Origin of the sequence: Methylovirgula sp., assembly GCF_037200945.1 — a bacterium.
Lineage (GTDB): Bacteria > Pseudomonadota > Alphaproteobacteria > Rhizobiales > Beijerinckiaceae > Methylovirgula.
This window is the reverse complement of record NZ_JBBCGP010000001.1, coordinates 968,706-1,024,677: the sequence shown is the minus strand read 5'-3', so window position 1 is coordinate 1,024,677 and position 55,972 is coordinate 968,706. Positions and strand designations below refer to the sequence as shown.

Here is a 55,972-nt window from a genome sequence, read left to right as displayed (position 1 = left end):
CGGCTTCGGCACGCCGTCCGTGATCGTTTTTTCGAGGCCCGCGAGGCTGCCGTCGCTCCAGATTTTTTTCGGCGTTGTCAGATTGGGGCCTTGCGACGTGCCCTTGGCGTCGGAGCCATGACAGCCGGCACAGGTGCCGTAATCCACCTCGCCGTGGAAGATACGCTCGCCGAGCGCAAGCTGATCGCGCGTCACGCCCGGCGCCAGAGGCAAGCCGGCAATATCCACGCGCCCGGCATTGGGATGAATGCCTTCCGGCGGCAGCGGATTATTTGCCTCGGCAATGACATTCTCGGTGCCGGGCGCCGCGGCGACCCGTGCGTCCGGCGCACCGTGATAGGTCAGGCGCCAGATGCGGCCGTGGATGTCGTCGGAAATGTAAATCGCGCCGTCGAGCCCCGCAGCGAGGCCGGAAGGCCGGAAGGCGGCCCGGCCGGGTTCGACGTATTGGCCGGCAAAGCCGTCGGCGAAAATAACGAAGTCACCCGCTGCCTTGCCATCCTTCAGCGGCTGGAAGACGACGTTGTAGCCGCCCTGTGGCAGCGGCGCGCGATTCCATGAGCCATGGAAGGCGAGGAAGGCCCCGCCGCGATAGGCTGCCGGAACCTTCGCATCATTGTCGATCAGCAGATCGTTCGGCGCCCAATGCGCAGGAAAGAAAGCAACGGGCAGTTTCTTCGTGGCGCAGACGCCCTGCGTCTTGCCGCCGTCGCCGCCATATTCCGGCGCCAGTATGAGCTTCTTCTGCAGGCCGTCGTAATAGCATTCCGGCCAGCCGAAATCGTCGCCCTTGTTTGGCTGGAGGAGCAATTCGGCCGGTAGTTCGGCGCCTTGCCTCGGATTATAGAGCGACGGCCAGTTCTGCCAAAGCTGATCGCGGCCATGCTGCGTCACATAGAGGCGGCCGGCGGCATCGAAGCTAAAACCTTCGCCATTGCGTATGCCGGTTGCATAGCGTTCCGCAGGCGAGAATTTCTGCGCTGTCTTATTGGCGTCGTAGCGCCAGGTGCCACCACGCGTTTCGAGTTCCGTGCAGGGTTTGATGCCGGGCGAGTTCTGCACCCGGTTCTGGCCCTGGCAGCTATTCGTCGCCGTGCCCATGTCAATGAACATGTTGCCGGATTTATCGATGATGAACGGGTGCATCGGATGGTCGCCGCCGAGCGGCATGCCGGAGAGGACGATCTTGTATGTGTCCGTCGGCGCGATCGCGTCTTTCGGCAGGGCGAAGCGCACGATCTTATCGTTCTCTTCGGCATAAAGGCCGCCGTTGTAATAGTAGATGCCGGTGCCACCGGCCGAGCCTTGCGCAATGCCGTCGCCGAAGCGCTTGACGATGTCCGCGTGGCCCGTCTCCTTGCTGTCCTTCAGCGCGAGGAGGAAGCCACCCGCCGGCGGCTTGTCGTTATCGTAATACACGCCGCTCCAGGTATTGATGTAGAGCACACCGTTCGGCGCGACGACCATCTGTCGCGCGTGGCCGAGCTTGTCGGCAAAGATCGTCGCGCACCAGCCGGGCGAGAGTTTCAGGCCGCCGTTATCGCCGGGGCAAGCATTCGCCGCTGCCGCGGGTGCGCTGGCAAACGAAAGTCCGGCGCCAAGCATCAGAGCCGTGGCCGCCAGAGCGTCGTGCGCAAAAGTGTGTGCGGTTTTGCGCGTTAACGACGCTCTGCATCTTTGAATATCGAGCATCTTATCTGCCTTCAGGTGAAGCCACCTAAAGGCAGGATGCTCGAGGGCACGTTTCAACATCGCAAACTCCTTATCGCGTCGGTCAAAAGGAAGCGGGGCTTTCGCCTCAAGGCTTCGGGATCGTCACCGGCACAAGCCGGAAGGGGAGAATGGGTTTGGGGCCGTCCTTGTCGGACAGATGCTGGAGCTGGCCTTCCGAAACCCAGGCCGTGTTGCCGCGCAAGGTGACGCTCGTCGGGCCATTCAGCCCATCCTTCAACGTCTCAATTGTCGCCTCGTTGCCGTCGAAGGTGACACGATCAAGCTTGCCAACGTCTTCGATCATCAGAAACGCATCGCCGCCGAGCGGCCGCAACGCGTCCGCCAGGCCGAGCGGCTGCGATGGGCTGGCCTGGCTGACAACGCCCGGTTTCCCGTTTTTCACCTCGATATGGAAGAGCTTGGCCTCGTTGAACGTATCGACGTAAAGGTCGCCGTCAGCACTGAAGGCGATCCCGTCGAGACCGACACCTTTCGCGGGTGGATTGAAGAGCGGGTCGCTATCCCAGACTTCGAGTTTTTGCGTCGCGGAATTGAGCTTGAGAATTTGTGGTTGCCAGGAGTTTGTCACATAGATCGAACCGTCGTTGCCAACGACGATATCGTTGCAGAAATTCTTCTTGCCGGGGAAACGGGCGCTTATTTTTCCGACGCCGGTCTTGAGATCGAAGCCCTTGAGCCAAGCACCGGGCACCTTGCTCGGCCCAGGGAGGCCGATCGCGGAAAGATCATTGGAGCAGACCCAGAGCGTCTGCGACTTTTCGTCGGCATGCACACCAAGCAACGAGCGTGTGCCGAATGCTCCCGGCTTGATCCATACGTCCGCGTGGCTCGCGCCCTGCGGAACGCGGAAGACGCCGCCTGCCGCGAAGCTTCCGACATAGAGGGTGCCATCCGCCGTCGACGTTACGCTCTCGGGGAAAATATTGTTGCCGGGCAGGATGATTTGGGCAGGCTCGGCCTTTGCAGTGGCGATGCTCAGCGCTGCGAGCGCGCCGAAAACGCTAGTTCGCCACAAATTTGAGCGCCGGTGTGTCGCGACTTTGGACATTAGCTCCCCCCGTCCAATGCGAGGGTCATGTATGCACCGGCCTGGCGCGCCGCCAGCCTTGTCTGGCAAGTTTCTAATCGCTGTCCGGCATGAAGAAAACGTGACGACAAATGCGCGTTATCTCATGCACGGCCAGCGTGTGAGCGCCCGCATCTTTGGCAAGTCGCATCGCATGCAATGTCAAGCGGCAGCGATCATCCGGAAAATGCCATGTTTACTTTTCGGCGTCTTTTGTCGCACCGCGTGTGACGGCGCACCATGGTCACATGCTATAGCTGGCGCCGCGGCCGTGACCCAATTGACACGGCGGTGCGAACCTTGGCTTAATCCGCGCCGCAAAGTCAGCCGTTCAATCTTCATCACGAGGCCTTTATGATGTCTACGATTTCGCGTCTGCGCGCTTTTTTCTTCATCATTTTGCTCGCGCTTCCCATTTCGGCCTGCGGCTACAATCAGATTCCGACCTTGCAGGAAAATGCGAAGGCCAAATGGGCCGATGTGCAAAACAATTATCAGCGCCGCGCTGACCTCATTCCTAACCTTGTCGCGACCGTCCAGGGTTATGCCAAGCAGGAAAAGGACGTGCTGGTTCAGGTCACAGAAGCCCGCGCCAAGGCGACGCAAGTGCATGTCGATTCTTCCGACCTCACCGATCCTGCAAAACTCAAGGCTTTCCAGGATGCTCAGGCGCAATTGAGTGGCGCACTCGGCCATCTGCTGGCGATCAGCGAAAATTATCCGGACCTCAAGTCGAACCAGAATTTTCTCGCATTGCAATCGCAGCTTGAGGGCACGGAAAACCGCATCGCCGTCTCGCGTCGCGATTATATCGAGGCGGTGCGGCAATATAATACGGCGCTTGTGACATTCCCCGGGGTTCTCTGGGCCTCGACCCTGTTCAAAAACAGCAAGCCGATGGCGGAATTCACGGCGAACGACAACGCTCAGACCGCGCCGCAAGTGAAATTCTAACTCCCGCGCCGGAGGCGCTGGAATGGTTTCACACCGCGCAAAAGTCTCGTTTGTCTGGCCCGGTGCGCGCGCGATTTTCGCAATCGCGGCGCTCGCCTGCGCCTTGGCTTTCGTCAGCGTTGCGGCGTTCGCCTATAATTTTCCGCCGCTCACCGGCCGCGTCGTTGATCAGGCCAATATCATCCCCGACGCGACGCGGCAGGAGATCACGCAGAAGCTCGCCGACCTCGAACAGAAATCCGGCATTCAACTTGTCGTTGCGACGGTCAATTCGCTCGAAGACGGCGACATCGAGACCTATGCCAACGAACTCTTTCGTGTCTGGAAACTTGGCGAGAAAGACAAGAATAACGGCGTGCTGCTGCTCGTCGCGCCGAAGGAGCACAAAGTCCGGATCGAGGTCGGCTATGGGCTCGAAGGTACGCTCACCGATGCTCTGTCGAAGATCATTATCGTCAATGCGATCACGCCGTCGTTCAAGAAAGGCGATTTCGGTGGCGGCATTTCGCGTGGCGTCGACGACATCATCACGACGCTGACGACGGATTCGTCTGACTGGCAGCCGAAGCCGCAGGTACGTGCGGATCAGGACGACAATTCAAGCGCGATCGGTTGGGTGCTGATTGTGGGTGCCATCTTTCTGGTTGTGATGCTCGGCGTTTCACCCGGCTTCCGTTGGTTTTTCTTCAATGTTCTTTTGAATGCGCTGTTAAGCTCGGGCGGGTCGCGCGGCGGTGGCGATTCATGGGGCGGCGGCGGTGGTGGAGGCGGCTTCTCCGGCGGTGGCGGTTCATCGGGCGGTGGCGGCGCCTCGGGAGATTGGTGATGATCTCGGCAGATGACCGCGCACGTATTTCGGCAGCGATCCACGCGGCGGAGGCAAAGACCTCGGGCGAGATCGTTTGCGTTCTCGCCGAAAGCTCGTCTCAGCCCGGCGCGCTGCCGGTTCTGATCGCGGCGATCGTCGCGCTGGCTCTTCCCTGGCTGCTCATCAGTTTTACGAATTTTGCTGTCGAACGCATTCTGCTGCTGCAAATCCTCGTCTTTGTGCTCCTCACGTTCCTGCTCCTCTTGCCGCCCGTCTATCTCGCTCTCCTGCCTCCGCGGGTAAAGCGGGCCGCGGCGTATCGACTCGCGACCGAACAGTTCGTCGTTCGCGGCATCGCCCGCAAAAAGGATCGCAGCGGCATTTTGATTTTCGTCTCGCTGGCGGAGCGCTATGCGCGGATCATCGCCGACGAGGGCGTCGCCGCCCGCACGTCGCAGGCCGAATGGCAGGCGGCAATCGACGTGCTCGTCTCGCATATGCGTCAGGATCAGGTTGCCGACGGCTTCATTGCCGCGATCGGCGCTTGCGGCGACGTGCTGGCGGCGCATTTCCCCCACATCCCAGACGGGCGGGACGAATTGCCCGACCGGATTTACGTGATCTGATCGTATCCGCTCTCGCACCTGTGCATGAAGGATTGACGGGTTCAACGGTCGCCGGCTTCCTGGCGCATGTACTCGCCCTTAGAGGTCCTTTGGAGGAACTGATGGATCTGCAGTTAAACGGCAAGCGCGCGCTGGTGACGGGCAGTAGCATCGGGATTGGAGAGGCCATCGCACATGCGCTGGCGGCTGAGGGCGTGGCCGTGGCCGTGCATGGACGGAATCGAGAGCGCACCGGTCTGGTTGCGAAGGAAATCATGGCCGCGGGCGGTAAGGCGGTCGTCGTGCTCGGAGATCTGACGAACGACGAGGACGTCGGCCGTATGGTTGACGAGGCCCAGCGCCTGCTCGGCGGCGTCGATATTCTCGTCAATAACCCTGGCGGGTCCGGCGAGAAGCAGAACTGGGAGAGCACACCTATTGCAGATTGGATTGCTGCGTTTGATCGCAACGTGCTCGCCGCGGTTCGTGTTACCGGTCTCCTGTTACCGAAGATGCGGGCGGCGGGGTGGGGCCGCGTGGTGAACGTGTCGAGCTTGGCCGGAATGATGCCGCCTGCGACGGGTCCCGATTATTCCGCCGCCAAAGCAGCGATGAACAACATGACTGTCTCTCTGTCCAAGGCTGCAGCCGCTGACGGCGTAACGGAGAATGCTATTTCGCCGGGCGCCATATTCACATCCAAACTGGAGGCTGCCTTCCGCAAGATAGGGGCATCGAACGGGTGGGTAGATGGCGCGGCGGCGTGGCCGGACATAGAGCGTGTCGTATTGCCTCATGTCGTCCAGGTGCCGATTGGCAGGGTTGGCCGCGCCGCTGACATCGCGCACGAGGTCGCCTTCCTGTGTAGCCCGCTGGCCGGCTACATCACCGGCGTCGATCTGCGGATCGATGGTGGGACGTTGCCAAGCCTGTGAGTCTCTCGCCACGCGGGCTCGTCAAAACGCGCGCTTAGCGCCACTAGACGAGGCCCGTCCGGGCATAGAAACTGGCGCCTGCAATGCCCATCTTAGGCTTCGCCGGCCGTTTATCCAAAACGTCGAAGATTTTCCCGATTCGGAGTTCCGTAATGACTGAACCCGCAACGCGTTCGCTCACCGACTCGCCTATCGCGCCGCTCGGCCCGAGCGATCAGGCGAATTATAACGTTGTCGTCGTCGGCGGTGGCGCTTCAGGGCTTGAGCTTGCGACCCAGCTCGGCAACCGTTTCCGGCGCACCAAGGCCGGTCGCGTAACGCTGATCGATCGCTCGCGTACACATCTGTGGAAGCCGCTGCTGCACTCGGTCGCGGCCGGCAGCATGGACCCGAGCGAACACGAGCTGGATTATCTGGCGCAGGCCTATTGGCATAATTTTCGTTATCGCTTCGGCGACATGGTGGGCATCGACCGCGAGCGCAAACTCGTGCAGATGGCACCCACCTACGACGAGGAAAACCGCCTGATCACGCCGGCGCGCAGCATTCCTTACGATACGCTCGTCATTGCCGTCGGCAGCATCACCAACGATTTCGGCACGCCCGGCGTCGCTGAATTCGCCGTGCCGCTTGAAACGGCGGAACAGGCCAAGCGCTTCAACCGGCGCCTCATCAACGCCTGTCTGCGCGCTCACACGCAACCCGAGCCAATCCGGCCGGGTCAGCTTCATGTCGCGATCGTAGGTGCTGGCGCGACCGGCACCGAGCTTGCCGCCGAGCTTTATCGCACGGTGCGCGAGGTCGTGGCGTTTGGCATGGACCGCATCGATCCGGCCGTCGATGTCCGCATCATTCTGCTCGAAGCAGGTCCGCGCATTCTGCCGGCGCTGCCGGAAGCGCTTTCGGCAGCGACGATGGAAACTTTACGCAAGCTTGGCGTCGAGGTGCGGACAAATGCGCGCGTCTCTGCCGTTCAGGCCGACGGCATCCACCTGGCCGATGGCCAATTTATTCCGTCGGAACTTGTGGTCTGGGCGGCGGGCGTAAAGGCGCCCGACGTTCTGCAAAATATTGGCGGTCTGGAGACGAACCGGGCCAACCAGCTGATCGTGAACCGCACGCTGCAGACGACGCGGGACCCGAACATTTTCGCGATGGGTGATTGCGCTGCCTGTCCGCTCGACGACAGCGGCAGCGGCGCGACGGTGCCGCCCCGCGCTCAGGCGGCGCATCAGGAAGCGAGCCATCTCTACAAGCAGATTCAGAATCAGATGCAGGGCAAGCCGATCGAACCCTATCGTTATCGCGATTTCGGCTCGCTGGTGTCCCTCGGCAAATATTCGACGATCGGCAATCTGATGGGCGCCATCATCGGGCCGAACTTCCGCGTCGAAGGATGGTTCGCGTTGCTGATGTATCGCTCGCTCTATAAGATGCACGAATATGCGTTGCATGGCGGGCGACGCGTCATTCTCAGCATCCTGTCGCGCGGTCTCTCGCACCGCGCCGAGCCTGAAGTGAAGCTGCATTGAAAGGGCGCCGGGTGATCCGGCGCCCTTCAATTATTCGGCCGCGGCGGCCGGCCTGTCCATGCCGACATCGCAGCTTATTGGCGCCGGCGCGAGATGTGCGGTTTCCGGATCGGGCGCCCCGGCTGCTTCCAGCACGGCGGCGCGCCATTCCTTCTTGATCGGCAAAAGCGGCGGCATCGGCGCGACGGTCGGGTCGGCGGTGGGCGGGGCGATCGAATCGATATGATCGGTCTTGGCGGCCTTGCGCATGAACGCGTTATAAACACTCCATTGCGCGCGCTTGCGTTTGTCCCACGGAAAACGCCTGGCCATCGACGACAGCTTGTAGAAATTTTCGTAGGCGCGCGCGTGGCCGACACGTAGTTCATCCGGCTCCATTTGCGCCGGCAGATAGGTGACATGGCCCTGATCGTACATCGTCCAGTCATAGGAGACGATGCGATTGGCCTTGCGTAGTTCGTACCAAGTCAATGTGCCGGGGTAGGGCGTCAGCACCGAATAGGCGCAGGCGTCATAATCGGCTTCGATGTTGAATTTCACCGTTTCGTCGAAAACGTCGAGATCGTCGCCATCGAAGCCGAACATGAACAGACCGAAGACCATGATGCCGTAGGAGTGCACTTTCTCGACCAGTGCGGCGAACTGATCCGGCCGATTGACGTGCTTGTGCACACTGGTCAGCGTCGATCGCGAAATCGATTCGAAGCCAATGCTGAGGAGCGTACAGCCGCTCTCTGCGGCGAGTTCCAGCATCTCATCGTCTTGCGCGAGTTTGGACGTCACACCGGCCTGCCATTGGAGGCCACGGCCTTTCATGGCGCGCATCAGCTCTTTCGGCCGTTCCGGCGTGCCGAAAAAGTCGGCGTCGTTGATCGAGATGTTGCGTTCGCCGCAATTTTCCATCTCGCGGATGACTTCATCGACCGGCCGGTAACGGAATTTCAACCCGTTCATCAGCGGCTCGGCGCAGAATGTGCAGCCCTGATGGCAGCCGCGCGACGTCTGCACGAAGGTGCGGTTGACGTAACGGTTCTTCTTCAGAAGGTCGTAGCGCGGCATGGGCACACCGACCATCGGGTGCAAGCCGGCGGCGCGATAGGTGCCGCGCATGGCGTTGTCCTTCAGATCGTCGAGCACTTTGCCGATGATCTGTTCGACCTCGCCGATCACGACGGCGTCGCAATGCAACAGGGCTTCTTTTGGCATGAAGCTGGGATGAACGCCGCCCATCACCACCGGCACGCCCTTGGCGCGGAACCGGTCGGCGATTTCATAGCCACGGTTCACGTAGCTCGTCATCGCCGAAATGCCGACGAGGTCGGCTTCGATATCGAAGTCGATTTCTTCGATATTCTCGTCCGTCAGGATCACCTCATATTGATCGCGCGGGATACAGGCCGCGACGGCAAGCAGGCCGGCGAGCGGTGAATAGAGGGCGCGGTTGAAATAGATCGGGCGGGTCGTGAGGGAATCTGTTCTCGGATTGATGAGGTGAATGACGCGTGAGCGCAAAAGGCCCTCCCCGGCTCGACTGAATGAAAGCACACGCTAACACGAAGTTCGTGTTTTGCCTGTCAAATTTGCCAAGGTCAATGTGACGCCCCGGCATGCGGCCTTCGAGAAACGGCGCCAAGCTTGGGCGGGGGCGGCCGTTCAAAACAACTATCCGGCGCTTCGTTCGCCTTTTTTTCCGCGTCCCGGCCGACCGCAGGGTAGCCCAAGCGCCCGGGTTAAGGGGTGGACAACGAGTGCAATTTAGAGTTGTATTACTTATATAAAGTGGCGGATCGGTTGTAACCGAGCTAGCTACCGACATATCGCTTGGCGACTCGCGTGAGGATGACACCGCTCGCGGGTGTTAGCGCCGTCCGCTTGGCTTGAATTTAAGGACAAATTCGTCAGCTCTGGATTGTTCCACTGATGTCCACAATACACGTAGCCTGCGCGTTCGATAAGGCAATGTCCGTTCCTGCAATGCTGCTCGCTGCGCAGTTAAGACATTTCGCAAGCGCCGACCGGAAGACCATATTTCACGCACTTGAGTGTGAGAAAGACGCCTTTCCGATCTATGCCAAATATCTCCTCGCATCGGATAATTTTGAAATCCGGCGGCATAGGGTTTCAGTCGATACATTCAATAAATATAAATTATCGATCGCAACAGTTCGGTCGATCGCGACCTACGGACGCCTGGCGATTCCGCAATTGATCGAGGACGCCGACCGCGTTCTGTATCTTGATTGCGATATCTTGGTGAAGCGGCCGATCGGTGATCTTTTCGATACGGATATGCGGGGCTCTCCGCTCGCTGCCTGCAGCGATCTCACTTATCTTCACTTTATCAAGCGCCACGAATGGCCCGGGCGCACAAGTGCCAAAGAACTTCTGCGAGATCAGCGGAATTATTTCAACGCAGGCATTCTGCTGATCGACTGCGTGAAATGGCGCCAAGAACAATTCTTCGAAAAAATTCACGCTCTGCTTGCGAAGCCGCCGGCGCCATTATTTTTCGCAGATCAGGACGCCCTCAACGTCATCTTTCAGGATAATTATGAGCGGCTCGACCCGCGATGGAATTCCTGCGCGATCTTAAATGCTTTCGAAGAAGGTGAGGAGGATCTTGCGCGAATCGCAGAGCTTTGCGCGCGAGATCCGTGGATCATTCATTTCATCGGTCCCGCCAAGCCGTGGATCCGTGCGCACACAAGCTCTAATTACCATTCCGAATATTGGGACGCTGCGAGCAAAACATCCTTCATCGGTCAACTCATCCAACTCTATGAATCGGGATCGCCGGCCGGCACGGCTTACGCCGAACCGCACTTTCCGCTGATTTCAGCGAACAAGCATGTCGGCGAACTGATGTGCACGCTGTCGCGAACAATTGGGGAATTCGAAAACCGCCTTGCATTGAAGGCGCAACTCTCAGGCAAGCTCTTCGCCATGGGAAGTAAGATTTACAACAATTCCGCCCGCAGCGAAGCCGACGCCTAGCGCCGCCGCGCCACGTCACAGCAGCGCAGTGGCAAACAAGACAACCATCACGGCCCCGTAGAATAAGCTCGCCTTGTCCTTGAGTGCGAAAGCCACAGGATCGTCGTTCAACTGCCCGCGATGGCAGAGGAGCCATATTCGCGCGAGCCAGAGAAAAATGACGAGCGGGAATCCCCACAGAAACGCCGAATGTTTGTAGAAGCTTTCCGGGAAAGCATCAGCGATGAGATAAATCACCATGACGAGGACCGTGGCGAGCATGGCGCCGACACCGATCGTCAAGACGAGGGGTCCATCTTCGGCGCGATAACCGCGCCCAGGCGTTTCGCGCAGACCGTGGGTGATCATACGCGTAATCTCGGTTTGCCGCTTCGCTGCCGACAGCGACAGGAAGATGAACATCGAGAAAACAAAAAGCCACGGCGAAAAAACCACCTTGGTCACAACGACGCCGAGGCCGAGTCGCACGGTGTAAAGCGCTGCGAGCATGAGGACGTCAATGATCGGCTCGCGTTTCAGCCAGAACGAATAAGCAAGACCGGCGAAGAGATAGAGCGTAAGAACCGCGACGCATGCCGGCCCGATCGATGCCGCAATTGTAAATGCAGCAATGCCGCCTAGGGCGACCAGCAGGAGCGCGGCCGATATGGGCAATTCGCCGTTGGCAATCGGCCGCTTTTTCTTCGACCAATGCTGGCGATCGTCAGCGAGATCCCACAAATCGTTGAGCAGATAGGTCGCAGATGCCAGCAGGCTCAAAGCGACAAAGGCCGCAAGCGCATGGAGCCAGGCCGACGCATCGTGCGCCTTGCCGCCGAGGATCAAGGGTACGAAGATCAGCGCGTTCTTTGCCCATTGGTGAAGGCGCAGCCCGCGCCGCAAGGCCGGGAAGTTAAATAAAACGCCTGGCAGAAACGCCGCGAGTTCGGTGCGGGCCTCGATTTGCTGCTTTAAGACGGGGGAACGGCCGACAAAAATTGCGGCCGTTGCGTGATTCCAAACATGAAGATCGGCAGCGGAATCGCCCGCATAAATGAATCCGTCCGGGAAGAGCGCGTGGAGGGCTTCGGCTTTCGCGGCGCCCTTGAGATTGTGCCCGGCGGACGACGCGACGACCTGCTGGATGAAAGAAAAACGGTTCCGGATTTTTTCGGCAATCGACGAATCGGCTGCGGTTGCCAGTACAATTTTACGGCCGCGTGCGGCTTCGTTTTCTGCCAGTGCGACAAGTGACTGGCGAGCCGGGAAGGTCGCGACATCTTCATCGGTCACGACATCGGCCAAGTGATTTTTGAGCGTCTCGCGCCCGGAAAGGGCCCAAATGGGAATCTGCCAGGCAGCCGTGGGGCGTCGCTTCAGAAACAAAAGCAGCGATTCGTGCAACGTGTCCGTGGCAAGCAGCGTGCCGTCGAGGTCGATAACGAGCGGAATGTCAATGTCGTAGCGAAGCGCGGCATTAGCGTCGAGTCCGGCGACGATAGGACGGCTTTTCGCAGCACCGCTTTGCACTGGCTACTCCTCGGCATGGACCGAATAGATCGCCAACCCATAATATCCCGTAAATTCACCAGGGTAACGCGCATGACGCGGCCGCGTGTCAGCCCTTGAAGGCAGCCAAGTTGGCACGCAGTTCGATGTTCTCGGCTTCCAGGGCAGACAGTTGCTCCCGCAGCGGCCGCACGGCCTCGCCGATCTCCGCTTCGGTAAAGCGCGGCATGATATGTTGCGGGCAATTCCAGTCCAGGGCGTCAAGCCGCAGCCGTAAAATTCGCTCCGGCCTCGCCCTGTACGCGGGGAGAGTCACGCGCTCCGTCAACGCGGGGTCGGCATCGAGCGGCACCGCCTCGACATGCCCGTAAAGCTTCATACGCGTCCGCGTCGGATAATCGACCAGGATCAACGCCGCGCGATCGTCGGCCGCCAGATTGCCGACACTGATATATTGCCGGTTGCCGCGATAATCGGCGAAGGCTAGCGTTTTTTCGTCGAGAACTTTCAGGAAACCCGGCGGCCCACCGCGATGCTGGATATAGGGCCAGCCGGTCTCCGAAACGGTCGCCATGTAAAAGCTGTCGCGCTCGGCAATAAACGCCGACGCCTCCGGCGTGAACGTATCGAAGATGCGCTGGCCTTTGAGATCGCTCCACATGCGGTCGCTGCCCATCTGCGCCTGAACGGCATGCACGCTGGGCGTTGTGGCGATATCGAGAAAACCTTGGCGCATGTGAAAACCTCCAGAAAAAAAGGCCGGCACCTGAAAAGGACCGACCTGCTTGCCGCATCAGGCGGCGTCGGCAGCGCGCACCACCGGGAAGTCGATGTCGGTCTTCGCCGCTTCGTTCAGGAAGTTGGTGAAGCAATTCTCAGCCACGACGGCGATGATCTCGACAATCTGGCTGTCCGCAAAGCCCGCTTCACGGACGGACTTAATGTCCGCCTCGCTGACATGGCCGCGCTCGCGCGTCACCTTCGCCGCAAATTGCACCGCGGCATCCGCTTTGGGATCGCTGGAATGTCCGTGGCGGTTCAGCGCCACTTCTTCCGGGCTGATCTTGGCGAGGTTCAGGCCGAGGTAGGTGTGCGCCGAGAGGCAATAGTCACAACCGTTGACCTGGGCGACAGCCAGAGCAATCCGTTCGCGGGTCTTCACATCAAGCGTCTTGGTCAGCGCCCGCGAATTGCCGAGAAAACCTTCAAGCACGGCGGGACTGGCGCCGATGAGACGGAAGAGGTTTGGGACGACACCGAGTTGCTTTTCGACGGCATCAAGCAGCGGCTTGGACGCGGCGGGGACATCGTCGCGGGTCGGAATGGTCAAACGTGACATGGCTTTTCCTCCAGAAATGGAACCCCTCGGTCCCGACGACGCAACACTAGGATGTTTCAATAAAAGCGATAATCAGCTAAGATGTAGAATGATATTCTCATAAAATGAGATAATGGACCGCTTCGAAGCCATGTCGATCTTCCTGCGCGTGATGGAGAAGGGCAGTTTCTCCGCCGCCAGCCGCGATTTGCGCATGCCGCTTGCCACGGTCAGCCGGAGGGTCGCTGAGCTGGAGGCGCATCTCGGCTCGAAGCTGCTGATCCGCTCGACCAGAAAATTGGCATTGACCGACGCGGGTGCTGTCTATCTGGCTTCGGCCAGGCGCATTCTCGAAGAGGTCGACGAAGCCGAGCAATTGGCCGCGGGCGAGTTTCATATGCCGCGCGGCGAATTGATTTTGACAGCTCCGGTCCTCTTCGGCCGCCTGCATATCCTGCCCGTCGTCACCGACTTTCTCGCTGCTTATCCCGAGATCGACGTGCGGCTCACGCTCTCGGATCGGAACCTGCATCTGATCGACGATCACATCGATATGGCGGTGCGGATCGGCCGGCTTCCCGACACCCGCATGGTCGCGACGCGCATTGGCGCTGTCCGCCCAATCGTCTGCGCCAGTCCGGGTCTGCTCGCGCGCTACGGCACGCCGAAATCGCCGGCGGATCTGGCGCGATGGCCATGTGTGAATTTCGATTTTTTCTCGCCGGCCCCGGTCTGGCCGTTTCGCCAGGAGGGTGCCAAGGCCAATACGGATATGCCGATTCATCCGCGTCTGTCGGTTTCAACCGCAGAAGCCGCGGTGACGGCGGCAACAGAAGGCGTGGGCGCGACACGCGTACTGCACTATCAATGCGCCGAGGCACTCAATGCCGGCGCGCTGCGGATCATGCTGGCGGATTTTGAGCTCGACCCCCTGCCGATCCATCTGCTTCACGCCGGCCGTGCCGCGTTGCCCTCGAAGACGCGCGTATTCCTCGAATTCGCGACGGCGCGTTTGCGGCAAAGGCTGAAACATTTATTGCCCGCAACCGTCAATGACGCGGCCGAAGAGTAGGCTCGTTCGCATCTCAGCGGAAAAGGCGATGAAACAATAGATTCGATACGGCAATCATTTCGTGGGGATCGCCGTGTCTGGCTGTGTCGGACACCAAGTCCGCCAAGCTCTCTCCTGTCTCCTTGGATAATTCCTTGGTCAGGATCGCGCACACCCATTCTGCAAGCCGCGCATGCGCGAGATAGCTAACGGCCGCCCTGTCTTCTAATATCCCGTTCACGATACCGCGTTTGTAAAGCCAATAGATCGTTTCGTTCGAGCGGGAAGAGAGTTGTTCGAATTCCCGCGCGTTGTGCTGAAGACAACAGCCGAGCACCTCGTCGGGGCCGATTGTCGGGCGTTCAAATGCATCAAAAAGAACAGCAATAGCTCGCAAAATCTGGAGCTTGAATTCCACGATTCTGTCCATTTGTTCCTCCATCGAATTTCGACGAGGACCCAGACGCTGGCGTGTTTCGCTATACGGATAAGGCCGTATAAGCGGCAGCGCCGGATGTAAAAATCATTACGAGAATAAAAATTGCGACTCTCAGCCACGCTCAAGATGAAGCGCCTGAAGCGGAATGCAAGAAAGCTGGCAAGAAAGTTGGATAGTTATCCACCGGGGACTTTCCGGATCGATTCGGCTTGCCGGTCGGTGCCTCGCGAATATTTGCGTGCGAAGGCCATGAATTCAAGGCCATGACTTCAAGGAAGATAGAAGGCGCACACGAGCACAATGAAGAGGGCAGCGCCGAATTTTAATTCCTGCCGTAGTTCGAACGATCCTGAGGCCATGGACGTCGCCCTGGTTATAACGACGGCGAGTAGCGTCGCGGCGATCAACCACCGTGAAATGTCGTTCGACAGAAAATTTCTTATCGGGTCTAAAATGATGTCCCAAAACATGGCGGGACCTCTCGTCAATAAACCCAAGCCTGTCGCAAGGAAATTTAGCCAAGACAAAGCTGATGGCTAAATTCTTAGATATTCCGACGAGGACGCTCGGACCCCGCCATTGATGGGCAATGAATTGTAAATTGCTTATCTCGTACGTGACAACCGGGCAGCTAATATTGCGTTGCACCATGTCAAATTGAATAGATGGTTTCATGGAAACAGCCATTCTGGCGCGATGGACAAGAACGGCCGCGAACAAATTTTAAGGGATCGTTTGCGCTGCGCTGCCGAGAACTTCGTGAGGAGTGCGTCATGAATTGGTATGGCAATGAGACAACGAATACTTGGGATTCGCACATAACCAAAGCGCTCACATCGGCCTACGATGATGCGTTGGCACGCGCCGAAGAACTCGGAATTCTCGGCGATAAAACCGGGCATGCTGCATCGGACATTATTGCGCGGCATATCATCGAAGGTGCGAAGCATGGGAAATACGATCCGCAAATCCTTGCCGACGGCGCTCTTGAACGTCTGCAACGAGGCTGAATTCGTTTTCCCGGGATATATTCTGCGAGTTCCTAGGAACTACCATACGCCACCGCAGCATTCTTTGCCGGTTTCGGAATAAATTGCTGCTTTACTCGGTGCGATTCCGTACGTGCTGACGCGGGTCTTGACGTCCTTAGGCCTGTCGCCTGTTTGGAATGGAGTAAGCTCATGAAGAAGTTGATTGCGGCCGCGCTGTTCGCATCTGTCGTTGTTGTTGCCAGCCCGGCGTTCGCGATAACTTTTAGCCTGATCCAGGATCTCGATACCGGAAACTGCGCTGCCGTCGTTACGTCTCCGAACGGCTGGCCGGGAATGAAAGCCGTCAGCGAAACGACCTATGCCTCTCAGGATGAGGCTGACAAGGCGCTCGACAGCGTGAAGGCTTGCAAATCCTTCGTCCGCTAATCCGCTCAGAAGACCGCCGCACCTGTCGGCGGTCTTTACTTCTACGAATGAAAAATCTCCGGGGTGGCAGAGCCGGTACCTGGCAAAGGGTGGCGGACCATATCGATGAGCCTTGTCGGCGCGATATTTTAAGCGGGCCTATAAATTCTGCGGCGACAGTAAACGCTCGGTAACTCGTGGAGCCGCTTCCAACGGGGAATGCGGGATGAAACGGCCATACACATAATCGATTCCGGATTGCGGCTGCCACTTTTGACGGCAAATAGCCGATCATGCAACGCTCTCTCGCTCGAGGTTGCAGCTCAAAAGGGCAACATGATGAAGCGGAGCCCGCTCAGCGGCCACCGGTAAAAGCTTTTCGCGCGTTAGAATTTCTTCATCGCACAAGATTAAGCAATAGAAGCGCGGTTGATATGGTCGCGCATTATAGGGAGTTATTTATGAAAACGCTCATGACCGGGTTGCTCGCCATTGCGATGCTTTCCGCCAGCTTGTCATCCGTATTTGCCCTAGGTGGCTGCGGTCCGAATCGCCATCGCGCTTATGGCCAGTGCGTATGGGGCGGTCAAAATCAAGGCTGGTGTCTAAGACATACCGGCCATACCGCCGTTCGCATGCCAAACGGAAACCTGCGCTGCTTCAGGTAATTGCCGTCGGCATCGTGCGTTTTGCGCCGCACATAAAACCCGCCAGGCTTTGCAGCTAGGCGGCCTCATGCGAGCGTCGGCAAACTGGTCTGCGCGCACTTTCGAACATTGACGGCCTCAGCGGATTCGACGGGTGCCAGCAAGGCCGGGAAGGCCACGGATGGGCACATGCGGGCCGATATTCATCTGCATGGCCCTGCTCACAAAGCCATCGTCAAAACGAAGAGCAGCGTTGAGGGGCGGCTACACCGCTGGCGCAAATGGAAGAGTACGCTTAGCAGGCTGCTGAAAAATTGCGGTGCTTCAGGCGCGGAGAGAGTTGCTGCTGACTTTCCGAGAATGGCTTTGTCGATGATGACGGTCGGCGGATGTGGCTGTGATGAGCGACGCCTTAGGTGGCATCATGGTGTCATCTCCTCAATCAATTTCGGTAGTCTGACGAGGTTGTAGGCTGCGGCGGCGAAGGCGAAGGCCCAGCCCACGCGATCGACGCCGCGAAACTTCGTCTTGCGCTGCCCGGCGATGGTCTTCATCCAACCAAAGGCCTCCTCGATCCGTTTACGAATGCGCTGGCTCGCCGAATAGGCCTGATGGCGCGTTGTTCGCCGGTCGATGGTTGAACGCCGGCCGCTGATATTTTGCGCGATGTGCGGACGCACATTCATGGTTCGCAGTTCATTGACGAAATCGGCCGCGTCATAACCCTTGTCGGCGCCGAGCGTGATGGCTTTTGGCCGATCGGCGCGCGGCTCGATCATGGCCAGCGCCGCGATGCGTTCGCCATGGCCGTTGGCGGGCGTGAGACAGGCATCGACGATGAGGCCGCAACGGTTCTCCATCAAGGCGTGGCCGAGGAAAGCGAGTTTTGCTTCCATGCCCGGCCCCTTGCGATAAAGTCGGGCCTCGGGGTCAGTGGTCGAGGCATGTGTCTCGTTCGAGCGCTTCTCACCCTTGAAATCCGCCTCGGCGTTGCGGCCAGGACCTGACGGCGGCTGATCCCCTGAATCGTCCTTCGGCTTGAAGCTTTTCATCGAGGCCCAAGCCTCGATCAGCGTGCCATCGACGGAGAAATGATCCGACGAGATCAGCCTTTTGACGCGCGGCTGGGCCAGCACGGCGGCGAGGAACTTCGCGGCGATCGCCCCATCGAGCAGACGATCGCGGTTCTTGGAAAACACCGTCGCATCCCACACCGGATCGTCGATGGTGAGCCCGACAAACCAACGAAACAGTAAGTCGGTATCCAATCGCTCCATCAACTGGCGTTCCGAGCGAACTGAATAGAAAGCCTGCAACAGCATCGCCCGCAGCAGCCGTTCCGGCGGGATCGACGGACGGCCGACCTTCGAATAGAGCGCCGCGAAATCCGCCGCCAGGGCTCCGAGCGCCTCGTTGGCGATCGCGCGGATCACTCGCAACGGATGATCACGGCGCACCCGCGCCTCCAGATCAACATAACTGAAAAGCTGTCCCGAACCTTCGTCACTGCCGCGCATGCTGCTGTCTCCCAACGAAATGGAATCACGATCAGCCCCGCAAAGGAAGAGGGTTTTTCAGCAGCCTGTTAGTGGGATTCTTGTCAGCGTCGTCTTAAATTGAAAGGCCGCCAGGCTCTTTCGAGCTGGCGGCCTTCTTTGGCCAACCGAGCCGTACCGTGTGACTATCAGGACAGATTATTAGCGACCGCGTTGAACTTGGCCCCAATGTTGCCGCCAAGAGTGGTCAATGCGCCGATGATCACGACGGCGATCAGTCCGGCGATCAAGCCATATTCGATGGCCGTTGCGCCGGATTCGTCCTTTAAGAATAACACGCTGAATTTTCCCATTTCCCAATCTCCTAGGAAGCTTGAGCGCCAGCAGCGTTGGGCAAATATACTTGCCAATAGTTTAACTCGAACGGCAATGAAAGTATTGCCCAGTTGCCATGGCGTAAGGCTGTTCGCCTGGTTAAGGTTTATCACCCAATATGCGATCAGCCGACTTTAGGGATTGTTCACCTAGACCGATTCTCTGCGCTTGAAGTCTCAAAGCTTTGAAGAATGCTCAGTTTCTCAGGTGTCTTCATTAGGCATTTCGAAAACATTCGCTTAGGGAACAGATCACTTCCGCGTGAGACGATTAGAGATTCGAGTCATCGTCGCCCGCATGCCGGACGTTTACCAACCATTGTCAATCGGAAACGATTCAGTCAGCACATTGGTAGGGCGTTTTTCGAAGTGGAAGCTCAGTTAGTTAGACTGAATGTACCTAGCGAACTACCCGACCTCGACCATCAGCAATTCTTCGGCGACCTCGGAGAATATCATCGGCCCGACCCTGGAGCCGGTTGGACCTTACGCACCTTATCGTTATTGTCCCGACTCTCTCGATAAGCGATGCGTCTCGTTTCGCGACGAGACAGCTTATACGATGCGAGTTTCGTTAAATCCCTGCATCAACGTCTGATAATGCAGACGCGTAATGCAACTGCACACACTCACGCTGAAATGGGTGACAAGACTGCAACGTTTTTCTTCAAGATCTGCCACACTTTGCTTGAGGACGCGGGTAATCCGGGCTCGGAACGCATCGACCCCTGCACACGAAGACCCGGATCGTCAGACGCTGGGAGACCTCCTAAGTGGCCGCGTTTCCTGGTCTAAGGTTGCACCAGCGCTGTTGCTTCAGAATCCTCGATAGGACAGGGCGCTGCGCCAGCCGCCAAATCCTCATGCCCCTTGTTTGAGCGAAAGGCTGTTCGCAGGCTTATGCACGCTTCGTTGTACTGGAGCATTTGCTAGGCAGAAATCTAAGGAGCCAAATATATCAAATAAAAACAGGCATGTATGTCGCTAATTTGGCGGAGAGGGGGGGATTCGAACCCCCGATAGGCTTGCACCTATGCCGCATTTCGAGTGCGGTGCATTCAACCGCTCTGCCACCTCTCCAGCGCGGGTTGCGGTTTGCACCGCCTAGCACGCACACCCCGGCCTTACAAGACTCGGAAAAATTGCCGCCGGAGAGAACCACGGTGCCGGCTGAGCCGTATTCCTATGCGGCGGGATAGGCGTCTCGTCGGGAGGTTTCAGGTGAACACATCCGACCCTACGGAGCGGCCGGGGAGCGACTGGCCGAAAAGGCTCGCGCTCGGCTTCGTTTTCTTATGGTTCTTTGTCGGCGGGATCGCGCATTTCGCTTTCACCGCGCGCGAGATGGAAATCGTCCCACCGCTATTTCCGGCACATCGCGCCTTGGTCCTGATCAGCGGCGTTTGCGAACTGCTCGGCGCGGCGGGCCTGCTCGTGACGCGGACACGTCACGCGGCGGGCTGGGGCCTCATTGGGCTGACGCTCGCCGTCACGCCGGCGAATGTCTTCATGTGGCAGTACGCCGACAAATATCCGGTGGTCCCCACTTGGGCGCTCACGCTACGGCTGCCGTTTCAGCTTGTGCTGCTATTCCTGATCTATTGGTCGACACGTCCGCCGGAGGCAGCTTAGCGCCCTATTCCGGCTCGTCGCCCTGCATGAAAAGGCCGAATTGCTGCGGCCGCGCCGGGGCGTCGAGGCCAAGATGCTCGAAGGCGCGGGGCGTCAGCAACCGGCCGCGCGGCGTCCGTTGCAGAAAGCCTTGCTGGATCAGATAGGGCTCGATGATGTCCTCGATCGCGTCGCGCGGCTCAGAGAGCGCCGCGGCCAGCGTTTCGATCCCGACCGGACCGCCGCCAAAGCTCGATGCGATCAGGCCGAGATAGCGCCGGTCCATCGTATCGAGGCCGATGGCATCCACATCGAGCGCCTGCAAAGCGCGGTCGGCAACGGCGCGAGTGATGCCCTGTTTCGCCGCGCCGACCTCGGCAAAGTCGCGCACGCGGCGCAGCAGGCGTCCGGCGACACGCGGCGTGCCGCGGGCGCGTTTGGCGATCTCGTTGGCTCCGTCGTCGGTGATCGCGATGCCGAACAAACGCGCATTGCGGCGGACGATCGTCTCAAGTTCGGCGGTATTGTAAAAGTCGAGCCGGACGGGGATGCCGAAACGGTCGCGCAGCGGCGTCGTCAGCAGGCCCGCCCGTGTCGTCGCGCCGATCAGCGTGAATTTGGCGAGGTCGATCTTCACCGAACGCGCGCCGGGGCCGGTGCCGACCATCAGATCGAGCTGAAAATCCTCCATCGCGGGATAGAGAATTTCCTCCACTGCGGGATTGAGCCGGTGAATCTCGTCGATAAAGAGCACGTCGCGCTCTTCGAGCGCCGTCAATTGTGCCGCGAGGTCGCCCCCTTTGGCGATCACCGGGCCGGAGGTTGAACGGAAGTTCACGCCGAGTTCGCGCGCGACGATTTGCGCCAGGGTCGTCTTGCCGAGGCCCGGCGGCCCGACAAAAAGCACATGATCGAGCGGGTCGCGCCGAGCCTTGGCCGCTTCGATGAAAATCTTGAGATTGCGGCGCGCATTTTCCTGGCCGGTGAAATCGGCGAGCACCAGCGGACGCAGTGAGGCGTCGTGGTCCTCGGCGGCTTCTTCCGGCGCGACCAGGCGGCGCGGTTCACTCACGGGCAGTTCCCGAACGGGCGTTCGCCGAATCGCGGACGCGTGAAGAGCGCCAGCCTATCATGGGGCAGGGTCCGGCGTCTTTTCCGGCCAGCGGCAAAGGTCCTCGATCAGGCAGCGCCAACATTGCGGCTTACGCGCCTGGCAAATGTAGCGTCCATGCAGGATCAGCCAATGATGCGCGTGCTGTTTGTAGGCGTCGGGGATGATTTTCTCCAATCCTTCCTCGACGGCCTCCGGCGTCTTGCCGGGGGCGAGGGGAATGCGGTTCGAGACCCGGAACACATGCGTATCGACGGCGATCGTCGGCTGGTCGAAGGCATTGTTGAGCACGACATTCGCGGTCTTCCGGCCAACGCCGGGCAAGGTCTCCAATTCTTCGCGGGTGCGCGGCACCTCGCTGCCGAAACGCTCGATCAAAGCACGCGAGAGGCCGATGATGTTCTTGGCTTTGGCGCGATAGAGGCCGATCGTCTTGACGAGATCGCGGACCTTGTCTTCGCCGAGCGCCAGCATTTTCTCCGGTGTGTCCGCGAGGGCGAAGAGGGCGGGCGTGGCCTTGTTGACGCCGGCGTCGGTGGCTTGCGCCGAGAGCACCACGGCAATCAGCAAAGTGAACGGATTTTTGTAGAGCAATTCGCCGCGCGGATGCGGATTCGCGGCGGCGAACCGCTGGAATATTTCAAGCACCGCCTCGGGCGGCACCGGCTTGGGCCAGCGGGTACCGCGTGGCCTGCTCGCGCGCGCCGCCGGAGCTTTCGCCGTCGGTTTCGGCCTGATTTTGGAGGCTTTGGCTCCGGCGGTTTTCGTGTTGGAGACTTTCGTTCTGGTGATCCGGGCCATTTGCGGTTTATAAAGTTTAGCGGAAGCTAGGAGAAGAGCGCGCCGCATGGACGACGGCCTGATCCACACCATCGCACAAGCAGCGGCACCGCAAAGCGCCGAATTGCAAGAACGCGACGTGCAAGATCCCGCGGCGCAGCGGATTTATGCTGTCCGTTTGCACCCGCATCGCTCCTTGAGCGAACGGAATTTTTGGATTCTGCTTTGCGTTTTTTCGGTGATCAGCTTTGCGACGACCGTTCCGTTCGTCGTGATGGGCGCCTGGCCCGTCGCCGGCTTCATGGGCCTCGATGTGGCGATCTTCTATTTTGCGTTCCGGGCCAATTTCCGCGCCGCGAAGGCGTACGAAGATGTGATGGTCACGCCGCTCGATCTGTCGCTGGAAAAGGTTTCAGCCAAGGGTGCGCGGGCCGAATGGCACTTCAATCCGTCATGGGTCTCTTTGCACAAGGAAACCCATGACGAATATGGCGTGCAGAAGGTTGCGCTCGTGTCGCGCGGACGCAGCATCGAAGTCGGCAATTTCCTGGGCCCCGATGAGAAGGCGCAGGTCGCCAATGATCTGTCGCTGGCGCTGGCCGAAGCCCGCCGGGGCCCGCGCTATTCGGACTGATCTCTCAGTAGGGCGCGCAATAGAATGGCGGCGGGCTCGCAAAGACGACGCGCGACGGCGCCGGGCAATCGACGCCGCAGGGTGTTCCGTTAACCGAGCGCGTGAGATCGGCAAGCGATGCGTAGCTGCCGTCCCATTGCTGGTAATTGCTCATTTTGACCACCAAACCAGGGCCGGCGGGCCAGCAGCGCGGCGGCGCACGATGGTGAAAATGAGCAGAGGCCGGCATCGCCGCGCCCGCGACGAAGGCTGCAGCGATAAGACAACGCACGATCGTTTGCATCAAAACCTCCCGGCGAACCAACGCCACAGCAACGCGGCAAGAATAGCTTAGCTCCGTATATAAGCGATTATGTGAAACTGGCAGCCGGGTCGATTTCAGATGTTCGCGAACATCGCTTCCGTAACCGCGGTTTCGGTTAGGCTGAAATCGGTCATTGCGCACGCCGGCAAAACACCATTTTGCCTGTGTGGTCTGGCACTTAGGCCCAAGCGCTGCCTTGCGTCGAAAAATGACCCGCTTATATACGACCTCATCTTGCGCCCTCCTGCGGCGCTACCACATTGACTTCTATCGGGGACCGGGCGGCCTTTACCCGTCCGCCCATTGCTGGATCGCTTCGGGATCCAACCGGTCTTGCGGCTCGAAAGGACAAACGACATGGCTAAAGTTATCGGCATCGACCTTGGCACCACCAATTCATGCGTAGCGGTGATGGAAGGGACGACGCCCAAAGTTATCGAGAATGCGGAAGGCGCCCGCACCACGCCCTCCATCGTCGCGTTTACCGATGATGGCGAGAGGCTCGTCGGCCAGCCGGCCAAGCGCCAGGCGGTCACCAATCCGGAACGCACTTTCTTTGCAATCAAGCGGCTCATCGGCCGCCCCTTCGACGACCCGATGACCAAGAAGGACATCGGCCTCGTTCCCTACAAGATTATCAAGGCCCCGAACGGCGACGCCTGGGTGCAGGCCGACGGCAAGCAATATTCGCCCTCGCAGATTTCGGCTTTCATTCTGCAGAAGATGAAGGAAACCGCCGAGGCCTATCTCGGCCAGCCGGTCTCTCAGGCCGTCATCACCGTTCCCGCTTACTTCAATGATGCTCAGCGTCAGGCGACCAAAGACGCCGGCAAGATCGCGGGCCTCGAAGTTCTGCGCATCATCAACGAGCCGACGGCGGCGGCGCTCGCCTATGGGCTCGACAAGAAGAGCACCGGCACGATCGCGGTCTATGACTTGGGCGGCGGCACGTTCGACGTCTCGATCCTTGAGATCGGCGACGGCGTGTTTGAAGTGAAGTCGACCAACGGCGACACGTTCCTTGGCGGCGAAGATTTCGACAATCGCATTGTCGATTACCTCAACGACGAGTTCAAAAAAGAGACGGGCATCGACCTGAAGAAGGACAAGCTCGCTCTGCAGCGCCTGAAAGAGGCGGCGGAAAAGGCGAAAGTCGAACTCTCGTCGGCGACGCAGACCGAAATCAACCTGCCTTACATCACTGCTGATGCGTCGGGTCCGAAACATCTGACCTTGAAGCTGACGCGCGCTAAACTCGAAGCTCTGGTTGACGATCTCATCCAGCGCACCGTCGAGCCGTGCCGCAAGGCGTTGAAGGATGCCGGTCTCACGGCCGGCGAAATCAACGAAGTCGTCCTCGTCGGCGGCATGACCCGTATGCCGAAAGTCCAGGAAGTCGTGAAAAGCTTCTTCGGCAAGGAGCCGCACAAGGGTGTCAATCCGGACGAAGTTGTCGCAATCGGCGCAGCGATTCAGGCCGGCGTCCTGCAGGGCGACGTCAAGGATGTGCTGCTGCTCGACGTGACCCCGTTGTCGCTCGGTATTGAGACTTTGGGCGGCGTGTTCACGCGGCTCATCGATCGCAATACGACGATCCCGACCAAGAAGAGCCAGGTGTTCTCGACCGCGGAAGACAATCAGACTGCGGTGACGATCCGCGTCTTCCAAGGCGAGCGCGAAATGGCGGCCGACAACAAGATGCTCGGCCAGTTCGATCTCGTCGGCATTCCGCCGGCACCGCGCGGCGTTCCGCAGGTCGAAGTCACATTCGACATTGACGCCAACGGCATCGTCAATGTGACGGCGAAGGACAAGGCGACCAATAAAGAGCAGCAGATCCGCATCCAGGCGTCGGGTGGCCTCAGCGAGGCTGACATCGACAAAATGGTGAAGGATGCCGAGCTGCATGCGGCGGAAGACAAGACGCGGCGTGAACTGGTCGACGTCAAGAACCATGGCGAGGCGATGATCCATACGGCGGAGAAAACGCTCAGCGAATATGGCGACAAGGTTTCGCAAGCCGACAAGAGCGCGGTCGAATCCGCAGTCGCGGGGCTGAAGACGGCGCTTGAAGGTGAGGACGCCGAGTCGATCAAGGCGCGCACCGAGGATCTGGTGCAGGCCTCAATGAAGCTCGGCGAAGCCATGTATAAGGCCCAGGGCGAGGCGGGCCCGGCTGCGGGTGCCGGCTCCGAGGGCGGCACGGAGGACGATGTCATCGATGCTGACTTCAAGGAAGTCGGCGACGACAAGAAATCGGCCTGATTATGCACGGCGCACGGAAATAGCGGAGAGGCCAGGCGGAATCGCCTGGCCTTTTTGCGTTCGCGTGCAGGTGGTGTTTCGGCGGCCGTGGCTTATCTGTTGACTCACGTCATTCAGGAAGCCGGCCCGGCTCGGTGATCGGGCTGAATCGACTACAGTTTAGAGAAGGAGCGCCGCGGGGGCGGCGCAGGGACAGATAAGCAATGGGCAAGGTCTGCTTTTACGAGACCCTTGGCGTGTCACGGACATGCACCGAGGTGGAGTTGAAATCGGCTTTCCGTAAAGCCGCGATGCAATTTCATCCAGACCGCAACCCCGGCGACACGACCTGCGAGGTCAAGTTCAAGGAGGTCAACGAGGCCTATCAATGTCTCTCCGATCCGCAGAAACGCTCGGCCTACGATCGCTTCGGCCATGCCGCGTTTGAGCAGGGCAACGGCTTTGCCAACGGCGCGAGTGACGGTTTCGGCGCCTCGATGGGAGATATTTTCGATGATCTTTTCGGCGATGTGATGGGCCGCCGTGCCGGTCGCGGCAATGGCGCCACGCGCGGCTCGGACCTGCGCTACAATCTCGAAATCACGCTCGAGGAAGCCTTCGCTGGCAAGACCGCCAATCTGACGTTGCCGACGTCAATTGCCTGCACGGCCTGCTCGGGCTCGGGCGCCAAGCCGGGCGCCAAGCCACGTCCCTGCGCAACCTGCGGTGGCTATGGCCGGGTGCGGGCGCAGCAGGGCTTCTTCTCGATCGAGCGCACCTGCCCGCATTGCCACGGCCAGGGCGAAGTGATCGACAATCCCTGCACGACCTGCTCAGGCACCGGACGCGTGACGCGCGAGCGCAATCTTGCGGTCAACATTCCCGCCGGCGTCGAGGACGGCACCCGCATCCGTCTGGCGGGCGAAGGCGAGGCGGGCGTGCGCGGCGGCCCGGCTGGCGACCTCTACATTTTCATCGCAACGAAGCCGCACCCGTTTTATCAGCGCGACGGTGCCGACCTCTTCTGCCGCGTACCGATCTCGATGGTGCAGGCGGCGCTCGGCGGCGAAATCGCGGTGCGGACGATCGACAGCAGCGAGAGCCAGGTGAAGTTGCCCGAGGGCACACAGTCCGGCAAACAATTCAAAGTCCGCAACAAGGGCATGCCGGTGCTGCGTTCGCGCGAGGTCGGAGATCTCTACATTCAGGTCAACGTCGAGACGCCGCAAAATCTGACAAAGCGGCAGCGCGAACTTCTGGCCGAATTCGAGTCCCTCTCGTCGAACAATACGCATCCGGAATCGTCTGGCTTCTTTGCCAAGATGAAGGACTTCTTCGAAAACCTCGGCAATTAGGGCGGCAGGACGTCATGCGAAGCATGGCTTGCTTGACGCTGGCGGGCAGGTCGGCGACTTTGCGCCGCGCATAGTTTCGTTCCAAGGCGACCCGTGACCCAGCCATCAGCCGTGAAGCCGCAAAACCGCCGCGCCGATGCCGCGCAATTTCTGCGGACCTGGGCGGGGAATCCTCTCCTGCTCGGTGCCGTGACGCCCTCAGGACCGGCGCTCGCCGCTGCGATGGCGGCCGAGGTCGATCCGGTGCGTCCCGGCCCGGTGATCGAGCTTGGCCCCGGCACCGGCGTCATGACCGAGGCGCTGCTCAAGCGCGGCCTCGCGCCGGAAAGGCTCTTTCTTATCGAATATGAGCCGGGATTCTGCGATTTGCTTCGCGCCCGGTTTCCCGGCGTCAATGTCGTTCAGGGTGACGCCTATACATTGCGGGCGACGCTCGGCGCGCGACTGACCGAGGCGCCCACGGCCGTTGTCTCCAGCCTGCCGCTCATCACCCGGCCGGAGGCACAGCGCGCGGCTTTGCTTGCCGAGGCTTTCGATCTCATGACGCCGGACGGGCCGTTCGTGCAATTCTCCTACAGCCTGTTTTCGCCCATGCCGTTGAAATTGGCGCCGCGGAATCGGCTTGCAACATCGCCCTGGATCTGGCGCAACGTGCCGCCCGCGCGAGTCTGGGTCTATCGCCGTGCCGGAGCCGTGGCATGAGCGCGATCAAAACATCCGACCGACTGATCGTTGCCCTCGATTTTCCGGAGGTCGCGCAGGCGCGTGCACTCGTCGCGACGCTTGGCGACAGCGTGTCCTTTTACAAGATCGGTATGGAACTCGCCTATGGCGGCGAAGGGTTCGCGCTCGCCGATGAACTCGCGGCGCAGGGTAAGAAAATTTTCTTCGACCTCAAGTTGCACGATATTCCCAACACGGTGAAGCGGGCGACGGCGCAGATCGCACGCCGGGGCGCCACGTTTCTGACGGTCCATGCCTTCCCGCAGACCATGGCGGCGGCGAAAGAAGGCGCGGCCGGTAGCGACCTCAAATTGCTGGCGGTGACGGTGCTCACCTCCTACGACGACGATGATCTCGCGGAGGCCGGGTATCGCTTTCCAGTCCGCGATCTCGTCCCGCATCGTGCGCAACAGGCGCAAGCGCTCGGCATCGACGGGCTCGTGGCCGCGGCCTCGGAAGCTGCTGAGCTTCGCCGCGCGATCGGGCCGGAGATGATCCTGGTGACGCCGGGAATTCGCCCAGCGGGCGGCGAGGCGGGCGATCAAAAACGCATTGCGACGCCAGCGGCGGCAATCGCGGCGGGGGCGAACTATCTTGTGGTGGGGCGGCCGATTACGGAGGCGACCGATCCGCGCGCTGCAGCCGAGGCGATTCAGCACGAAATCGCCACGGCGCAGTGAGAGCTACGCGCGATACTCCAACGCAAACGCAACTTTAACGCAACGCCACAACTGGGTGACCGAGGGCAAGCACAAGCGAACGTACATCCGGCTCGCCTGCCCGGCGCGCTGCCGGAAGCTTCCCTGGTCGAAGAAAACCCTAACGAGACTCTGTGACCCGGCCGTGACAGGCATTCTCGCGGCAGAACTTTTCATTCGCTCGGGGCCCCCTTATAGACGGCGGCAATCCTGGAGGCTGAAATGAGTGATATGCGGCTCATCGTTGCGGGTGCGGCAGGCCGCATGGGCTGCGCCATCATCGATCTCATCGCGAAGACACCGGGGGTCACCCTCGCCGCGGCGCTGGATCGGCCCGATAGCCCTGCTCTGGGTCAGGATGCAGGCATTTACGCTGGCTGCGGCCATCTCGGCGTCGAGATTTCAAGCGACCCGCTGACGGCCGCGCTTGAAGCCGACGGCATCATCGATTTTTCGTCGCCACATCTCAGCGTCGAACTCGCCGCTCTCGCCGCACAGGCGCGTATGATCCATATCATAGGCACGACGGGTCTTTCCGGCGAGGATCACCAAAAAATTGGGGCCGCGAGCCATCACGCCACGATCGTCCAATCCGGCAATATGAGTCTGGGTATCAATCTGCTCGCCGGTCTTGTCGAAAAGGTCGCGCGTGCGCTGGGGCCGGAGTTCGATATCGAAATCGTCGAAATGCACCATCGGATGAAAGTCGACGCGCCCTCGGGAACCGCGCTTCTGCTCGGCGAAGCAGCCGCGCGCGGCCGCGATGTTTCGCTCGATGAGCAATCGGTGCGCAGCCGCGATGGCCACACCGGCAAGCGCAATGAAGGCACGATTGGCTTTGCGGCGTTGCGCGGTGGCACGGTTGTCGGCGACCATTCGGTGATTTTCGCCGGTCCGGGCGAGCGGCTCGAACTCAGTCATAAGGCAGAGGATCGAACCATTTTCGCGCGCGGCGCGTTGCGCGCAGCGGTCTGGGCGCGCGGGCGCAAGCCCGGCCTCTATTCGATGGCCGACGTGCTCGGCTTGAAGTAGGAACCTTTCATGCAGCGGCTTCTCGTTCTCGTGCGGCACGGCCAGAGCGAATGGAATCTCAGGAACCTGTTCACCGGCTGGAAGGATCCGGGGTTGACGGCCCGCGGCGTCGCCGAGGCGCGACACACCGGTGGCGCGTTGAAGGCAGAGGGATTAGGTTTCGATAAAGCTTTCACCTCCGAGCTTTCACGCGCGCAAAAGACACTCGGATTGATTCTCGAAATGCTCGGCACGCCGGACGTGCCGACGCTGCGCGACCTGGCGTTGAACGAGCGCGATTATGGCGATCTCTCTGGCCTCAATAAGGACGAGGCACGCCAGCGCTGGGGCGAAGAGCAGGTGCATCTATGGCGCCGCTCCTACGACGTGCCGCCGCCGGGCGGCGAAAGCCTGAAAGATACGATCGCCCGCGTCCTTCCCTATTATTGTCAGCAGATTTTGCCGTGTGTTCTGCGTGGTAAGCGCACGCTCGTTGTCGCGCACGGCAACTCCCTGCGCGCTTTACTCATGGTGCTCGATCAACTAACCCCTGACACGATTCTCGATGCCGAAATCGCAACCGGCGCGGCCTTGGTCTACCATCTCAATCCAGATGCGACGGTGGCGACGAAGAAAGTCCTCTCACCACATATCGATTTACTCTGATGTTGCGGTTCACCAATCACCATGAATGGCTGCGGCTCGATGGTGACATTGCACTGATTGGCATCACCTCCTATGCGGCGCGTGCGGCCGGGACTTTTATCTCTGCCGAACTGCCGAAACTGGGTACGATCGTAAAGAAGGGCGAGCGCACCGCGCTTCTCGTCTCGGTCACGATAGCATTCGAGGTCATGGCGCCGGCCGATGGCGAAGTCATCGAAGTGAATACCGACGTCATTGCCATGCCATCGCGTGTCAACGCCGATCCGCAAGGTAACGGCTGGCTCTTCCGTCTCTGCATCAATGACGCGGCCCTGCTTGATGGATTGATGGACGAAGATGCTTACACGCAATTCACCGCGGCGGGCCAGCGGCCGGTGTCATGACGCTGTTCGCCGGGCAGCGCGAAACCTTTGCTGACGGACTTGTTTATGTGCCCGGCTATTTGGCTGAAGCCGAGCAGCGGGCTTTATTGCGAGACATCGAAGCCGTCATTGCCGCCGCGCCTTTGTTTCAGCCACGGATGCCGAAAACCGGCAAGCCATTCTCGGTCGAGATGACGAATTGCGGGCCGCTCGGCTGGATATCGGATCGAGATGGCGGTTATCGCTATCAGGCAACGCATCCCGAAACCGGTTTGCCATGGCCGCCGATTCCAGCGTTAGCAATCAAAGCCTGGAACGAACTTGGCGCGTACGTGCATGCGCCTGAAGCCTGCCTCGTGAATGTCTACGGGACCGCGGCGCATATGGGGTTGCATCAGGATAAAGACGAAAATGATTTGAGGGCGCCGGTCGTCTCACTGTCGCTCGGCGAATCCTGCGTTTTCCGATGGGGCGGGACGTCGCGCGGCGGCCCGACGCAATCCATCGTCCTCGCGTCCGGGGATGCCGTGGTATTAACTGGAAAAGCGCGCTTAGCATTTCACGGCGTTCCGCGCATCTCGAGGGGAACGTCCGATCTTCTTCGGGAGCGCCGTATCAATCTCACGCTCAGACGTGTGACCGCGCCATAGTCGGCCTAAAGTACGATGGCACAGCGATCGATTGCGATCGCCGTGCCATTGGCCGCCTGCTTAATGATGCAAGAACAGCGCAAGCAAAATGATGACGGGGATCGGAATACCGATCAGCCAAAGCAACAGTCCTTTACCGAGACCCATTGTCTGTCCTCCTTCAAATTATGGCGGAATAACGGGGTCGGAGCCGTTTCGGTTCCGTGTGAAGGTGCGCAGGCCCAAGCGGAACTTTTTGAGGAAAGAATTGTTTTGCCGAAGGGTAATACCAGCGGCCCGAGGGGATGACTCGGGTGGGGATTCCCAAGGGTGCGAAATTCTGATTCGATCGGCGACGGTGGAATTGGAGGCGTGTGATGGCTGGGATTGCAGTGACTCGTCTGGATTTGTCAGCGTCTGAGCTGCGGCAGGCGTCAGCGCGATCGAAGAACGCGGCGGCCGCACGGCGGATGCTGGCGCTGGCGCTGGTGATGGAAGGGGCGGATCGAACGACAGCAGCGCGCAATTGTGGGATGGATCGGCAGACGCTGCGCGATTGGGTTCATCGGTATAATTCGGACGGACTTGCCGGCCTGGAAAACAAGATCCCGCCGGGCCGCTCATCGAGGCTGACGGCTGAGCAGAAGCAAGGCTTGATCGCGTTGGTGGAGGCGGGTCCGCAGGCCGGCAAAGACAAAGTCGTGCGGTGGCGGCGCGCTGATTTGCGGGATCGGCTTAAGCAGGATTTCGGGCTCGTCTTGCACGAACGCACGGTTGGAAAGCTTCTCGACGCACTTGGCTATCGCCGGCTTTCGGTACGTCCATTCAACCCCAAGGCGGACCCGGCCGCGCAGGAGGTTTTTAAAAAGAGTTCGCAGCCAATGTAGCCGCGGCTTTACCCGAACACGCGCGCGGTAAGCCGATCGAGATCTGGATGCAGGACGAAGCGCGGGTCGGACAACAAGGCACACTGACGCGGGTCTGGGCAAAGCGCGGCAGCCGTCCGCCTGCACCACGCGATCAGCGCAGGATCTGGGCCTATATCCTGGGTGCGGCGTGTCCGGCGAAGCGAGAGGCGGTGGGCGTGGTGCTGCCCTTTCTCAACGCTCGGTCTGTCTCGGTCCACCTCGATCTTATTGGTCGCAAAGTTGCGGACGACGCCCACGCGGTCCTGGTTCTCGACGGGGCCGGATTTCACATCGCAAAAGATTTGAATGTTCCGGCAAATATGACGCTGATGAAGCTTCCAGCCTATTCGCCCGAATTGAACCCGATTGAAAATGTCTGGGAATATCTGCGCGGCAACAAGCTTTCGAATACGGTGTACGAAACCTACGACGAGAGCGTATCTACGTGCTGCGACGCCTGGAACTTCTTTGCCAACGATCACGAACGGGTGGCCTCGATAACCACCCGGTCATGGGCAACGGTCAAAACCTAGGGCCGTTGGTATCAGCTACGCTGTGAGTATTCTATTATGAAGGATGTATTTTCAAAATTTGCCGCGTGGTGCGCGCATATCGCCGGCCATCCCATGGCGTTCGTCATTTCCACGCTATTGATTGTCGTCTGGGCAGTGCTCGGGCCCATCTATCATTATTCGGATACGTGGCAGCTCGTCGCTAATACGGCAACGAGCATCATCACGTTCCTCATGGTGTTCGTGATTCAAAATTCGCAGAACCGCGACGGCGCCGCGATTCAGGCGAAGCTCGACGAACTCATTCGCGCCGGCGATGCCGAGAACAGGTATGTGGGCATCGATCTTCTGACTGAGGACGAAGTCGGCGAATTGCGCGAAAGAAGCGCTGCGCGCGCCAAAAAGGAGACGCGCACCGACGACGTCACAGGGCAAGCCTAAAGCCCTGCCACGTCGTTTGGATTAGCTTGCCGATTTGGCACCGCCGCGCGAAATGCCCACTTTGGCGGGACGCAGCATACGATCGCCGATCGTATAGCCATCCTCGACCACCTTCACGACGGTGCCGTTTGGAACCGTTTCGTCGGGGACTTCAAAAAGGGCCTCGTGCAGATTGGGATCGAACTTGGTGCCGAGCGGCTCCATTTTCTTGGCGCCATGGCGCGCGAGGCGCGAGATGAAATCGCGCTCAATGACTTCGATGCCGCCGATCAGCGTCGTGATCGCGCTATCCGTGCTCTTGTGCAATTCGTCGGGAATGTTCTCGACGGCGCGCCGCAGATTGTCGGCGAAGCTCAGCATGTCGCGGGCGAAGCTGGAGACGCCGTAGAGTTTGGCGTCCGCCACCTCCTTCTCGGTGCGGCGGCGCATGTTTTCCATATCCGCAAGCGTGCGCAGGAGCCGGTCTTTCAGTTCGCCGTTTTCGCGCTGTAGATTTTGCAGGACAACGAAGGGATCCTGGTTGCCCTCCGCCGTCGACGGCGCTTCGCCATCCGCGGCGGAAAAATTGGTTTCGGGTAATGTTTCGTCGGGCATGGGGGTCCGCTTGCTCGTCAATCGATGGGTGGGCGCTGGCGCGCGATTTTGGAATTACTGCCGATATCAGGGTTCAAGCGGCGGAAATCAAGCCGCCGTCTCGTCTCCTTCTCCTTGGGAGGTAGCTGAGGCCGGTGCGGGTTTGGCCGCCCCGGGCCCGCGGCTGGGGAAGGCGTCGAGAAGCTTCTGGCGGATGGAGGCCCTTCGCCCGCTCGTGGTGATTTTGGCGCCGGTCAAATCGGTCACATAGAACACGTCGGCAGCCTTCTCGCCGAAGGTCACGATATGGGCCGAGCCAATGTTGAGGTTCAGCCGAGAGAGAATGTCCGTGATCGAATAGAGCAGGCCCACTCTGTCGCGGCCCGAGACTTCAATGACGGTATAACGATTCGACAATTCGTTATCGATCGAAACCTGCGGCGGCACGCTGAAGGGCGTTCCCTTGGCCGCCGCCGCCGCGCTTTTGGCCGCGACGAGATCGGCGAGGCGGATCTGGCCACGCAAGGCTTGCTCGATTGCCAAAGCAATCCGCTCGCCCCGGCGAATCTCATCGTCATCACGCTCGAAGGTTCGCGAAACGAAAAAAGAATCGAGTGCCATGCCGTCATTGGTCGTGAAAATTTGCGCGTCGACAATATTCGCCCCGGCCGCGGCGCAGGCGCCGGCAACAATCGAGAGCAAACGCGGATGGTCCGGCGCAATGAGCGTGATCTCGCTCACGCTGCGGAAGGCGTCCGTCTGCACATCGATGATCGGTTCGAGCCGATTCGCTGTGCAGCGGGTCAGAAGTTGCGCATGACGGGTCTTTCGTGACGGATCGACCCGCAGCCAATAGGCCTGCGGAAAGCGCGCCGCATAAGCGTCGAATTCGGTGTCGGACCAGGTCGGCAATTGCGCGTGCAGTTCGGCCTTGGCCTTCTCGATCCGCTCGGTTCGCTCGGTCTTGCTGTGGCCGCCGGCGAGGACGATCTGCGTCTCGAGAAAGAGAGTGCGTAGCAGCTCACCCTTCCAGCCATTCCAGACGCCGGGGCCGACGGCCTGGATGTCGCAGACCGTCAAGATGAACAGCATCTTCAGCCGTTCGATCGTCTGTACGCGGGCCGCGAAAGTTTCGATCGTCCGCCGATCGGCAAGATCGCGCCGCTGCGCGGTATCCGACATGACAAGGTGATTTTCGATCAGCCAGACGACGGTCTCTGTCTCTGCCGGCGTCAGACCGAGGCGAGGGCAAAGATGGCGCGCGACCGCAGCGCCCGCAATCGAATGATCTTCCATCCGGCCCTTGGCGACGTCATGCAGAAAGACGGCGACATAGAGCGCCCGGCGTTTTTCGATCGACGATATGATCGTGTCGGTCAACGGCAGATCGTCGCGGTGGCGGTGCGCGTCGATGTCGGCGAGAAACCCCAACGCGCGCAGCAGATGCTCGTCAACCGTGTAATGATGATACATGTTGAACTGCATCATCGCGACGATACGGCCGAAAGGCGGAATGAAGCGGCCAAGCACGCCCGCTTCGTTCATCAACCGCAACACCGCTTCCGGCGATTTTCGCGACGAGAGAATGTCGAGAAAAAGACGGTTTGCCTCGGGGTTTTCGCGCAGCTGTGCGTCGATCAGATAAAGATGCGAGATGGCAAGATGCGCGAGATCTGGATGCAGCGCGACACTATCCCGGTCCGCCAGCCAGAACATGCGGATGAGGTTGACAGGGTCATTTGTGAAGACATCCGGCCGTGCCGCTTTCAGCCGTCCGTTCTCGACGGCAAAGCCCATACTTGTGATGCGCTTGTCCTGGCGGCGTATCCTTATATGAAACCGGTCGAGCATAGCCGGGGGCTTGGCATGGCGTTCTTCCAGCGCTGCGCTCAGCACAGCGGTCAGGTCGCCGACTTCCTTCGCAATGAGGAAGTAATGTTTCATGAAACGCTCGATGCCGGACAGGCCACCGCGGCCCGCATAGCCCAGCCGTTCGGCGATCGGGCGCTGCATGTCGAAGCTCAGGATTTCCTCGGGGCGGCCGGCCAGAAAATGCATGTGGCAGCGCACGAGCCACAGAAATTCCTCGCACCGCAGAAAGCGCCTGTATTGGCGCGGCGTGAACAGCCCCGCAGCCACGAGATCCGACGCCTCGCGCATGCGATAGACATATTTGGCGATCCAAAAAAGTGAATTGAGATCGCGCAGGCCGCCTTTGCCTTCCTTGACGTTGGGTTCGACGAGGTAGCGCGACTGGCCTTCCTTGGAAATCCTCGTGTCGCGCTCGGCGAGCTTGGCGACGACGAATTCGCGCGGATTATGCTGCACGATTTCCTTGTCGAAGCGGCTGTACATATCGGCAAAGAGTTTTTCGTCGCCGAGGATAAAGCGGGCTTCGAGCAGCGCGGTGCGAACCGTCATGTCGCGCCGCGACTGGACGAGGCATTCATCGACCGAGCGGGTCGAATGGCCGACCTTCTGCTTCAGGTCCCAGAGCAGATAGAGCACGGCTTCGGTCACCCGCTTGCCCCAATTGTCGTCATCCGAGGGCAGCAGGAAAAGCAGATCGATGTCGGAGCCGGGCGCCAGCGTCGCGCGACCATAGCCGCCGACAGCGGCGATCACGAGGCTCCGGGCTGCGGCTGAGGGCGCGGGATGAAGATAGGTCACCGCGAATGCGTGCAAAGCACGGATCAGCTCGTCTTCAAGCTTGGAGAGATTGCCGGCGCAGGCGAGGCCGCCACGCGTCGCATCGAGAACTTCACGCGCGCGGGTGCGTCCGGCCTCAAGCGCATCGCGGAAAAGCCCCAGAGCGAGATTGCGCAGCCCGTCTGGCGCCATGCCGGCGGCATGGGCCTCGGAGATGGCTTTGGCGATCCCGGCACGATCGAAAAGCTGGCCGGGGCTCAATGCAGCGCGGCGCGGCCTCTGGATTGGCGAGGTGACCTCGCTGACGCTCATTCTGTGGCTCCCCTTCGCCGGGCGGCAAGTTTTGCCTCGATCGCATTCCAGATGGTCGCGGCGACATCGGGACCGCCGGTCTTGGCGATCGCGCGGAGTCCGGTCGGCGAGGTGACGTTGATTTCGGTAAGATAGCCGTCGATCACGTCAATCCCTACGAAAAGCAGGCCGCGGCGTTCCAGTTCCGGACCAATAAACGCGCAAATTTCCTTTTCGCGCGGGGTGAGTTCGGTCGCCGCTGCGGCGCCACCCCGCACCATATTGGCGCGGATATCGTTTTCGGCCGGAACCCGGTTCACCGCACCGGCCGCAATACCATCGACCAGGATGATCCGTTTATCGCCTTTGGCCACCTGCGGCAAAAATTCCTGCGCGACCCACGGCTCCTTGAAGGTCGTGGCGAAAAGGTCGTAGAGGGAGCCGAAATTTGGATCCTTGCGCGTGAGTTTGAAAACCGCCGCGCCGCCGTGGCCATGCAGAGGCTTCACGACGATCTCGCCGTGTTGTTCCAGAAAGGCGGCGATCGCCGCCTTGTCGCGGCTGATCAAGGTCGCCGGCATGAATTGCGGAAAGTCCATCACAAACAGCTTCTCGGGTGCGTTGCGCACGGCGGCCGGATCGTTGACGACCAGCACATGCGCCGGCAATTGCTCGAGAAGATGGGTCGAGGTGATATAGCCGAGATCGAACGGCGGATCTTGCCGCAGCAGCACGACGTCGGCGCTGGCGAGTTCGAGCAGCGCGGGCTTTTGCAGCGTAAAATAATCGCCAGCCCGGTCGCGGACAGTGATTTCCGCCGCCTGGGCAATGATGCCGCCAGGACCCCAGGTCAATTTGTCCGGTGTGTAATGATAGAGTCGATGGCCGCGCGCCTGCGCCTCCAGCATCAACGCGAAGGTCGAATCACCAGCAAAATTGATCTTCTCAATCGGGTCCATCTGGACCGCGACGACAAGGGACATGACGGCTCCTTTTGCCATTATGCGGGGTTTGCACCGGATGAGGCCAAAAATCTACGGCGCCGCCATCGCTTCGTTAACCTCCCATGAAGCGCACCGGACATATTGTCGTTTTCCGACGCATCGCAGAGGCGAATTCATGGGCGCTCTCACCATTGGCCGAAGCCTGATCCTAAGACAACTGCTTTACATCGGCATCCTGGTCGCCGTGAGCGTGGTCGCCTATGTGGCTTCCCTTCAAGTGCGCGATCTTGCCCATTCGGAGCTCACCGCCAGCCCGGCCGCGATGCATGTTTACGCCGTCCAGATCGATGACGCGGCGGCGAAACTCAACCGCGTTCTGCTTTTCGGTTCGACCCTGGGCTGCCTGCTGGTTCTGCTCATTTCAATGCCGATCGCCTATCTCACGGTCGCCCGGCCGGTCGACATTCTCTCTCGCCAGATGTCGGCGCTCGCTGGTGGTGACGTCGATATCGAGATCAGCGGCACGGCGCGCAAGGACGAGATCGGCGTCATCTCGCGGTCGCTTCAGGTGCTTCGCGACGGGGTGAAGAAAAACAACGAGTTGGTAGACGAACTCCACGCCCGTGACGACCGCGAAAAGCGGCTCATGCGCGAGGCGGCCGTCCGCGCCAAGGTCGAGAAGTTCTCCGCCGACCTTTCCGCGAATGTCGCGCGGCTGACGGAAATGACCAAGCGCATGTCGACCGCCTCCCAGGACATGATCTCGGGCGCGCGCAACGCCGCCGAGGGCTCGTCGCACGCCAAGACGGCCTCCTCCAATGCCGCCGGCGACGTCTCTTCGGTCGCCGTTGCCTCCGAAGAATTGCTGGCCTCGATCGAGGAGATCAGCCGGCAGGTCGTGCAATCGACCACGGTCGTCAAACGCGCCGTCTCGGAAAGCATCGAGACGTCGAGCGGCATGGCCCGCCTGACCGAAGCAGCGCGCCGCGTCGGCGATATTGTCAGCCTCATCTCGAGGATCGCGGCACAGACCAATCTTCTGGCCCTCAACGCCACGATCGAAGCCGCCCGCGCTGGCGAGGCAGGCCGCGGCTTCGCGGTGGTCGCGCAGGAGGTCAAGACGCTCGCCACGCAGACCGCGCGCGCGACTCAGGATATTTCCGGCCAGATCGCCGATATGCAGGCGGCAACTGAGAGCTCGGTGACCGCGATCGACACGATCCAGACCAAGATTGGTGAGATCGAACAGATCTCCGCAATCATAGCGTCGGCGGTGCAGGAGCAGGGCGCTTCGACCCAGGAGATCGCCCGCAACGTGCGCTCTGCCGCCTCGGGCACGACGGCAACGTCGGCCTACGTCGAGAATGTCGCGCAAGCCGCGGCGCTCACCAGCCAACATGCCGAATCGCTCGTCGGTCTCGCCGGCGAACTCGATACACTCGCGGCCCATGTTCTCTCCGACGTACGTGCCTTCGGCGACGCGCTGCGCGAGGCGGCCTGACAGGATTTCATCCCCCGGATTTTCATTTGACTTGATCCGCGAAGCCCGCGAACTAGGCATATGAAGATCAGTCTGATCCAGATGAATTCGCGCCAGGACAAGGCGGCGAATATCGCCACGGCCTGCGAGTTGATCGAACAGGCTGTCGCCGACGAGGGGCCGGATTGGGTCGCTCTGCCGGAATGTTTCGACTTTCTCGGCGGCCAGCGTCCCGACAAGCAGCAAGCCGCGGAAGTTCTCGGGGAGGGGCCGGCCTATCTCGCTATGCAGGCGCTGGCGCGGCGCCACGGCATCTTTATTCACGCCGGCTCGATCCTCGAAAAGATTCCCGGCGAGGATCGGCTTCATAATACGACTGTGGTCTTCGACCGCGCCGGTCGCGAGATCGCCATTTATCGCAAGATCCACATGTTCGACGTCGTGACGCCGGACGGCGTGCAATATCGCGAGAGCGCATCGTTCAAGCCAGGCACTGAGGTCGTGACCTATCAGGCCGATGGGTTCACGTTCGGCTGCGCCATCTGCTACGACTTGCGCTTTCCTGATCTGTTCCAGGCTCTCGCGGAAAAGGGCGCGGATGTCATCGCGCTGCCGTCCGCTTTCACGCTGCTCACCGGCAAGGACCATTGGGAGGTTCTGTGCCGCGCCCGCGCCATCGAGACGGAAACTTATTTCTGCGCTCCGGCGCAGACAGGGGTACACGTGGTTGGTAACGACACACGCTCAACCTATGGACACTCGCTTGTCGCCGATCCGTGGGGTCATGTGATTGCCCGGGCTTCGGATGGCATCGGGAGCGTCTCGACGCGGATCGAGCGCCCACGCATTGACAAAGTGCGTGCGCAAATTCCCGTCGCTCAACACAAAATCAAATTGCGATAGGCACGAGGAAACATTCATGCGCCGTGTTTGGTATCAACGCAGACAGACCCCGGCGCGGCAGAAAGACTCAACACCGCGAAAGCGCTCGCTCATCAATATCATCGGCCCCGGCTTCATCACCGGCGCGGCGGATGACGATCCCTCCGGCATTGCGACCTATTCGCAGACCGGCGCGCAGTTCGGCTTCGGCCAATTGTGGACCGCGCTTTACCAAGTGCCGCTCTTGCTCGCCGTTCAGGAATGTTGCGGCCGAATCGGCGCAGTCACCGGCAAAGGGCTGGCTGGCGTCATCAAGGAACATTACAGCCGCAAAATCCTGATCGGCATCGTGCTGCTCGTTCTGGTCGCGAACATCATCAACATCGGCGCTGACATCGGCGCGGTCGCCGCATCGGCTCGCCTGGTCTATCCGGCGCCATTCTGGATTTATGCGCTGATCACTGTTGCCGTCGTGATCTCGCTGGAGATCTGGATGAGCTATCCGGATTACGCGAACATTCTCAAATGGCTCGCTTTGGCGCTGCTCGCCTATCCCGCGACGGCGATTCTCGTCGCGAATGATTGGCCGACGATTCTGCGCGCGACATTCGTTCCACATATCGAATTCAACACGGCCTTCCTCTTCATCATCACCGGCGTCCTCGGCACGTCCATCTCGCCCTATATGTTTTTCTGGCAGGCCTCCGAGGAGGTTGAGGAAGAGAACGAGGTTGCGGCGCGCGAGGGCAGAGGCGGGGCGGCGCAATTGCCGCCGCACTTCATCCGCAACATGCGCATCGATACAAGCATCGGCATGATTTCCTCGCAGCTCGTGCAATGGTTCATCATCATCACCACCGGCACGGTGCTCTTCGCGCACGGTGTGAAGAATATTAATAGCGCGGCTGACGCGGCGGCGGCGCTTGAACCGCTGGTCAAATCCTTCCCCCATTCCGGGCAAATCGCGCGCGGCATTTTCGCCTTTGGCGTAGTCGGCCTGGGCCTCCTCGCCATTCCGGTTCTATCGGGTTCGGCGGCCTATGCGATGGCGGAGGCCTTGAGCTGGAAGGAGGGCCTGTCGCGCAAGTTCTACGATGCGAGGGGGTTTTACGGCGTCATCCTTCTCGCGACCCTGGTCGGCCTCGGCCTGAATTTCATCGGCGTCGATCCGATCAAGGCCCTGATCTACACCGCTGTCTTCAACGGCATCGCCGCCGTGCCGCTCCTCTATGTCATCGCGCGGATGAACGGCCGCGCGGATATTCTCGGCGAATATCGCGGCGGCCCGCTCTCTCGCTTTTTCGTCTGGCTCGCCTTCGTCGTGATGTCCGTTGCGGGCGCGGCGCTGATATATACGACCGTGCATGGCGGCTGATTTTCGCGCGGGTCGTTAAAATTTTAAATGTTGCAAAAAAGGTCGATGAAGCCATCGGAGCTATAACGTAACCACAAAAGAGGGAAACTTCATGGCATTATCCGGGGCCGGATTCGACACGCCGCAATTTTACCGGAGCGCTGTTGCGCAAGTCGCGCAGCAGAAGACGCTCTTGCAGCAGTCGAAGGAGCTTTCCGACGCGGTTGTCGCGCTGCAGGCCCCGACGGTCGCGGCCTCGCCGGTGCGTGGTAGCACGGGCGCCAGCATGGCGACCCTTTGCCTCGTGCAGCCGGACGATTCCGCCTATTCCGGCGGCATGCTCAACGCGGCGCTCGCCGCCTATTCAACCGTCCTCGCGGACTAACCGGAAGATCAGACGAGCGCGATCGCGGCGACGAGGCGGCCATAATCCGGTTCGCTGCGATGCACGGAACGCCGGTAAGAAAAACAGCGCGCTTCGTCAGCATAGGTGTCGATGCCGCAGTCTTCGACATCCCCAATGCCGGCCGCTCGCAGACGAAAATTTATAAAGCTTGGTAAATCGAACATGAAATGCGCCGCGCGCGCCGACGGCCTGAAAAATTGCGCGTTATCTGGCGTGGCTTCGAGAAAGCGGGCGAAAAATTCTGGCCCCACTTCGTAGGACTGAGGTCCGATCATCGGCCCTAGCCCCGCGACGATGGTTTGGCGCTGCGCACCGATGGCCTCCATCGCGGCAATCGTCGCCTCAAGCACGCCGGTCAGCGCACCTTTCCAGCCGGCATGCGCGGCGCCGATGATCTGACGTTCACGATCGGCGAAGAGCACGATGCCGCAATCGGCGCCGGTGACACCAAGGCCGAGGCCGCGCGTCGCGCTAACGAGCCCATCGCATCTAGGTCGCTCGCCATTTGCGAAAGGCGCCCTTACGGCGTGGGCGTCGGCCGAATGAATTTGGAACGGCACGAGCAGATGCTCCGCCGCGATGCCAAGCCTTTGCGCCATGCGGGCGCGATTCTCGGCGACATGCGCGGGGTCGTCTTTCGAGCCGACGCCGCCGTCGAGTGAGTCATAGACACCCTGCGAGACGCCGCCGCGGCGGGTGAAAAATCCATGCGCCAGCCCCGGCGTTTTCAAGATGTCGAGTTCGACGGCTTCGGCCTTCATGCGTCCTGTCCTGCGATTGCGTCGAAGCCGGGCGGCACGGGAAGATCTGGCGACATGATTGCCAAAACCTTAAACAGCTCCGCCATGCTGGCGTTCGGTCCGCTCTGCGGGCCCGGCCGCGCGAGACGTGCAAGGGCGGCGTCGATTGCTGCCGTCTGCTCGGGCGTCGCCTTGCGCTTCAAAGACGCTGCACGCTCGAAAATGCCGAGCCGCGCGAGAAACTTGCCTTGGCCGATCGGGCCGTAGACGGCGGCGCCTTCGCTCGTTGCCGCACGTCCCAGAGCAGCGAAATCGACAAACGCGGTGAGATCGGCTTCGCCCGGTGCACGTAGCGGATCGTCCGATTGATGATGCCGCAAGGCCTGCAACGTGTCACCGCTGCCGGGGCGCATATAGCCATAATCGATAGCGAGAAGCGCGCCAGGCATTGCGATAAGGCGCGCCGCGAGGTCGCGCGTCATGGCTTGCGCCGCCGCGCCCACCTCGAGCATCGCACCATGTGCGGCCGATGTCGCGGCAGGTGCGCTGGTCAGCACCAGCCCGAAACAAAGTGCGTCATTGGCATCAAGACCGACGACGCGTTCGCAAAGCCCTTCGCCGGTCAGAACATATTGGCGGATAGGCAGTGCATCGAAGAATTCGTTGGCGATAATGATTGCCGGTCCTTCGGGCAAAGCGTCGATCGACGGGTGCCATGTCGCAGGCGTGCCGCCCAAATTCGCGCGTTGCACGTCCATGAGCGCTTCGCTTGCTTCGACAAGATGGATGTCGGCAGCTTGCAGAAATGCCGGCCGCAGGCGCGCCGCCCGCAGCATGTCCGCCATCAATGTGCCGCGCCCCGGACCGAGTTCGATCAAGCGAAACGGCGTTGGTTCGCCCATCTGATGCCAGACTTCGACCGCCCACAGGCCAATCAATTCGCCGAACATCTGATGGATTTCTGGCGCGGTGATGAAATCGCCTGCAGCGCCGATCGGCAGTTTCGTACGGTAGTACCCGTAGCGCGGATGCTGCAAGGCGAGCATCATGAAACGTTCGATACTGATTGGCCCGTCGGCCGCGATCATCGCCGCGATCTCTTGCGCAAGCGCGTTCAAGCGGAGCGTCCGCGCGCCGCATAAAAGATCAAGACAAGACCGGCGAGGATCAAGGGCACCGACAGCAACATGCCCATCGTTGCGCCACCGAAGAGAAAGCCAAGCTGCGGATCGGGCTCACGGAAGAATTCGCAGATGATCCGCGCCATTCCATAGCCGAGCGCGAAAATGCCGGTTGCCAATCCCGGACGTTTCAATGCGCCGAGGCGGATCGCAAGCATAAGAATGAAGAACAGCACCACGCCTTCAAGGCCGGCTTCGTAGAGCTGGCTTGGATGACGCGGTTGGCCGTCCGATCCGGGAAAGATCATCGCCCAGGGCACGTCTGTATGCCGTCCCCAGAGTTCAGGCTTGATGAAATTGGCGAGCCTGCCGAGCGCGAGGCCGATCGGCACCGATGCCGCCGTTGCATCCATGACTGCCAGAATTGGCACGCCAACACGGCGTGCAAAGAGGATGATGCCGAGCATGGCGCCGATGAGGCCGCCGTGAAACGACATCCCGCCTTTCCAGACGGCGAAGATTTCGAGCGGATGGGCGAGATAGACCGGCAGATTATAGAAGAGCACATAGCCGAGGCGGCCGCCGAGAATGATGCCGAAGGCGACATAGACGACGAGATCGTCAATGCTGGCCTGGCTTGGATGCGGCACGCGTCCCCAAAGCGAATCCTTGCCGACGAGATGGCGCACGTACGCCCAGCCGGAAATGATCCCGACGATATAGGCCAGCGCATACCAGCGGATAGGCAGCGGGCCGATATTCACCAGGATCGGATTGATGACTGGATAGGGAATAAGAAGCAGCATCCGCCCGAGCCCGCCTGATCTCTGCGGCGGTGATGCGACGCGCGAGCGGGAAGGTCAAGGCTTGAGGTCAAGGCTTGCGGCAAATGCGAAAACGCGCAACATAAAGAGAACGGATGACCCACGGAGCGCGTGATGCCCGATACCCGCAGCAATGTATTCAATGATTTCAGCAAGCTGGTGAGCGACGCGACCGAGATGGCGCAGGGCGTGCGCCGCGAGGCGGAAAGCGTTGTCAAAGCACAGGCGGAGCGGCTTCTGTCTGCGATGGATGTCGTCAGCCGCGAGGAATTCGAAGCCGTGCGCGACATGGCGGTCGCCGCGCGCGACGACAACGACCGGCTGCGGAAGCGAATCGAAACGCTCGAAGCCAAACTTGGCGCGACCGCAGGCGCCTGAGAGGTCCATGCCGCATGTCGGGTCTCTGGCGGTTGTCACCGATGGCCGCCAATCGGAAATGGCCTTGGCCATTGCCCGCGGCACGCGGCGCCTCTTGCGCAATTTGCGTTTCTCGACCGTGACAGAATTGCCGCTGGCGAGCGGCCGACGCGCCGATCTGGTCGCTTTGGCCACAGACGGGACGATCGTCATTGTCGAGATCAAATCGTCGCTCGCGGATTTCCGTGCCGATCAGAAATGGCCGGATTATCGCGCGCATTGCGACCGGCTCTATTTCGCGATTTCAGACAATCTCGCGCCGGAGATCATGCCCGCTGAAGCCGGGTTGATTGTCGCCGATGCGTTCGGCGCGGCGGTCTTGCGTGAGGCGCCGGAGCACCGTCTCCCAGCAGCGACGCGCCGGGCCATGCTGATGCGTTTCGCACACGCCGCGGCGCACCGGCTGCATGGGCTGACCGACCCGGAGATATTGAGCTTCGGGCCGCTCTAAAGCATCGGACCGAAAAGTGTGAAGCGGTTTTCGGGCAATTCCGATGCGTTAAAAAGGCAAGTCAGCGCGGCGCGCGTTTGGCGAGAATGCGCTGCAACGTCCGCCGGTGCATGTTGAGCCGGCGTGCTGTCTCCGAAACATTGCGGCCGCAAAGCTCGTAGATGCGCTGGATGTGCTCCCAGCGCACGCGATCGGCGGACATCGGATTTTCCGGCACTTCGGCCTTGTCGTGATGCGTCGCCATCAGCGCGGCGTAAATGTCGTCGGCATCCGCGGGCTTCGCGAGATAATCGAAAGCGCCGAGCTTCACCGCCGTCACGGCGGTGACGATGTTGCCATAGCCCGTGAGGATGATCGCGCGCGCCTCGGGCCGCTTGGCCTTCAGCTCCGAGATGACGTCGAGGCCGTTGCCGTCAGCAAGCCGCATGTCGATCACGGCGAAGGCCGGCGGTTGATGCGCAATGACAGCGAGGCCCTCGGCGACCGATTGCGCGATCGTCACAATGAAGCCGCGTCCTTCCATCGCTCGCGCGAGTCGCGTCAGAAACGCCCGATCGTCATCGACGACCAGCAGCGTCTTGTCTTCGGACGCCTCGTTTAAAATCGATATTGTTTCCACCCTGGCCCCCGGTTCCGGTTCAAAGGGGTCTGTTTTCGTCATAAGTCAGAGCCTCTTGGCTATGTTAAGCCGGTTTGGCGCGCGCTAGAATGGCTAATTCGCCTTCTTGGCCTTTTTGCCGATGCCAGAGCGAAATGGCAATCATCTTCAATGGGCCGGGTGCTGCGAGATCTGCCCCGTTTCAGGACGCGGCGCCAGCCGCGCGGCCAAGGCGGCTGCGGACAATGCGTTGGACTCGAAGCGTGCCCGGTCCCAACGCATAGTAATGCGCGCACCCGATTGCGGCGGCAACCTATTGCTGGTGACGACTGTCGCGCCGGAACGTTCGAGCAGCGTTTTGGCGATAAAGAGGCCGAGACCGAGGCCTGAATCCGCCTCGTGCTTGATATGCCGGTCAGCGCGTGTCGTGACATAGGGTTCGCCGATACGGCCGATGACGTCCGGCGAAAATCCGGGCCCGTCGTCCTCGATCGTGATCTCGAGGATGTTCTTGTTCCACCGCGCGATGACGCGCACTTCGGACTTGGCGAAGTCGGTGGCGTTCTCGATGAGATTTCCAAGTCCGTACAGCAGACCGGGATTGCGCCGGCAGATGGGCTCGGGCGCCGTGCCGTTCTTCACCACGTTGATCGCGATGTCGAAGCCGCGATAGGGGCCGGCCGCTTCTTCGATCAAGAGATCGAGGTTCATCTCCTGCAGGATATTGGCGGGTTCATCCTCGCCGAGCGAGGCAAGCTTGCTGAGGATGCTGCGGCAGCGGCCCACCTCCTGGATGATGAGGCCGACATCGTCATCGTGATCGCCGGCCGGAAGCTGTTGGCGCAACTCCTTCGCCGCAATGCTGATCGTCGCGAGCGGCGTGCCGAGTTCGTGCGCCGCTGCTGCGGCGAGTCCATCGAGCTGACTCAAGAGTTGCTCGCGCGCAATGACGAGCTCGGTCGCGGCGAAAGCGTCGGCGAGCTTACGGGTCTCTTCGGCAATGCGCGATGCATAGACCACAGTGAAGGCGGCGCTGACGGTGACCGCCGCCCAGATGCCGACACTGTAAAGCGCCGGAATTTGAAACGGCGAATTCTGCATCCACGGCAGCGGATAATGAAAGAAGCTGATCGCGGTCGCCACGACCACCATCAGGACAAAAAGACCGCCGGTCGTGCGCGGCGAAAACGAGACGGCGGCAATCATCACCGGCGCGAGGAGCAGAACCGCGAAGGGATTCTCGATCCCCCCCGTGAGATAGAGCAACGCCCCAAGCTGGATGATGTCATAGCCGAGAATCGCGGCGGCCGGCTTGTCCTCAAGCCGATCGCTCTGACTGTAGCGGAAGCCTAATACGATGTTGAGCCAGGCGGAGCCCGCAATGAACAAGAGGCATATCGTCAGGGGAATGAGGGGGATCGGAAAGCCGAGACCGAAGCGGACCAGCAGCACTGCTGCCAGCTGGCCGAAGACGGCGAGCCAGCGCAGTTTGACGAGCGTGTCGACGCGCAGCCGGCGCGAGCGTCGGCCAAGGTCAAGATAAACGCTGTCCGTCATGGTTTCCCTTGCCCGCTGCACCGGTTTTTCGTTTCCCCGGTGTGACCGGACACGCCATTATAACCAGCTGGCGAGCCAAACGCCGAGAAAAATCAAGGCCGGTGCTCCCATCCGCGCGGTGAGGCTTTCTAGTTTTAGCGAGGCGGCAACTTCGGGCTGCCTGCCGCATTTAGCTGTAACTAGGCTCAATCTCCAGATTGCATTGCGGTCTGGCAGAAACCATAATAGCAATGCTGCGTTGCAACATAAATCGCGGGGGTCATGAGCCGTCGCGGTATCAGGGATGACCAGGGCGATGAACGATTCCTATTCCTATGAATGGCATGAGCTCGCTTATCTGGCGTTGGCGCCGGCCCGTGCCGTCTCGGACATCGCTCGCGTTTGGTTCAAAAGCCCGCTCAACCCGCTGTCGCATACGCCGGTCGGCCGCAATGTCGCCGCCTCGGCCGAGCTTTTCGAGCGATTGACGCGGCGCTACGGAAAGCCCGTCTTCGGTCTCGATGAGACTTTCGTCGATGGACAGACCGTCCCTATTATCGAAACAGTGGTGTGGGAGCGGACGTTCTGCCGCCTCCTTCATTTCGAGCGGCAATGGCCGCGGGCCCACGCGCCGCAGGCCAAGCTCCTCATCGTCGCGCCAATGTCGGGCCATTACGCTACGCTGCTACGCGGCACGGTCGAGGCGTTTCTGCCGTTCTACGATGTTTACATCACCGATTGGGCCAACGCGCGCATGGTGCCGATCGCCCGCGGGGGGTTCGATCTCGCCGATTATATCGATTATCTGATCGATATTTTCCGTTTTCTGAGCGCCAGGGAAGATGGCTTGCCGCTGCATACGATCGGCGTCTGCCAGCCAGCCGTGCCATTGCTTGCCGCTATTGCGCATCTCGAAAAGCAGCACGATCCCGACGTCCCCGCTTCGATGGTGTTGATGGGTGGCCCGATCGATACGCGACGCAGCCCCACCGCCGTGAACAAAATTGCGGAATCGCGCGGCAGCAAATGGTTCAAGGACCATTGCATCCATCCGGTGCCATACCCCTATCCGGGTGCGCGACGGCTCGTCTATCCGGGCTTCCTGCAGCTCTCAGGCTTCATGGCGATGAACTTCGACCGCCACGTCAACGCGCACATCGAAATGTTCAACCATCTGATGGAAGGCGACGGCGATTCAGCCGAAAAGCACCGCGAATTCTACGATGAATATCTGGCGGTGATGGACCTTACGGCGGAATTCTATTTGCAGACGATCGAGACCGTTTTCGTGCGCCACCTTCTGCCGGAGGGCAAGATGACCCACGACAATCAGTTCATCGATCTTTCCGCCATCAACCGGACGGCTTTGATGACGGTCGAGGGCGAGAAGGACGATATTTCGGGCCTTGGCCAGACCAAAGCTGCGCAGGACCTTTGCATCAATATTCCGTCCAAGCTGAAGCTTCACTATCAGCAGGACAACGTCGGGCATTACGGTGTCTTCAACGGATCGCGCTACCGGCAGTTCATCGCGCCCAAAATCCGCGAGTTCCATGCCGCGGTCGCCCCCGTCTAAGCTCTTGCAATCACGGTAAATTGGCCTGTGGCGGCGTGGCTGCCCTCTGTGTTGCGCCGCGAAAAGACTGTGCCCCGAGCGGCCAAGGTAAAATGCCGCCAATGTGAGCCGCTGATTCAGTAGCGACTCAGGCGGGCTGCGGCTAAATTCAGTCCATGCCGGAAGCTCGCAAGAACGCACCGAGAACATCTGACCTCGCCTTTATCGAGGTTTCGCACGCCGGCGAAACGTTTCGAATTGCGTTGAAGCGCATCAGCACCGCTCGACGTTTCACACTGCGCGTGCGCGCCGCGACGCGCGATGTGGTGCTTACGATGCCGCCGCGCGGTTCGGTCATTGGCGCGCGCAATTTCGTCGAGCGGCACGCTGCGTGGATCGGTGTGCGCTTGCAACGATTGCCTGCGCCGATGCCGTTCGGCGCAGGCGAGATCGTGCCTGTCCGAGGAATCAATCATCGCATCGTCGAACGTCCGCATCAGCGGGGCACCGCATGGATCGAGGCGGCGCCAGATCCGCAAAGCGACAAGAGTCTGCCGATGCTGTGCGTGGCGGGCGAGCGGGCGCATGTCGCGCGGCGCGTGCAGGATTTTCTGATGCGCGAGGCCAGACGCGACATCGAGACGGCCGTTGCGCGCCACGCAGGTAAGCTCGGAGTCAGCCCGCGCAGGATCACTCTGCGCGACACGACGAGCCGCTGGGGTTCGTGCTCATCGACTGGTGCGCTTAATTTCTCGTGGCGGCTGATTATGGCGCCGAGCTATGTGCTCGACTATCTCGCGGCCCATGAAGTCGCGCATCTCGTTCACATGAACCATTCGCCGGCGTTCTGGAAAATCCTCGGCAAGCTTTCCGCGCATGTCGAGCGCGCCGAAGCCTGGCTGAAGATCAATGGCGCGGGCCTCTTGCGCTTCGGGCCTTTCAAAGCCTGATTTTAACGCGTTTTCTTCACGCGAACCGGTTTCCATTTCGCTCGAAAACGCTCTATGTCCGCACGAACGTGAGATAGACCGGCGTGCGCTCCGCTGCGAGCGCCTTCGCCTCGTAGCGAGTCGAGGCCCAGCCGGACCATGGTTCGCGCCAATCGCACACCGATTGCGCGCCCCACTCGAAATCAGGCGATTCCAATACACGCGCCAGCGTCCAGCCGGCATTGTCGTCGATGTCGGTGGCGAAGCGGATTTCCGCGCCGGGGCGCATGATGCGTGCGAGACGTTTTAGCATCGTGTCGGAGAGAAAACGGCGTTTGCGTTGGCGTCGCTTCGGCCAGGGGTCCGGATAAAGCAGATAGGCGCCGGCGAGGCTCTGTGGCGGCAGAGCTTCGATGATGGCGCCAGCGTCGCCTTGATAGAGACGGACGTTATCGAGGTCTTTGTGAGCGATCAGCGTCAAAACCTTGACGACGCCATTTTCGAAAAATTCGCAGCCGATGAATCCCTCGTCGGGATGCGCCGCCGCTTCAGCGGCCAGATGTTCGCCGCCGCCAAAACCAATTTCGAGCCAGATGTCGCGTGGCGCGTTTGGAAACAAGCCGGGTGCCGACATGATCGGCTGCGCCGGATCAAGCGCGAGGCGCGGCAGGAGAGTTTCGCGCAGATTGACCTGCAGGGCGCTGAGCTTTTTGCCCTTGCGGCGCCCGTAAAGCCGCGTCGCAAGGGGATGTTCGTCGATCATGTGCTATGTCGCGTGTGCTTGGCGAAACGTCGCTTAGCTGAAGCTCGCGCGGAGCTTGTCGGCGAGATCCGTCTTCTCCCACGAGAAACCGCCGTCGGCTTCGGGTGCCCGGCCGAAATGGCCATAGGCCGAGGTGCGCGCGTAAATCGGCTTGTTCAATTGCAGATGGTCGCGGATGCCGCGGGGCGAGAGACGCATCACCTGCGGCAGCACAGCTTCAAGCTTGTCTTCCGCGACTCGGCCGGTGCCATGCGTATCGATGTAAATCGACAGCGGCTCAGAATAGCCGATCGCATAGGCAAGCTGAATCGTGACCCGGTCGGCGAGATCGGCCGCGACGATGTTCTTGGCGAGATAGCGCGCTGCATAAGCTGCCGAGCGATCGACCTTGGTTGGATCTTTGCCGGAGAAGGCGCCGCCGCCGTGCGGGGCCGCGCCGCCATACGTATCGACGATGATCTTGCGGCCGGTGAGGCCGGTATCGCCGTCGGGGCCGCCGATGACGAACTTGCCGGTCGGGTTGACGTGCCAGATCGTCTGCTCGTTGATCCACTGCGCCGGCAGCGTCCTGCGGATATAGGGCTCGACGATCGCGCGCACGTCGTCCGACGACAGATTCGGATCAAGATGCTGCGTCGAGAGCACGATCTGCGTCGCCGCGACAGGCTTGCCGTCGGCATATTGGATCGTCACCTGGCTCTTGGCGTCGGGGCCAAGCTTGGCGGCGTCGCCTTCGCCCGCGTGACGGGCCTTGGCGAGCACTTCAAGAATTTTATGGGAATAATAAAGCGGCGCGGGCATCAGCTCCGGCGTTTCGCGGCAGGCGAAGCCGAACATGATGCCTTGATCGCCGGCGCCTTCATCCTTGTTGCCTGCGGCATCGACACCTTGCGCGATATCGACGGATTGGGCGTGCAGCAAAACTTCGAACTTGCAATGCTCCCAATGGAAGCCGTCCTGCTCATAGCCGATCGCCTTGATCGCCTTGCGCGCCGTATGTTCGATGACATCGGAGGAGAGTTTGGGGCCGCGCGTTTCGCCGGCAATAACGACGCGATTGGTCGTCGCTAAAGTCTCGCAGGCAACGCGGACTTCGTAAGGATCGATGCCGGCTTTGGCGGATTCACGGAAGTAAAGATCGACGATTTCGTCGGAGATCCGGTCGCAGACTTTATCGGGATGGCCTTCAGAGACGGATTCGCTAGTGAACAGATAGTTTTGCCGAGCCACGAAATACTCCAGAGTCGCCAAGTGCCTCAAAAGGGTGAAATCCTCTCGGCCACAGTGGGAGACACAGGCCAAGCGATTAGATCAACTTTCAGCCAATCCGTTCGTTAGGTCAAGCTTTTCGGCAGGAAGCGTTCGTTATAACGAATGGTACCCTGGCCATCTAGCCTAAGGCTTCGTCTCTTCTTCCACTTTTTTACCCGCAAGCGGTGCGGGTGGGTCATCACCCGCGAGGCTCGTAACGAGATCGATGATCCGTTTGCGCACTTTTGGATCTTGAATACGCGCGAAAGCCTTGTTGAGATGCAGGCCCTCTGCCGAGGCGATGAAGTCGATCACGAAAGTCGAGTTTGAAGGCTCGGCGACAGCGAATTGCGTGGCGCCGTTTTCCCCTGTCTGTTCGTCTGGCAGAGGCGCGCCGTCAAAAAAGAACGACGGCGGGACATTCAGCGTACGCGAAATCTGTTGCAGACGGCTGGCACCAATACGGTTCGTGCCTTTTTCGTATTTCTGGACTTGCTGAAACGTTAATCCCAACGCTTCGCCAAGTTTTTCCTGGCTCATTCCGAGAAGGACACGGCGCATACGAACCCGGCTGCCGACATGACGATCAATCGGATTCGGAGCCTTCTTCACAAGTCACCTTTTCCTTTTACTTCTGCGGGGTACGGGTTCGGCGCGCATCGTAAATAATGTTGATATTGCCGAAATGGCCATGACGAAGCCGGTGTATGCGGGCTGGTTTCTCGTGATGGTGGAGCCGCGACAGAAACGCGATGTCAGTCTCGCGATCTATCGCGAGCTTATTGTATCGTTTCGTTCTCGCCCCCACGGCAGATTTTCTCATATAAAACCGCGTTGTCCACGGTTGTCAAACAATCGATCGTACGAGAAGCGACGCAAACAAACTTAAAGCCCACGCCAGAATTCCTGCAAGAAACGGAGCCTTTGCAAATGGCGGCGATGCAATTTTAGCGGGTAATTTACCATCAATAACACCCTCGGTTTGCACGCCGAGGTGTTGCAGCACACGACCGTAGGGATCGATGATCGCCGAGATACCGGTATTGGCATCGCGTAGCATCGGCAAGCCTTGCTCGATCGTCAAAAGCCGCGCTTGCGCCATATGCTGATAGGGCCCTGCGGTATTGCCGAACCATGCATCGTTGGTGACATTGATGATGAAGCCGGGCTCGGTGCCAGGTGGCAAGCCCAACGGCAAAGCTTCTTCGGGGAAGATCGCTTCATAGCAGATGAGCGCCATCACGGGCGGCAGGCCTGGCAGGTTCATCAGCCGATGCGCGGCGCCCGGCGCGAAACCGCCCGGGATATGAACGAAGTGATGTAAGCCCAGATGCCGGAACGCGGATTCATACGGCAGATATTCGCCGAACGGCACCAGATGCACTTTATCGTAAGTGTCGAGAATGATGCCGCCGTGGGCGATCGCCAGCATGGAATTGAAATAAGCCGGATATTCCTTGTCGGCGCGACTGACGATGCCGATGCGAGCCGCGCCTGTGACGAGCGTTGCATTTGGCGGCAATGCATTGCCAATCGTCGCGAGTGCTTGCGGGTCTTCCGTCAGGATGAAAGGAAAGGCGGACTCGGGCCAGATCAACAGGCTGACATCTGCAAGCCCAGTATGTTCTGGGCTCGTCGCGCGATCGGATAGTGCGAGATAATGCGCAACGATCTCATCCTTATGCGCTGCGGTGAAGTTTTCGTCCTCTGCGACATTGGGCTGTATCAGGCGAACTTTTACACCTGGCAGATCGCGCGGCATCGGTGACGCGAGACGCACAGCGCCGAAAACGCAGAGGCCGAGAAATGCGCCGATGGCGACAACAAGGCCGGCCGGAAGGCGTCGCCCTCCTCTCCACGGTGCATCCGCCAAAAGCGCCGGCGCCGCAAAGATCGCCACCGTGAGAACGTTCAGCGCTGGCAATCCGCCGATGGATGCGAATTGCGCCAGTAGGAGATGGTCGCCAAGCGCCATCCCATAATCGTTCCACGGAAAGCCTGTGAGAACATGCTCACGCAGCCATTCGCTGAAGCCGAGTGCGGCCGCAAGCATGAGAATGCGGCTCGGTCCCGCCGACCAGCCAAGACGCGCAAGTGCAAATCCCAATGCCGGGAAAAGTGCGAGAAACGCGGGCAGCCCGAAAATACCGAGCGGCATCGCCCAGACGAAATCTTGCGGCTCGACTAGAAAAGCCGCGCCGAGCCACCAGAAGCCGGCGACGAAATAGCCAAAGCCCCACCACCAGCCGGCGGTGAACGCATTGCGCACGGCGGCGGAACGCAGCTTTGCGCCGGGCGCCTGCTTTGCTTCCGCCGCGCCGTCGATCAGCCAGACGGCGATCGTCATCGGCACAATCATCGCCACCAGAAAATCAGCCGGGGCGAGCGCCAACGCGCCGCAAGCTCCACCAAGGAATCCAATGAATCGGCGTCGCCAGCCGCCGGCAAGGATGACAAATTCGGCGGCTGAAAACATGTGTCTCGCGGAGCTGAAAATCGACGGAAGGCGGATGGACGAATCGATGCAATCTACCGGCTTTTTGCCGCTTCGCTAAGACCGCCTTGCGGTGCCTCCGCCTCATTCGCAGGGTTGCGAGATTCGGGCAGAGCCGGTTGCTCGGACGTAATCCGTCGAATCTTGATGCGCTTCACACGGCGCGGATCAGCATCGAGAACTTCAAACTGAAAACCATCGGCGGTGAGCGTCTCGCCGCGTAATGGCACATGCCCCGCGAGGCTCGAAACCAGGCCGCCCAAAGTATCGACATCTTCGGCATCGACGAGGTCGGAGAGATCGCGGTCGAGTGCCTGCGAGACATCATCGAGGCTCGCACGTGCATCGGCGATGAATGTACCGTCGGAGCCGCCTTCTATCTTTGGCGTTTCGTCATCATCGTGCTCATCTTCGATATCGCCGACGATCATTTCGACGACATCCTCGATCGACGCAAGACCATCGGTGCCGCCATATTCGTCGATGACGAGCGCCATATGCGTGCGTGTCGCCTGCATTTTGACGAGAAGATCGAGCGCCGGCATGGACGGCGGCGCAAACAGGACCGGCCGCAAGATACCGGATTCCGCGAGCGTCATTTCGGCAAAGCCGCGCTGGCCCGGCTGCGGCGCATTCAGCGTGAAACCGTCGGTTACCTTGGCGATAAAATCGACGAGGTCGCGGATATGGACCATGCCGCGCGGATCGTCGAGATTTTCGGCGTAAACAGGCAGACGCGAGTGTCCGGCCGTCCGAAATGTTTCGAGCACTTCCGCGAGGCTCGCATCGATCGCCACGGCGATGATGTCGGCGCGCGGGATCATGATGTCGGCGACGCGGACCTCGTGCAGCGAAAGCACGTTGGCGAGCATTTCGCGCTCGAGCGCCGAGAAGCCGGAGGCCTCGGTTATTTCTTCGATCGCCTCCTGCACATCTTCGCGCAGCGAGCCGCCGCCGAGGCCGAGCAAGGCGCGCAGCCGGCCGAGCAAGCCCTGCTTACCGGTCTTTTCGTGGCTACTGTCCGGGTCTCCGTTGATGCTCATTCGACGCCCGCAACGCGGATGGCATACGGATCATCAATGCCAAGCGCGGAAAGGATTTCGCGTTCAAGCGATTCCATCGCCAATGCTTCTGCTTCCTCTTCATGATCATAGCCGACGAGATGCAAGAAGCCGTGGACGATGAGATGCGTGACATGCGCCTGAAAGGTTTTTAGCTCGGCGCCCGCCTCGCGCTCGCATGTCTCGTAGGCGATGACGATATCGCCAAGCGATTGCCGTGTTTCGACCGATCCCGGCGCCGGAAACGAGAGCACGTTCGTTGGCTGATCCTTGCCGCGCCATTGCGCATTCAATTCGCGAATCGCTTCGTCGTCGGTCAGCAGGATGCTAATTTCGACATCGGGGTTGAGTTTGATGCCTGACTTCAGGATCGCCTCGCCGATCGCCGCCGCCGCCCAGCCAGGAGTGTCGGGCGCGTTCGCCCAGAGCGCGCCTTCGACGGCGAAGTCGATGACCGGTTGCGTGCTCATCGCCGCGGCTTTCCTTCGAGCATCGGCGGGGCGCGCCGCACTTCATAAGCGGTGACAATGCGGCGAACGAGATCGTGACGCACCACGTCGCTGTCGACGAAGTGGACATGGCCGACGCCCTCAAGCCCCGACAGCAGGCCGACCGCTTCGCCGAGGCCTGAGACTTGTCCAGGTGGCAGATCGATTTGCGTCGGATCGCCGGTGACGATCATTCGCGAACCCTCGCCAAGCCGGGTCAGGAACATTTTCATCTGTACGGAGGTCGTGTTCTGCGCCTCGTCGAGCAGCACGCAGGCATTCGACAGCGTGCGCCCACGCATGAAGGCGAGAGGCGCAACTTCGATCATGCCGGTCTG

General features: G+C 60.2%; 56 protein-coding genes and 1 tRNA gene (2 of these 57 only partly in view). 29 read left to right on the top strand and 28 right to left on the bottom strand.

Annotated elements, in window-relative coordinates; all coding sequences use genetic code 11:
* Positions 1-1,752: the 5' portion of a c-type cytochrome gene (locus tag WDN02_RS04845; RefSeq protein WP_337292429.1), read on the bottom strand. The gene continues 108 nt to the left of window position 1, outside the view; 1,752 of the gene's 1,860 nt are visible here — the first part of the coding sequence; it begins with the start codon at positions 1,750-1,752; its stop codon lies beyond the left edge, outside the window.
* A gap of 46 nt (positions 1,753-1,798) precedes the next feature.
* Positions 1,799-2,782: a hypothetical protein gene (locus tag WDN02_RS04840; RefSeq protein WP_337292428.1), complete on the bottom strand. Its 984-nt coding sequence runs from the start codon at positions 2,780-2,782 to the stop codon at positions 1,799-1,801.
* 372 nt (positions 2,783-3,154) lie between these two features.
* Between WDN02_RS04840 and WDN02_RS04835 the strand changes: the two genes are divergently transcribed.
* The 5 genes from WDN02_RS04835 (at position 3,155) to WDN02_RS04815 (ending at position 7,634) form a co-directional block, all read left to right on the top strand.
* Positions 3,155-3,754, top strand: coding sequence for a LemA family protein (locus tag WDN02_RS04835; RefSeq protein ID WP_337292427.1), 600 nt, complete (start codon positions 3,155-3,157; stop codon positions 3,752-3,754).
* Positions 3,755-3,776: 22 nt separating this feature from the next.
* The gene (locus WDN02_RS04830; protein WP_337292426.1) at positions 3,777-4,580 is read left to right on the top strand and encodes a TPM domain-containing protein; all 804 of its coding nucleotides are present in this window, start codon (positions 3,777-3,779) and stop codon (positions 4,578-4,580) included.
* Positions 4,580-5,188, top strand: coding sequence for a TPM domain-containing protein (locus WDN02_RS04825; protein WP_337292425.1), 609 nt, complete (start codon positions 4,580-4,582; stop codon positions 5,186-5,188). Before WDN02_RS04830 ends, WDN02_RS04825 begins: the two co-directional genes overlap by 1 nt.
* 101 nt (positions 5,189-5,289) lie before the next feature.
* Positions 5,290-6,102: an SDR family NAD(P)-dependent oxidoreductase gene (locus WDN02_RS04820; RefSeq protein WP_337292424.1), complete on the top strand. Its 813-nt coding sequence runs from the start codon at positions 5,290-5,292 to the stop codon at positions 6,100-6,102.
* Between the two features lie 152 nt (positions 6,103-6,254).
* A complete protein-coding gene (locus tag WDN02_RS04815; RefSeq protein ID WP_337292423.1) occupies positions 6,255-7,634 on the top strand; it encodes an NAD(P)/FAD-dependent oxidoreductase in 1,380 nt (459 codons plus the stop codon).
* Positions 7,635-7,664: 30 nt separating this feature from the next.
* Here WDN02_RS04815 and WDN02_RS04810 read toward each other — a convergent pair whose 3' ends face one another.
* Positions 7,665-9,146 (bottom strand): radical SAM protein, encoded by a 1,482-nt coding sequence (locus WDN02_RS04810; RefSeq protein WP_337292422.1) that lies wholly within the window; start codon positions 9,144-9,146, stop codon positions 7,665-7,667.
* Positions 9,147-9,593: 447 nt separating this feature from the next.
* Between WDN02_RS04810 and WDN02_RS04805 the strand changes: the two genes are divergently transcribed.
* The gene (locus WDN02_RS04805) at positions 9,594-10,628 is read left to right on the top strand and encodes a glycosyltransferase family 8 protein (protein WP_337292421.1); all 1,035 of its coding nucleotides are present in this window, start codon (positions 9,594-9,596) and stop codon (positions 10,626-10,628) included.
* A 15-nt stretch (positions 10,629-10,643) separates the two neighbouring features.
* On the opposite strand, the gene WDN02_RS04800 is transcribed toward WDN02_RS04805, so the two are convergent.
* From WDN02_RS04800 to WDN02_RS04790, 3 genes are all read right to left on the bottom strand, one after another.
* Positions 10,644-12,137: a UbiA family prenyltransferase gene (locus WDN02_RS04800; protein WP_337292420.1), complete on the bottom strand. Its 1,494-nt coding sequence runs from the start codon at positions 12,135-12,137 to the stop codon at positions 10,644-10,646.
* 88 nt (positions 12,138-12,225) lie between these two features.
* Positions 12,226-12,852, bottom strand: coding sequence for a pyridoxamine 5'-phosphate oxidase family protein (locus tag WDN02_RS04795; RefSeq protein ID WP_337292419.1), 627 nt, complete (start codon positions 12,850-12,852; stop codon positions 12,226-12,228).
* A gap of 57 nt (positions 12,853-12,909) precedes the next feature.
* Positions 12,910-13,455, bottom strand: a complete 546-nt coding sequence (locus WDN02_RS04790; protein ID WP_337292418.1) for a peroxidase-related enzyme — start codon at positions 13,453-13,455, stop codon at positions 12,910-12,912.
* 112 nt (positions 13,456-13,567) lie between these two features.
* Here WDN02_RS04790 and WDN02_RS04785 point away from each other — a divergent pair, with 112 nt between their 5' ends.
* Complete coding sequence (locus WDN02_RS04785; RefSeq protein WP_337292417.1) at positions 13,568-14,506, top strand: LysR family transcriptional regulator; 939 nt, start codon at positions 13,568-13,570, stop codon at positions 14,504-14,506.
* Positions 14,507-14,519: 13 nt separating this feature from the next.
* Here WDN02_RS04785 and WDN02_RS04780 read toward each other — a convergent pair whose 3' ends face one another.
* Positions 14,520-14,915 (bottom strand): hypothetical protein, encoded by a 396-nt coding sequence (locus tag WDN02_RS04780; protein ID WP_337292416.1) that lies wholly within the window; start codon positions 14,913-14,915, stop codon positions 14,520-14,522.
* 782 nt (positions 14,916-15,697) lie between these two features.
* Between WDN02_RS04780 and WDN02_RS04775 the strand changes: the two genes are divergently transcribed.
* Both WDN02_RS04775 and WDN02_RS04770 read left to right on the top strand, forming a co-directional pair.
* Entirely contained in the window at positions 15,698-15,934 is a 237-nt protein-coding gene (locus tag WDN02_RS04775) for a hypothetical protein (RefSeq protein WP_337292415.1), read from the top strand.
* Between the two features lie 171 nt (positions 15,935-16,105).
* On the top strand, positions 16,106-16,342 hold the full coding sequence (locus WDN02_RS04770; protein ID WP_337292414.1) for a hypothetical protein: 237 nt from the start codon (positions 16,106-16,108) through the stop codon (positions 16,340-16,342).
* 1,048 nt (positions 16,343-17,390) lie between these two features.
* Here the strand turns inward: WDN02_RS04770 and WDN02_RS04765 are convergent.
* From WDN02_RS04765 to WDN02_RS04755, 3 genes are all read right to left on the bottom strand, one after another.
* On the bottom strand, positions 17,391-18,485 hold the full coding sequence (locus WDN02_RS04765) for an IS5 family transposase (RefSeq protein ID WP_337292413.1): 1,095 nt from the start codon (positions 18,483-18,485) through the stop codon (positions 17,391-17,393).
* A gap of 167 nt (positions 18,486-18,652) precedes the next feature.
* Positions 18,653-18,817 carry a Flp family type IVb pilin gene (locus tag WDN02_RS04760; RefSeq protein WP_337292412.1) on the bottom strand — a complete coding sequence of 55 codons (165 nt, stop codon included), beginning with the start codon at positions 18,815-18,817 and terminating at the stop codon, positions 18,653-18,655.
* Between the two features lie 1,011 nt (positions 18,818-19,828).
* A tRNA-Ser gene (locus WDN02_RS04755) sits at positions 19,829-19,918 on the bottom strand.
* Positions 19,919-20,059: 141 nt separating this feature from the next.
* On the opposite strand from WDN02_RS04755, the gene WDN02_RS04750 reads away from it, so the two are divergent.
* Positions 20,060-20,470 carry a hypothetical protein gene (locus tag WDN02_RS04750; RefSeq protein WP_337292411.1) on the top strand — a complete coding sequence of 137 codons (411 nt, stop codon included), beginning with the start codon at positions 20,060-20,062 and terminating at the stop codon, positions 20,468-20,470.
* Positions 20,471-20,474: 4 nt separating this feature from the next.
* Here the strand turns inward: WDN02_RS04750 and ruvB are convergent, their stop codons facing one another.
* On the bottom strand, positions 20,475-21,521 hold the full coding sequence (gene ruvB / locus WDN02_RS04745; protein ID WP_337292410.1) for a Holliday junction branch migration DNA helicase RuvB: 1,047 nt from the start codon (positions 21,519-21,521) through the stop codon (positions 20,475-20,477).
* 57 nt (positions 21,522-21,578) lie between these two features.
* Entirely contained in the window at positions 21,579-22,361 is a 783-nt protein-coding gene (gene nth, locus WDN02_RS04740; protein ID WP_337292409.1) for an endonuclease III, read from the bottom strand.
* Between the two features lie 46 nt (positions 22,362-22,407).
* Here nth and WDN02_RS04735 point away from each other — a divergent pair, with 46 nt between their 5' ends.
* Entirely contained in the window at positions 22,408-22,974 is a 567-nt protein-coding gene (locus WDN02_RS04735) for a DUF2244 domain-containing protein (RefSeq protein ID WP_337292408.1), read from the top strand.
* Positions 22,975-22,978: 4 nt separating this feature from the next.
* Here WDN02_RS04735 and WDN02_RS04730 read toward each other — a convergent pair whose 3' ends face one another.
* Complete coding sequence (locus WDN02_RS04730; RefSeq protein ID WP_337292407.1) at positions 22,979-23,257, bottom strand: hypothetical protein; 279 nt, start codon at positions 23,255-23,257, stop codon at positions 22,979-22,981.
* A gap of 378 nt (positions 23,258-23,635) precedes the next feature.
* Between WDN02_RS04730 and dnaK the strand changes: the two genes are divergently transcribed.
* From dnaK to WDN02_RS04680, 10 genes are all read left to right on the top strand, one after another.
* Positions 23,636-25,543, top strand: a complete 1,908-nt coding sequence (gene dnaK, locus WDN02_RS04725; RefSeq protein WP_337292406.1) for a molecular chaperone DnaK — start codon at positions 23,636-23,638, stop codon at positions 25,541-25,543.
* 203 nt (positions 25,544-25,746) lie between these two features.
* A complete protein-coding gene (gene dnaJ / locus WDN02_RS04720; RefSeq protein WP_337292405.1) occupies positions 25,747-26,877 on the top strand; it encodes a molecular chaperone DnaJ in 1,131 nt (376 codons plus the stop codon).
* 93 nt (positions 26,878-26,970) lie between these two features.
* The gene (locus WDN02_RS04715; protein ID WP_337292404.1) at positions 26,971-27,579 is read left to right on the top strand and encodes a methyltransferase domain-containing protein; all 609 of its coding nucleotides are present in this window, start codon (positions 26,971-26,973) and stop codon (positions 27,577-27,579) included.
* On the top strand, positions 27,576-28,280 hold the full coding sequence (gene pyrF, locus WDN02_RS04710; protein WP_337292403.1) for an orotidine-5'-phosphate decarboxylase: 705 nt from the start codon (positions 27,576-27,578) through the stop codon (positions 28,278-28,280). Before WDN02_RS04715 ends, pyrF begins: the two co-directional genes overlap by 4 nt.
* Before the next feature lie 249 nt (positions 28,281-28,529).
* Positions 28,530-29,330, top strand: coding sequence for a 4-hydroxy-tetrahydrodipicolinate reductase (gene dapB / locus WDN02_RS04705; RefSeq protein ID WP_337294864.1), 801 nt, complete (start codon positions 28,530-28,532; stop codon positions 29,328-29,330).
* Positions 29,331-29,339: 9 nt separating this feature from the next.
* Entirely contained in the window at positions 29,340-29,975 is a 636-nt protein-coding gene (locus WDN02_RS04700; RefSeq protein ID WP_337292402.1) for a 2,3-bisphosphoglycerate-dependent phosphoglycerate mutase, read from the top strand.
* Entirely contained in the window at positions 29,975-30,358 is a 384-nt protein-coding gene (locus WDN02_RS04695) for a glycine cleavage system protein H (RefSeq protein ID WP_337292401.1), read from the top strand. The genes WDN02_RS04700 and WDN02_RS04695 overlap by 1 nt, the downstream gene beginning before the upstream one ends.
* Positions 30,355-30,987, top strand: coding sequence for an alpha-ketoglutarate-dependent dioxygenase AlkB (locus WDN02_RS04690; protein ID WP_337292400.1), 633 nt, complete (start codon positions 30,355-30,357; stop codon positions 30,985-30,987). Before WDN02_RS04695 ends, WDN02_RS04690 begins: the two co-directional genes overlap by 4 nt.
* A 356-nt stretch (positions 30,988-31,343) precedes the next feature.
* A protein-coding gene (locus tag WDN02_RS04685) for an IS630 family transposase (RefSeq protein WP_337292399.1) occupies positions 31,344-32,407 on the top strand; the annotation gives its coding sequence in 2 pieces (ribosomal slippage) (positions 31,344-31,836 and positions 31,836-32,407; 1,065 coding nt in all).
* A gap of 36 nt (positions 32,408-32,443) precedes the next feature.
* A complete protein-coding gene (locus WDN02_RS04680) occupies positions 32,444-32,827 on the top strand; it encodes a low affinity iron permease family protein (RefSeq protein ID WP_337292398.1) in 384 nt (127 codons plus the stop codon).
* Between the two features lie 21 nt (positions 32,828-32,848).
* Here the strand turns inward: WDN02_RS04680 and grpE are convergent, their stop codons facing one another.
* From grpE to gshB, 3 genes are all read right to left on the bottom strand, one after another.
* The gene (gene grpE, locus WDN02_RS04675; RefSeq protein ID WP_337292397.1) at positions 32,849-33,421 is read right to left on the bottom strand and encodes a nucleotide exchange factor GrpE; all 573 of its coding nucleotides are present in this window, start codon (positions 33,419-33,421) and stop codon (positions 32,849-32,851) included.
* Between the two features lie 87 nt (positions 33,422-33,508).
* Entirely contained in the window at positions 33,509-36,361 is a 2,853-nt protein-coding gene (locus tag WDN02_RS04670; RefSeq protein WP_337292396.1) for a [protein-PII] uridylyltransferase, read from the bottom strand.
* Positions 36,358-37,323: a glutathione synthase gene (gshB, locus tag WDN02_RS04665; protein ID WP_337292395.1), complete on the bottom strand. Its 966-nt coding sequence runs from the start codon at positions 37,321-37,323 to the stop codon at positions 36,358-36,360. The genes WDN02_RS04670 and gshB overlap by 4 nt, the downstream gene beginning before the upstream one ends.
* Positions 37,324-37,459: 136 nt before the next feature.
* Here gshB and WDN02_RS04660 point away from each other — a divergent pair, with 136 nt between their 5' ends.
* The 4 genes from WDN02_RS04660 to WDN02_RS04645 all read left to right on the top strand — a co-directional run bounded on the left by WDN02_RS04660 (position 37,460) and on the right by WDN02_RS04645 (position 41,385).
* The gene (locus WDN02_RS04660; RefSeq protein ID WP_337292394.1) at positions 37,460-38,785 is read left to right on the top strand and encodes a methyl-accepting chemotaxis protein; all 1,326 of its coding nucleotides are present in this window, start codon (positions 37,460-37,462) and stop codon (positions 38,783-38,785) included.
* Positions 38,786-38,845: 60 nt separating this feature from the next.
* Complete coding sequence (locus WDN02_RS04655) at positions 38,846-39,667, top strand: carbon-nitrogen hydrolase family protein (RefSeq protein WP_337292393.1); 822 nt, start codon at positions 38,846-38,848, stop codon at positions 39,665-39,667.
* A 16-nt stretch (positions 39,668-39,683) separates the two neighbouring features.
* Positions 39,684-41,021 carry a divalent metal cation transporter gene (locus WDN02_RS04650; protein WP_337292392.1) on the top strand — a complete coding sequence of 446 codons (1,338 nt, stop codon included), beginning with the start codon at positions 39,684-39,686 and terminating at the stop codon, positions 41,019-41,021.
* Between the two features lie 91 nt (positions 41,022-41,112).
* Positions 41,113-41,385 (top strand): hypothetical protein, encoded by a 273-nt coding sequence (locus tag WDN02_RS04645; protein WP_337292391.1) that lies wholly within the window; start codon positions 41,113-41,115, stop codon positions 41,383-41,385.
* Positions 41,386-41,393: 8 nt separating this feature from the next.
* Here the strand turns inward: WDN02_RS04645 and pgeF are convergent, their stop codons facing one another.
* Genes pgeF through lgt form a run of 3 tightly spaced genes read right to left on the bottom strand, consistent with a single transcriptional unit; the run spans position 41,394 to position 44,073 of the window.
* Positions 41,394-42,167: a peptidoglycan editing factor PgeF gene (gene pgeF, locus WDN02_RS04640; RefSeq protein WP_337292390.1), complete on the bottom strand. Its 774-nt coding sequence runs from the start codon at positions 42,165-42,167 to the stop codon at positions 41,394-41,396.
* Positions 42,164-43,264 carry an SAM-dependent methyltransferase gene (locus WDN02_RS04635; protein WP_337292389.1) on the bottom strand — a complete coding sequence of 367 codons (1,101 nt, stop codon included), beginning with the start codon at positions 43,262-43,264 and terminating at the stop codon, positions 42,164-42,166. The genes pgeF and WDN02_RS04635 overlap by 4 nt, the downstream gene beginning before the upstream one ends.
* Positions 43,261-44,073, bottom strand: a complete 813-nt coding sequence (lgt, locus tag WDN02_RS04630) for a prolipoprotein diacylglyceryl transferase (protein ID WP_337292388.1) — start codon at positions 44,071-44,073, stop codon at positions 43,261-43,263. The genes WDN02_RS04635 and lgt overlap by 4 nt, the downstream gene beginning before the upstream one ends.
* 132 nt (positions 44,074-44,205) lie before the next feature.
* On the opposite strand from lgt, the gene WDN02_RS04625 reads away from it, so the two are divergent.
* Together WDN02_RS04625 and WDN02_RS04620 are read left to right on the top strand one after the other, a co-directional pair.
* Complete coding sequence (locus tag WDN02_RS04625; protein WP_337292387.1) at positions 44,206-44,469, top strand: accessory factor UbiK family protein; 264 nt, start codon at positions 44,206-44,208, stop codon at positions 44,467-44,469.
* A 7-nt stretch (positions 44,470-44,476) separates the two neighbouring features.
* Positions 44,477-44,959, top strand: a complete 483-nt coding sequence (locus tag WDN02_RS04620; protein ID WP_337292386.1) for an MmcB family DNA repair protein — start codon at positions 44,477-44,479, stop codon at positions 44,957-44,959.
* A 61-nt stretch (positions 44,960-45,020) separates the two neighbouring features.
* Here the strand turns inward: WDN02_RS04620 and WDN02_RS04615 are convergent, their stop codons facing one another.
* Together WDN02_RS04615 and WDN02_RS04610 are read right to left on the bottom strand one after the other, a co-directional pair.
* The gene (locus WDN02_RS04615) at positions 45,021-45,620 is read right to left on the bottom strand and encodes an ActR/PrrA/RegA family redox response regulator transcription factor (RefSeq protein WP_337292385.1); all 600 of its coding nucleotides are present in this window, start codon (positions 45,618-45,620) and stop codon (positions 45,021-45,023) included.
* A gap of 105 nt (positions 45,621-45,725) precedes the next feature.
* Entirely contained in the window at positions 45,726-47,114 is a 1,389-nt protein-coding gene (locus WDN02_RS04610) for an ActS/PrrB/RegB family redox-sensitive histidine kinase (protein WP_337292384.1), read from the bottom strand.
* Between the two features lie 295 nt (positions 47,115-47,409).
* Between WDN02_RS04610 and phaZ the strand changes: the two genes are divergently transcribed.
* Positions 47,410-48,669: a polyhydroxyalkanoate depolymerase gene (phaZ, locus tag WDN02_RS04605; protein ID WP_337292383.1), complete on the top strand. Its 1,260-nt coding sequence runs from the start codon at positions 47,410-47,412 to the stop codon at positions 48,667-48,669.
* A 155-nt stretch (positions 48,670-48,824) separates the two neighbouring features.
* On the top strand, positions 48,825-49,598 hold the full coding sequence (locus tag WDN02_RS04600) for a SprT family zinc-dependent metalloprotease (protein WP_337292382.1): 774 nt from the start codon (positions 48,825-48,827) through the stop codon (positions 49,596-49,598).
* A 52-nt stretch (positions 49,599-49,650) separates the two neighbouring features.
* Here WDN02_RS04600 and WDN02_RS04595 read toward each other — a convergent pair whose 3' ends face one another.
* From WDN02_RS04595 to WDN02_RS04565, 7 genes are all read right to left on the bottom strand, one after another.
* Positions 49,651-50,340 carry a tRNA (guanine(46)-N(7))-methyltransferase TrmB gene (locus WDN02_RS04595; RefSeq protein WP_337292381.1) on the bottom strand — a complete coding sequence of 230 codons (690 nt, stop codon included), beginning with the start codon at positions 50,338-50,340 and terminating at the stop codon, positions 49,651-49,653.
* 33 nt (positions 50,341-50,373) lie between these two features.
* A complete protein-coding gene (gene metK / locus WDN02_RS04590) occupies positions 50,374-51,570 on the bottom strand; it encodes a methionine adenosyltransferase (RefSeq protein WP_337292380.1) in 1,197 nt (398 codons plus the stop codon).
* 165 nt (positions 51,571-51,735) lie between these two features.
* Positions 51,736-52,203 carry a helix-turn-helix transcriptional regulator gene (locus tag WDN02_RS04585; protein WP_337292379.1) on the bottom strand — a complete coding sequence of 156 codons (468 nt, stop codon included), beginning with the start codon at positions 52,201-52,203 and terminating at the stop codon, positions 51,736-51,738.
* A gap of 235 nt (positions 52,204-52,438) precedes the next feature.
* The gene (gene lnt / locus WDN02_RS04580) at positions 52,439-54,067 is read right to left on the bottom strand and encodes an apolipoprotein N-acyltransferase (protein ID WP_337292378.1); all 1,629 of its coding nucleotides are present in this window, start codon (positions 54,065-54,067) and stop codon (positions 52,439-52,441) included.
* Positions 54,068-54,120: 53 nt separating this feature from the next.
* Positions 54,121-55,128 carry a hemolysin family protein gene (locus tag WDN02_RS04575; protein WP_337292377.1) on the bottom strand — a complete coding sequence of 336 codons (1,008 nt, stop codon included), beginning with the start codon at positions 55,126-55,128 and terminating at the stop codon, positions 54,121-54,123.
* Positions 55,125-55,616, bottom strand: coding sequence for an rRNA maturation RNase YbeY (ybeY, locus tag WDN02_RS04570; protein ID WP_337292376.1), 492 nt, complete (start codon positions 55,614-55,616; stop codon positions 55,125-55,127). The genes WDN02_RS04575 and ybeY overlap by 4 nt, the downstream gene beginning before the upstream one ends.
* On the bottom strand, positions 55,613-55,972 hold the 3' end of the coding sequence (locus WDN02_RS04565; RefSeq protein ID WP_337294863.1) for a PhoH family protein. 678 nt of this gene lie beyond the right edge of the window; only the last 360 of its 1,038 coding nucleotides appear in the window; its start codon lies beyond the right edge, outside the window; its stop codon occupies positions 55,613-55,615. The genes ybeY and WDN02_RS04565 overlap by 4 nt, the downstream gene beginning before the upstream one ends.

Excerpts from the sequence above, each read along its gene's own strand:
- WDN02_RS04840 (WP_337292428.1), bottom strand. The coding sequence starts at position 2,782 with ATGTCCAAAGTCGCGACACACCGGCGCTCAAATTTGTGGCGAACTAGC.
- WDN02_RS04835 (WP_337292427.1), top strand. The coding sequence starts at position 3,155 with ATGATGTCTACGATTTCGCGTCTGCGCGCTTTTTTCTTCATCATTTTG.
- WDN02_RS04830 (WP_337292426.1), top strand. The coding sequence starts at position 3,777 with ATGGTTTCACACCGCGCAAAAGTCTCGTTTGTCTGGCCCGGTGCGCGC.
- WDN02_RS04825 (WP_337292425.1), top strand. The coding sequence starts at position 4,580 with ATGATCTCGGCAGATGACCGCGCACGTATTTCGGCAGCGATCCACGCG.
- WDN02_RS04820 (WP_337292424.1), top strand. The coding sequence starts at position 5,290 with ATGGATCTGCAGTTAAACGGCAAGCGCGCGCTGGTGACGGGCAGTAGC.
- WDN02_RS04815 (WP_337292423.1), top strand. The coding sequence starts at position 6,255 with ATGACTGAACCCGCAACGCGTTCGCTCACCGACTCGCCTATCGCGCCG.
- WDN02_RS04805 (WP_337292421.1), top strand. The coding sequence starts at position 9,594 with ATGTCCGTTCCTGCAATGCTGCTCGCTGCGCAGTTAAGACATTTCGCA.
- WDN02_RS04795 (WP_337292419.1), bottom strand. The coding sequence starts at position 12,852 with ATGCGCCAAGGTTTTCTCGATATCGCCACAACGCCCAGCGTGCATGCC.
- WDN02_RS04790 (WP_337292418.1), bottom strand. The coding sequence starts at position 13,455 with ATGTCACGTTTGACCATTCCGACCCGCGACGATGTCCCCGCCGCGTCC.
- WDN02_RS04785 (WP_337292417.1), top strand. The coding sequence starts at position 13,568 with ATGGACCGCTTCGAAGCCATGTCGATCTTCCTGCGCGTGATGGAGAAG.
- WDN02_RS04780 (WP_337292416.1), bottom strand. The coding sequence starts at position 14,915 with ATGGACAGAATCGTGGAATTCAAGCTCCAGATTTTGCGAGCTATTGCT.
- WDN02_RS04775 (WP_337292415.1), top strand. The coding sequence starts at position 15,698 with ATGAATTGGTATGGCAATGAGACAACGAATACTTGGGATTCGCACATA.
- WDN02_RS04770 (WP_337292414.1), top strand. The coding sequence starts at position 16,106 with ATGAAGAAGTTGATTGCGGCCGCGCTGTTCGCATCTGTCGTTGTTGTT.
- WDN02_RS04765 (WP_337292413.1), bottom strand. The coding sequence starts at position 18,485 with ATGCGCGGCAGTGACGAAGGTTCGGGACAGCTTTTCAGTTATGTTGAT.
- WDN02_RS04760 (WP_337292412.1), bottom strand. The coding sequence starts at position 18,817 with ATGGGAAAATTCAGCGTGTTATTCTTAAAGGACGAATCCGGCGCAACG.
- nth (WP_337292409.1), bottom strand. The coding sequence starts at position 22,361 with ATGGCCCGGATCACCAGAACGAAAGTCTCCAACACGAAAACCGCCGGA.
- WDN02_RS04735 (WP_337292408.1), top strand. The coding sequence starts at position 22,408 with ATGGACGACGGCCTGATCCACACCATCGCACAAGCAGCGGCACCGCAA.
- WDN02_RS04730 (WP_337292407.1), bottom strand. The coding sequence starts at position 23,257 with ATGCAAACGATCGTGCGTTGTCTTATCGCTGCAGCCTTCGTCGCGGGC.
- dnaK (WP_337292406.1), top strand. The coding sequence starts at position 23,636 with ATGGCTAAAGTTATCGGCATCGACCTTGGCACCACCAATTCATGCGTA.
- dnaJ (WP_337292405.1), top strand. The coding sequence starts at position 25,747 with ATGGGCAAGGTCTGCTTTTACGAGACCCTTGGCGTGTCACGGACATGC.
- pyrF (WP_337292403.1), top strand. The coding sequence starts at position 27,576 with ATGAGCGCGATCAAAACATCCGACCGACTGATCGTTGCCCTCGATTTT.
- dapB (WP_337294864.1), top strand. The coding sequence starts at position 28,530 with ATGCGGCTCATCGTTGCGGGTGCGGCAGGCCGCATGGGCTGCGCCATC.
- WDN02_RS04700 (WP_337292402.1), top strand. The coding sequence starts at position 29,340 with ATGCAGCGGCTTCTCGTTCTCGTGCGGCACGGCCAGAGCGAATGGAAT.
- WDN02_RS04695 (WP_337292401.1), top strand. The coding sequence starts at position 29,975 with ATGTTGCGGTTCACCAATCACCATGAATGGCTGCGGCTCGATGGTGAC.
- WDN02_RS04690 (WP_337292400.1), top strand. The coding sequence starts at position 30,355 with ATGACGCTGTTCGCCGGGCAGCGCGAAACCTTTGCTGACGGACTTGTT.
- WDN02_RS04680 (WP_337292398.1), top strand. The coding sequence starts at position 32,444 with ATGAAGGATGTATTTTCAAAATTTGCCGCGTGGTGCGCGCATATCGCC.
- grpE (WP_337292397.1), bottom strand. The coding sequence starts at position 33,421 with ATGCCCGACGAAACATTACCCGAAACCAATTTTTCCGCCGCGGATGGC.
- WDN02_RS04670 (WP_337292396.1), bottom strand. The coding sequence starts at position 36,361 with ATGAGCGTCAGCGAGGTCACCTCGCCAATCCAGAGGCCGCGCCGCGCT.
- gshB (WP_337292395.1), bottom strand. The coding sequence starts at position 37,323 with ATGTCCCTTGTCGTCGCGGTCCAGATGGACCCGATTGAGAAGATCAAT.
- WDN02_RS04660 (WP_337292394.1), top strand. The coding sequence starts at position 37,460 with ATGGGCGCTCTCACCATTGGCCGAAGCCTGATCCTAAGACAACTGCTT.
- WDN02_RS04655 (WP_337292393.1), top strand. The coding sequence starts at position 38,846 with ATGAAGATCAGTCTGATCCAGATGAATTCGCGCCAGGACAAGGCGGCG.
- WDN02_RS04650 (WP_337292392.1), top strand. The coding sequence starts at position 39,684 with ATGCGCCGTGTTTGGTATCAACGCAGACAGACCCCGGCGCGGCAGAAA.
- WDN02_RS04645 (WP_337292391.1), top strand. The coding sequence starts at position 41,113 with ATGGCATTATCCGGGGCCGGATTCGACACGCCGCAATTTTACCGGAGC.
- pgeF (WP_337292390.1), bottom strand. The coding sequence starts at position 42,167 with ATGAAGGCCGAAGCCGTCGAACTCGACATCTTGAAAACGCCGGGGCTG.
- lgt (WP_337292388.1), bottom strand. The coding sequence starts at position 44,073 with ATGCTGCTTCTTATTCCCTATCCAGTCATCAATCCGATCCTGGTGAAT.
- WDN02_RS04625 (WP_337292387.1), top strand. The coding sequence starts at position 44,206 with ATGCCCGATACCCGCAGCAATGTATTCAATGATTTCAGCAAGCTGGTG.
- WDN02_RS04620 (WP_337292386.1), top strand. The coding sequence starts at position 44,477 with ATGCCGCATGTCGGGTCTCTGGCGGTTGTCACCGATGGCCGCCAATCG.
- WDN02_RS04615 (WP_337292385.1), bottom strand. The coding sequence starts at position 45,620 with ATGACGAAAACAGACCCCTTTGAACCGGAACCGGGGGCCAGGGTGGAA.
- WDN02_RS04610 (WP_337292384.1), bottom strand. The coding sequence starts at position 47,114 with ATGACGGACAGCGTTTATCTTGACCTTGGCCGACGCTCGCGCCGGCTG.
- phaZ (WP_337292383.1), top strand. The coding sequence starts at position 47,410 with ATGAACGATTCCTATTCCTATGAATGGCATGAGCTCGCTTATCTGGCG.
- WDN02_RS04600 (WP_337292382.1), top strand. The coding sequence starts at position 48,825 with ATGCCGGAAGCTCGCAAGAACGCACCGAGAACATCTGACCTCGCCTTT.
- WDN02_RS04595 (WP_337292381.1), bottom strand. The coding sequence starts at position 50,340 with ATGATCGACGAACATCCCCTTGCGACGCGGCTTTACGGGCGCCGCAAG.
- lnt (WP_337292378.1), bottom strand. The coding sequence starts at position 54,067 with ATGTTTTCAGCCGCCGAATTTGTCATCCTTGCCGGCGGCTGGCGACGC.
- WDN02_RS04575 (WP_337292377.1), bottom strand. The coding sequence starts at position 55,128 with ATGAGCATCAACGGAGACCCGGACAGTAGCCACGAAAAGACCGGTAAG.
- ybeY (WP_337292376.1), bottom strand. The coding sequence starts at position 55,616 with ATGAGCACGCAACCGGTCATCGACTTCGCCGTCGAAGGCGCGCTCTGG.